Origin of the sequence: Castellaniella sp. (assembly GCF_049671645.1) — a bacterium.
Taxonomy (GTDB): Bacteria; Pseudomonadota; Gammaproteobacteria; order Burkholderiales; family Burkholderiaceae_B; genus Castellaniella.
The window spans coordinates 1-55033 of the sequence record NZ_JBATVG010000011.1; the positions used below are offsets into that span (position 1 = coordinate 1).

Annotated in this window: 58 protein-coding genes and 2 tRNA genes (1 of these 60 cut by a window edge); 33 read left to right on the plus strand and 27 right to left on the minus strand. The window is 64.2% G+C overall.

Annotation, left to right across the window (positions count from 1 at the left end):
• From accB to WBG56_RS03140, 6 genes are all read left to right on the plus strand, one after another.
• A partial coding sequence (gene accB / locus WBG56_RS03115) for an acetyl-CoA carboxylase biotin carboxyl carrier protein (RefSeq protein ID WP_424265157.1) occupies positions 1 to 278 on the plus strand: 278 nt, incomplete at its 5' end.
• A 3-nt stretch (positions 279 to 281) separates the two neighbouring features.
• Positions 282 to 1628 (plus strand): acetyl-CoA carboxylase biotin carboxylase subunit, encoded by a 1347-nt coding sequence (gene accC, locus WBG56_RS03120; RefSeq protein WP_424265159.1) that lies wholly within the window; start codon positions 282 to 284, stop codon positions 1626 to 1628.
• 9 nt (positions 1629 to 1637) lie between these two features.
• Positions 1638 to 2552 (plus strand): 50S ribosomal protein L11 methyltransferase, encoded by a 915-nt coding sequence (prmA, locus tag WBG56_RS03125; protein WP_424265161.1) that lies wholly within the window; start codon positions 1638 to 1640, stop codon positions 2550 to 2552.
• A gap of 18 nt (positions 2553 to 2570) precedes the next feature.
• Entirely contained in the window at positions 2571 to 3563 is a 993-nt protein-coding gene (locus WBG56_RS03130) for a zinc-ribbon and DUF3426 domain-containing protein (RefSeq protein ID WP_424265163.1), read from the plus strand.
• 12 nt (positions 3564 to 3575) lie between these two features.
• A complete protein-coding gene (locus tag WBG56_RS03135; protein ID WP_424265165.1) occupies positions 3576 to 4526 on the plus strand; it encodes a carbohydrate kinase family protein in 951 nt (316 codons plus the stop codon).
• 33 nt (positions 4527 to 4559) lie between these two features.
• Positions 4560 to 5057, plus strand: a complete 498-nt coding sequence (locus WBG56_RS03140; protein ID WP_424265167.1) for a glycine zipper 2TM domain-containing protein — start codon at positions 4560 to 4562, stop codon at positions 5055 to 5057.
• 6 nt (positions 5058 to 5063) lie between these two features.
• Here WBG56_RS03140 and WBG56_RS03145 read toward each other — a convergent pair whose 3' ends face one another.
• Together WBG56_RS03145 and WBG56_RS03150 are read right to left on the minus strand one after the other, a co-directional pair.
• On the minus strand, positions 5064 to 5630 hold the full coding sequence (locus WBG56_RS03145) for a YggT family protein (protein WP_424265169.1): 567 nt from the start codon (positions 5628 to 5630) through the stop codon (positions 5064 to 5066).
• Between the two features lie 96 nt (positions 5631 to 5726).
• On the minus strand, positions 5727 to 5945 hold the full coding sequence (locus WBG56_RS03150) for a hypothetical protein (protein ID WP_424265171.1): 219 nt from the start codon (positions 5943 to 5945) through the stop codon (positions 5727 to 5729).
• On the opposite strand from WBG56_RS03150, the gene WBG56_RS03155 reads away from it, so the two are divergent.
• Complete coding sequence (locus WBG56_RS03155; RefSeq protein WP_424265173.1) at positions 5926 to 6636, plus strand: hypothetical protein; 711 nt, start codon at positions 5926 to 5928, stop codon at positions 6634 to 6636. The two genes, WBG56_RS03150 and WBG56_RS03155, sit on opposite strands and share 20 nt — an antisense overlap.
• A 133-nt stretch (positions 6637 to 6769) precedes the next feature.
• On the opposite strand, the gene WBG56_RS03160 is transcribed toward WBG56_RS03155, so the two are convergent.
• A complete protein-coding gene (locus WBG56_RS03160; protein WP_424265175.1) occupies positions 6770 to 7204 on the minus strand; it encodes a CopD family copper resistance protein in 435 nt (144 codons plus the stop codon).
• Positions 7205 to 7339: 135 nt separating this feature from the next.
• Between WBG56_RS03160 and WBG56_RS03165 the strand changes: the two genes are divergently transcribed.
• Positions 7340 to 7828 (plus strand): hypothetical protein, encoded by a 489-nt coding sequence (locus WBG56_RS03165; protein ID WP_424265177.1) that lies wholly within the window; start codon positions 7340 to 7342, stop codon positions 7826 to 7828.
• Positions 7829 to 7837: 9 nt separating this feature from the next.
• Here the strand turns inward: WBG56_RS03165 and gltX are convergent, their stop codons facing one another.
• Entirely contained in the window at positions 7838 to 9256 is a 1419-nt protein-coding gene (gene gltX, locus WBG56_RS03170) for a glutamate--tRNA ligase (protein WP_424265179.1), read from the minus strand.
• 108 nt (positions 9257 to 9364) lie between these two features.
• Between gltX and WBG56_RS03175 the strand changes: the two genes are divergently transcribed.
• Positions 9365 to 11815 carry a GNAT family N-acetyltransferase gene (locus WBG56_RS03175; protein WP_424265181.1) on the plus strand — a complete coding sequence of 817 codons (2451 nt, stop codon included), beginning with the start codon at positions 9365 to 9367 and terminating at the stop codon, positions 11813 to 11815.
• Positions 11816 to 11990: 175 nt separating this feature from the next.
• Here the strand turns inward: WBG56_RS03175 and WBG56_RS03180 are convergent, their stop codons facing one another.
• The gene (locus WBG56_RS03180) at positions 11991 to 12677 is read right to left on the minus strand and encodes an alpha/beta hydrolase (RefSeq protein WP_424265183.1); all 687 of its coding nucleotides are present in this window, start codon (positions 12675 to 12677) and stop codon (positions 11991 to 11993) included.
• The gene (gene yjgA / locus WBG56_RS03185; protein WP_424265185.1) at positions 12652 to 13233 is read right to left on the minus strand and encodes a ribosome biogenesis factor YjgA; all 582 of its coding nucleotides are present in this window, start codon (positions 13231 to 13233) and stop codon (positions 12652 to 12654) included. Before yjgA ends, WBG56_RS03180 begins: the two co-directional genes overlap by 26 nt.
• Positions 13234 to 13285: 52 nt before the next feature.
• Between yjgA and pmbA the strand changes: the two genes are divergently transcribed.
• The 10 genes from pmbA (at position 13286) to erpA (ending at position 24279) form a co-directional block, all read left to right on the plus strand.
• The gene (gene pmbA, locus WBG56_RS03190) at positions 13286 to 14653 is read left to right on the plus strand and encodes a metalloprotease PmbA (protein ID WP_424265187.1); all 1368 of its coding nucleotides are present in this window, start codon (positions 13286 to 13288) and stop codon (positions 14651 to 14653) included.
• Positions 14654 to 14755: 102 nt separating this feature from the next.
• Positions 14756 to 15856 (plus strand): TRAP transporter substrate-binding protein, encoded by a 1101-nt coding sequence (locus WBG56_RS03195; RefSeq protein ID WP_424265189.1) that lies wholly within the window; start codon positions 14756 to 14758, stop codon positions 15854 to 15856.
• Between the two features lie 322 nt (positions 15857 to 16178).
• Positions 16179 to 18974, plus strand: coding sequence for a magnesium-translocating P-type ATPase (gene mgtA / locus WBG56_RS03200; RefSeq protein WP_424265191.1), 2796 nt, complete (start codon positions 16179 to 16181; stop codon positions 18972 to 18974).
• Positions 18975 to 19127: 153 nt separating this feature from the next.
• Positions 19128 to 20183: a sensor histidine kinase gene (locus WBG56_RS03205; RefSeq protein WP_424265193.1), complete on the plus strand. Its 1056-nt coding sequence runs from the start codon at positions 19128 to 19130 to the stop codon at positions 20181 to 20183.
• A 5-nt stretch (positions 20184 to 20188) separates the two neighbouring features.
• Positions 20189 to 20815: a response regulator transcription factor gene (locus WBG56_RS03210; RefSeq protein WP_424265355.1), complete on the plus strand. Its 627-nt coding sequence runs from the start codon at positions 20189 to 20191 to the stop codon at positions 20813 to 20815.
• 220 nt (positions 20816 to 21035) lie between these two features.
• Positions 21036 to 21464 carry a 50S ribosomal protein L13 gene (gene rplM / locus WBG56_RS03215; protein ID WP_298014404.1) on the plus strand — a complete coding sequence of 143 codons (429 nt, stop codon included), beginning with the start codon at positions 21036 to 21038 and terminating at the stop codon, positions 21462 to 21464.
• Positions 21465 to 21476: 12 nt separating this feature from the next.
• Positions 21477 to 21869, plus strand: coding sequence for a 30S ribosomal protein S9 (gene rpsI / locus WBG56_RS03220; RefSeq protein ID WP_322999398.1), 393 nt, complete (start codon positions 21477 to 21479; stop codon positions 21867 to 21869).
• Between the two features lie 230 nt (positions 21870 to 22099).
• Positions 22100 to 23158, plus strand: coding sequence for an N-acetyl-gamma-glutamyl-phosphate reductase (gene argC / locus WBG56_RS03225; protein ID WP_424265196.1), 1059 nt, complete (start codon positions 22100 to 22102; stop codon positions 23156 to 23158).
• A gap of 12 nt (positions 23159 to 23170) precedes the next feature.
• Positions 23171 to 23917: a DUF6776 family protein gene (locus tag WBG56_RS03230; protein WP_424265198.1), complete on the plus strand. Its 747-nt coding sequence runs from the start codon at positions 23171 to 23173 to the stop codon at positions 23915 to 23917.
• Positions 23914 to 24279, plus strand: a complete 366-nt coding sequence (gene erpA / locus WBG56_RS03235; RefSeq protein ID WP_424265200.1) for an iron-sulfur cluster insertion protein ErpA — start codon at positions 23914 to 23916, stop codon at positions 24277 to 24279. Before WBG56_RS03230 ends, erpA begins: the two co-directional genes overlap by 4 nt.
• Here erpA and WBG56_RS03240 read toward each other — a convergent pair whose 3' ends face one another.
• Entirely contained in the window at positions 24280 to 25443 is a 1164-nt protein-coding gene (locus tag WBG56_RS03240) for an anhydro-N-acetylmuramic acid kinase (RefSeq protein WP_424265202.1), read from the minus strand.
• 65 nt (positions 25444 to 25508) lie between these two features.
• The gene (locus WBG56_RS03245) at positions 25509 to 26840 is read right to left on the minus strand and encodes a peptidoglycan DD-metalloendopeptidase family protein (RefSeq protein WP_424265204.1); all 1332 of its coding nucleotides are present in this window, start codon (positions 26838 to 26840) and stop codon (positions 25509 to 25511) included.
• Between the two features lie 251 nt (positions 26841 to 27091).
• On the opposite strand from WBG56_RS03245, the gene tyrS reads away from it, so the two are divergent.
• The 7 genes from tyrS to WBG56_RS03280 all read left to right on the plus strand — a co-directional run bounded on the left by tyrS (position 27092) and on the right by WBG56_RS03280 (position 32874).
• A complete protein-coding gene (tyrS, locus tag WBG56_RS03250) occupies positions 27092 to 28318 on the plus strand; it encodes a tyrosine--tRNA ligase (RefSeq protein WP_424265206.1) in 1227 nt (408 codons plus the stop codon).
• Positions 28319 to 28338: 20 nt separating this feature from the next.
• Positions 28339 to 28971 carry a YbhB/YbcL family Raf kinase inhibitor-like protein gene (locus WBG56_RS03255; RefSeq protein ID WP_424265208.1) on the plus strand — a complete coding sequence of 211 codons (633 nt, stop codon included), beginning with the start codon at positions 28339 to 28341 and terminating at the stop codon, positions 28969 to 28971.
• Between the two features lie 86 nt (positions 28972 to 29057).
• Positions 29058 to 30302, plus strand: a complete 1245-nt coding sequence (glyA, locus tag WBG56_RS03260) for a serine hydroxymethyltransferase (protein WP_424265210.1) — start codon at positions 29058 to 29060, stop codon at positions 30300 to 30302.
• A gap of 36 nt (positions 30303 to 30338) precedes the next feature.
• On the plus strand, positions 30339 to 30806 hold the full coding sequence (gene nrdR / locus WBG56_RS03265) for a transcriptional regulator NrdR (protein WP_424265212.1): 468 nt from the start codon (positions 30339 to 30341) through the stop codon (positions 30804 to 30806).
• On the plus strand, positions 30793 to 31965 hold the full coding sequence (ribD, locus tag WBG56_RS03270; protein WP_424265214.1) for a bifunctional diaminohydroxyphosphoribosylaminopyrimidine deaminase/5-amino-6-(5-phosphoribosylamino)uracil reductase RibD: 1173 nt from the start codon (positions 30793 to 30795) through the stop codon (positions 31963 to 31965). Before nrdR ends, ribD begins: the two co-directional genes overlap by 14 nt.
• A 69-nt stretch (positions 31966 to 32034) precedes the next feature.
• Entirely contained in the window at positions 32035 to 32673 is a 639-nt protein-coding gene (locus tag WBG56_RS03275; RefSeq protein WP_424265216.1) for a riboflavin synthase, read from the plus strand.
• A gap of 110 nt (positions 32674 to 32783) precedes the next feature.
• Positions 32784 to 32874: transfer RNA gene (locus WBG56_RS03280), tRNA-Ser, on the plus strand.
• A gap of 109 nt (positions 32875 to 32983) precedes the next feature.
• Here the strand turns inward: WBG56_RS03280 and WBG56_RS03285 are convergent.
• The 10 genes from WBG56_RS03285 to gloB form a co-directional block, all read right to left on the minus strand.
• Entirely contained in the window at positions 32984 to 33397 is a 414-nt protein-coding gene (locus WBG56_RS03285) for a VOC family protein (RefSeq protein ID WP_424265218.1), read from the minus strand.
• Positions 33398 to 33480: 83 nt separating this feature from the next.
• Positions 33481 to 34446: a branched-chain amino acid ABC transporter permease gene (locus WBG56_RS03290; protein ID WP_424265220.1), complete on the minus strand. Its 966-nt coding sequence runs from the start codon at positions 34444 to 34446 to the stop codon at positions 33481 to 33483.
• Positions 34443 to 35339, minus strand: a complete 897-nt coding sequence (locus WBG56_RS03295; protein ID WP_424265222.1) for a branched-chain amino acid ABC transporter permease — start codon at positions 35337 to 35339, stop codon at positions 34443 to 34445. The genes WBG56_RS03290 and WBG56_RS03295 overlap by 4 nt, the downstream gene beginning before the upstream one ends.
• Entirely contained in the window at positions 35336 to 36070 is a 735-nt protein-coding gene (locus WBG56_RS03300) for an ABC transporter ATP-binding protein (RefSeq protein ID WP_424265224.1), read from the minus strand. The genes WBG56_RS03295 and WBG56_RS03300 overlap by 4 nt, the downstream gene beginning before the upstream one ends.
• On the minus strand, positions 36067 to 36825 hold the full coding sequence (locus WBG56_RS03305) for an ABC transporter ATP-binding protein (protein ID WP_424265226.1): 759 nt from the start codon (positions 36823 to 36825) through the stop codon (positions 36067 to 36069). The genes WBG56_RS03300 and WBG56_RS03305 overlap by 4 nt, the downstream gene beginning before the upstream one ends.
• A 41-nt stretch (positions 36826 to 36866) precedes the next feature.
• A complete protein-coding gene (locus tag WBG56_RS03310) occupies positions 36867 to 38123 on the minus strand; it encodes an ABC transporter substrate-binding protein (protein WP_424265228.1) in 1257 nt (418 codons plus the stop codon).
• A 193-nt stretch (positions 38124 to 38316) separates the two neighbouring features.
• Positions 38317 to 38799 carry a DUF4262 domain-containing protein gene (locus WBG56_RS03315; RefSeq protein ID WP_424265230.1) on the minus strand — a complete coding sequence of 161 codons (483 nt, stop codon included), beginning with the start codon at positions 38797 to 38799 and terminating at the stop codon, positions 38317 to 38319.
• A 39-nt stretch (positions 38800 to 38838) separates the two neighbouring features.
• Positions 38839 to 39621, minus strand: a complete 783-nt coding sequence (gene fabI / locus WBG56_RS03320) for an enoyl-ACP reductase FabI (protein ID WP_424265232.1) — start codon at positions 39619 to 39621, stop codon at positions 38839 to 38841.
• Positions 39622 to 39647: 26 nt separating this feature from the next.
• Entirely contained in the window at positions 39648 to 41027 is a 1380-nt protein-coding gene (locus WBG56_RS03325) for a LysM peptidoglycan-binding domain-containing protein (protein WP_424265234.1), read from the minus strand.
• 7 nt (positions 41028 to 41034) lie between these two features.
• Entirely contained in the window at positions 41035 to 41844 is an 810-nt protein-coding gene (gene gloB, locus WBG56_RS03330) for a hydroxyacylglutathione hydrolase (protein WP_424265236.1), read from the minus strand.
• Between the two features lie 14 nt (positions 41845 to 41858).
• On the opposite strand from gloB, the gene WBG56_RS03335 reads away from it, so the two are divergent.
• From WBG56_RS03335 to WBG56_RS03355, 5 genes are all read left to right on the plus strand, one after another.
• Complete coding sequence (locus WBG56_RS03335) at positions 41859 to 42626, plus strand: class I SAM-dependent methyltransferase (protein ID WP_424265238.1); 768 nt, start codon at positions 41859 to 41861, stop codon at positions 42624 to 42626.
• A gap of 31 nt (positions 42627 to 42657) precedes the next feature.
• Positions 42658 to 43110 (plus strand): ribonuclease HI, encoded by a 453-nt coding sequence (gene rnhA, locus WBG56_RS03340; RefSeq protein WP_424265240.1) that lies wholly within the window; start codon positions 42658 to 42660, stop codon positions 43108 to 43110.
• A gap of 70 nt (positions 43111 to 43180) precedes the next feature.
• Positions 43181 to 43927, plus strand: a complete 747-nt coding sequence (gene dnaQ / locus WBG56_RS03345) for a DNA polymerase III subunit epsilon (protein ID WP_424265242.1) — start codon at positions 43181 to 43183, stop codon at positions 43925 to 43927.
• Between the two features lie 100 nt (positions 43928 to 44027).
• Positions 44028 to 44102: transfer RNA gene (locus WBG56_RS03350), tRNA-Val, on the plus strand.
• A 120-nt stretch (positions 44103 to 44222) separates the two neighbouring features.
• On the plus strand, positions 44223 to 45134 hold the full coding sequence (locus WBG56_RS03355; protein WP_424265244.1) for a ZIP family metal transporter: 912 nt from the start codon (positions 44223 to 44225) through the stop codon (positions 45132 to 45134).
• A gap of 55 nt (positions 45135 to 45189) precedes the next feature.
• Here WBG56_RS03355 and WBG56_RS03360 read toward each other — a convergent pair whose 3' ends face one another.
• From WBG56_RS03360 to WBG56_RS03385, 6 genes are all read right to left on the minus strand, one after another.
• Positions 45190 to 45915 carry an ABC transporter ATP-binding protein gene (locus WBG56_RS03360; protein ID WP_424265246.1) on the minus strand — a complete coding sequence of 242 codons (726 nt, stop codon included), beginning with the start codon at positions 45913 to 45915 and terminating at the stop codon, positions 45190 to 45192.
• The gene (locus WBG56_RS03365) at positions 45902 to 46660 is read right to left on the minus strand and encodes an ABC transporter ATP-binding protein (protein ID WP_424265248.1); all 759 of its coding nucleotides are present in this window, start codon (positions 46658 to 46660) and stop codon (positions 45902 to 45904) included. Before WBG56_RS03365 ends, WBG56_RS03360 begins: the two co-directional genes overlap by 14 nt.
• Positions 46657 to 47601, minus strand: a complete 945-nt coding sequence (locus WBG56_RS03370) for a branched-chain amino acid ABC transporter permease (protein ID WP_424265250.1) — start codon at positions 47599 to 47601, stop codon at positions 46657 to 46659. Before WBG56_RS03370 ends, WBG56_RS03365 begins: the two co-directional genes overlap by 4 nt.
• Entirely contained in the window at positions 47598 to 48470 is an 873-nt protein-coding gene (locus tag WBG56_RS03375) for a branched-chain amino acid ABC transporter permease (protein WP_424265252.1), read from the minus strand. The genes WBG56_RS03370 and WBG56_RS03375 overlap by 4 nt, the downstream gene beginning before the upstream one ends.
• Before the next feature lie 139 nt (positions 48471 to 48609).
• Entirely contained in the window at positions 48610 to 49875 is a 1266-nt protein-coding gene (locus tag WBG56_RS03380; RefSeq protein WP_424265254.1) for an ABC transporter substrate-binding protein, read from the minus strand.
• A gap of 288 nt (positions 49876 to 50163) precedes the next feature.
• Complete coding sequence (locus WBG56_RS03385) at positions 50164 to 50475, minus strand: DUF4148 domain-containing protein (protein ID WP_424265256.1); 312 nt, start codon at positions 50473 to 50475, stop codon at positions 50164 to 50166.
• A gap of 223 nt (positions 50476 to 50698) precedes the next feature.
• Here WBG56_RS03385 and WBG56_RS03390 point away from each other — a divergent pair, with 223 nt between their 5' ends.
• Positions 50699 to 51616 (plus strand): LysR substrate-binding domain-containing protein, encoded by a 918-nt coding sequence (locus WBG56_RS03390; RefSeq protein ID WP_424265257.1) that lies wholly within the window; start codon positions 50699 to 50701, stop codon positions 51614 to 51616.
• A 24-nt stretch (positions 51617 to 51640) separates the two neighbouring features.
• Here WBG56_RS03390 and ttcA read toward each other — a convergent pair whose 3' ends face one another.
• The 3 genes from ttcA to WBG56_RS03405 are packed head-to-tail and all read right to left on the minus strand — an operon-like array spanning position 51641 to position 54889.
• Positions 51641 to 52687: a tRNA 2-thiocytidine(32) synthetase TtcA gene (gene ttcA / locus WBG56_RS03395; protein WP_424265259.1), complete on the minus strand. Its 1047-nt coding sequence runs from the start codon at positions 52685 to 52687 to the stop codon at positions 51641 to 51643.
• Between the two features lie 10 nt (positions 52688 to 52697).
• Complete coding sequence (locus tag WBG56_RS03400) at positions 52698 to 53096, minus strand: dihydroneopterin aldolase (RefSeq protein ID WP_424265261.1); 399 nt, start codon at positions 53094 to 53096, stop codon at positions 52698 to 52700.
• Complete coding sequence (locus tag WBG56_RS03405; protein WP_424265263.1) at positions 53093 to 54889, minus strand: M61 family metallopeptidase; 1797 nt, start codon at positions 54887 to 54889, stop codon at positions 53093 to 53095. The genes WBG56_RS03400 and WBG56_RS03405 overlap by 4 nt, the downstream gene beginning before the upstream one ends.
• Positions 54890 to 54914: 25 nt before the next feature.
• On the opposite strand from WBG56_RS03405, the gene WBG56_RS03410 reads away from it, so the two are divergent.
• Positions 54915 to 55033 carry the start of an enoyl-CoA hydratase gene (locus WBG56_RS03410; RefSeq protein ID WP_424265265.1) on the plus strand. The gene runs 658 nt beyond the window's last position, so 119 of the gene's 777 nt are visible here — the first part of the coding sequence; it begins with the start codon at positions 54915 to 54917; its stop codon lies beyond the right edge, outside the window.

The window sequence follows — 55033 nt, forward strand, 5'->3', positions numbered from 1 at the left end:
CCGCGCCCGCCGCAGCCGCGCCGGCCCCGGCCGCCGCCCCTCAGGGGCACCAGGTGAAGGCCCCCATGGTCGGCACTTTCTATCGCTCGCCCAATCCGAATTCCCCGGCGTTCGTCGAGGTCGGCCAGACCGTCAAGGAAGGCGATCCGCTGTGCATCATCGAGGCCATGAAGCTGCTCAACGAGATCGAAGCCGACAAGTCCGGCGTGATCAAGGAAATCCTGGTTGAAAACGGCGAACCCGTCGAATACGGCCAACCTCTGTTCATCATTGCCTAAGCCATGTTTGAAAAGATACTGATTGCCAATCGCGGGGAAATCGCTCTGCGGATTCAACGGGCCTGCCGCGAGATGGGCATCAAGACCGTGGTGGTTCATTCCGAAGCCGACCGCGAGGCCAAATACGTTCGCCTGGCCGACGAATCCGTCTGCATCGGTCCCTCGTCGCCGCGCGACAGCTACCTGAACATGCCGGCCCTGATTTCGGCGGCTGAAGTCACGGACGCCGAGGCGATTCACCCCGGCTACGGTTTCCTGGCGGAAAACGCCGATTTCGCCGAGCGCGTCGAAAAAAGCGGTTTCGTCTTCATCGGCCCGCGACCCGACAGCATCCGCATCATGGGCGACAAGGTCAGCGCCAAACAGGCGATGATCGCCGCCGGGGTGCCGGTGGTGCCGGGTTCGGGCGGCGCGCTGTCCGATGATCCGGCGGAGATCCAACGGGTCGCCGAAGAGGTCGGCTACCCTGTGATCATCAAGGCCGCAGGCGGTGGCGGGGGACGCGGCATGCGCGTCGTCTACGACGCCGGGTCATTGATCAACGCCGTGGCCATGACGCGCACCGAAGCCGGGGTTGCCTTCAACAACCCCGAGGTCTACCTGGAAAAATACCTGGAGAACCCGCGCCATATCGAGATTCAGATATTGGCTGATGGCGAAGGCAAGGCTGTCTGGCTGGGCGAACGCGACTGCTCCATGCAGCGCCGCCACCAGAAAGTCATGGAAGAAGCGCCCGCGCCGGGCATCGATCGCGCCTTGATCGAACGCATCGGCGAGCGTTGCGCGGAGGCCTGCCGCCAGATGCGGTATCGCGGCGCCGGCACTTTCGAATTCCTGTATGAGAATGGGGAATTCTTCTTCATCGAGATGAATACCCGAATCCAGGTCGAGCATACCGTGACCGAGATGATCACGGGACTGGATCTCGTGCAGTGGCAGATCCGCATCGCGGCCGGTGAAAAATTCACGCTGCGCCAGCGCGACATCCATCTGCGCGGGCATGCCCTGGAATGCCGCATCAATGCGGAAGATCCATACAAATTCACGCCCAGCCCGGGCAAGGTCACCAACTGGCACGTGCCGGGCGGCCCCGGGGTGCGCATGGATTCGCACGTCTTTACCGGCTATACGGTGCCGCCGTATTACGATTCGATGGTGGCCAAGCTCATCACCTATGGCGATGACCGCCATCAGGCGCTGGTGCGCATGGACATCGCCCTGTCGGAAATGATCGTCGAAGGGGTCCGCACCAACATCCCCCTGCACCGCGAACTGCTGCAGGACGAAAATTTCATCAAGGGCGGCACCAGCATTCATTACCTTGAACATAAACTGGCCCAGCGGTCATAGGGTCAAGGCATGCGTGAATTGGTGCTCGGTTGCAGGCATGATCAGGCGGAGGCCTGGTCGGATGCGCTGTTGGAGGCGGGCGCCCTGTCGGTGTCCGTCGAAGATGCCGATGGCGATACCGACCGGGAGCAGGCGCTCTTTGGCGAACCCGGCACGGAGCCCGAGACCCTGGCCTGGCAGCGCAACCGCCTCGTGGCCTTGTTGGCGGATGGCGATGACCCCGCCCAATTGCTGATGGCGCTGGATGGCTTGGCCGGGCCGGCCCCGTCAGCCGGCGATTGGCTGCTGCGCGACGTGCCGGACGCCGATTGGGTGCGCCTGACCCAGTCCCAGTTCGGGCCGATCGCTGTGGGCGACCGTATCTGGATCGTGCCCAGTTGGCATCGCGAAGGTGCCGGTTTGCCTGCGGGCGGTTCTCAGGATGGCATCATCCGCATCGAACTCGATCCGGGCCTGGCCTTTGGCACAGGCAGCCATCCCACCACTCATCTGTGTCTTGAATGGCTGGCCGCCCACCTGCAGGGCGGCGAGACCGTGCTGGATTACGGCTGCGGTTCGGGCATTCTGGCCATTGCCGCCCGGTTGCTGGGGGCGGGGGTCACGCGCGGGGTGGATATCGACGAGCAGGCCGTCTTGTCGACGACGCAGAACGCAGCCGTCAATCAGGTGCAGGTGCAGGCCTGTCTGCCTGACGCGCTACCTGCCGGCCCCAGCCAGATCGTGGTCGCCAACATTCTGTCCAATCCCCTGAAGGTCCTGGCGCCCATGCTGTCGTCCCGGGTGGCATCCGGGGGCTGGCTGGTCCTGTCCGGCGTGCTGGAACGCCAGGCTGACGAGGTTGCCGAGGCCTATGCGCCCTGGATGGCCCTGCGAGTGTGGGCGGCGCGTGACGGCTGGGTCTGTCTGGCCGGGCACAAAGACTGATCAACGGGAGGCCGGGGCATGGACCTGACCACACGTTGCCCGCAATGCGGCACGGTGTTTCAAGCCAGTCTGTCAGATCTGCAACTGCGCAAAGGCTATATCCGCTGCGTTCAGTGTTCGCATATCTTCGATGGTTATGCCGAGGTGGTTTCCGACGCCTCGGGCAGCGGCGCGCCTTCATCTGCGGGCCCCGACGATTTTGCGTCCCGCGAACCCGCCGCGCACATCCTGGCCCCCGGCCCGGACGCGCCGGATGACGCCGATGACGGGCTTGCTCCCCAGGTGTTTCGTTCCGGGCGCGGCCGACTCGCGCCGGATATCGGCTCCGGCGACAGGGAGGATGATTTTTGGGTGGATGCACCGGCCGGGGAGGCCGGCTCGGCTGAATCCTTCGTCGTCGAGGCCAGGCCCGGGCATCGCAGCCAGGGCGGCACGGCCGCGCCGCTGTTGCGGTCCGGCGATGCGCAGCCCTGGTGGGCCGGGATCGTCCGTTTGCTGGCGCGCCTATTGCTGGTCGTGCTGGTGGTGCTGATGGGGGCGCAATTGGCTTACGTGTATCGCGCCCAGTTGGCGCAGGCAGTGCCTGCCGTGCGACCTTGGCTGGAACGGGCCTGTGTGCCTTTGCGCTGTCAGGTGCCTTACGCCCGTGACTTGGCGCAGTTGGCCATCACGGGATCGGCGCTGAAGGTGCAGGATGCGGCGCCGACGTCGGCCGGGCCGTCTGCTCCGGCAGCGGGAGCCGAGGCGCCCGCGCCTGTGCAGCGATTCATTTTGCAGGCGACGTTGCGCAATCAGTCCGACCATGCGCAGGAATGGCCGGCGATCGTGTTGGATCTGAAAGACGCGGCCGGCACGCTGCTGGTGCGACGCAATTTGTCCCCCCTGGAATACCTGGGCGCCGAGCTTGCCGGCCGCCCCTTCGCCGCCCGCAGCGAAGTGCTGATTCAGGTGCCGCTGGCCCTGGATGGCCTGCGGATCAACGGCTACCAGCTTGACCTGTTCTATCCCTGAGGATATTCATTCATGAACCCCAACCAGGACGTGCTGATTTGCGGCTCCATCGCCTTCGATACGATTGCCGTATTCGAGGGTCGTTTTCGTGACCACATTCAGCCCGATAACCTCAAGTCCCTGAGCGTGTCTTTCCTCGTGCCGGCGTTGCGCAAGGAATACGGCGGCTGCGCGGGGAACATCGCCTACAACCTGAAGCTCCTGGGCGGGCATCCGGTGCCGGTCGGGACCATCGGCCAGGATGCCGATGACTACCTGCGGCGCTTGCGCGATCTGCAGATCGATACCAGTCTGGTGCGGGTGCTGCCGGATGCCTATACGGCGCAGTGCTACATCACCACGGACCAGGAAAGCAGCCAGATCGCATCCTTCCATCCCGGCGCCATGCTGCGTTCGGCCGAAAACGATCTATCGGGCCGCGCCGCCCGCTGGGCCATCGTCTCGCCCGACTCCAAGGAAGGCATGTTCGCCCATGCCGAGCGCCTGCATGCGGCCGGCATCCCTTTCATTTTCGACCTGGGTCAGGCCATGCCTCTGTTTGGCGGCGATGATCTGCATCGCATGCTGACCATGGCCAGCATCCTGACAGCCAACGACTACGAGGCCAGCGTCATCGAAGACCGCACGGGGCAGTCCATCAAGGACATTGCCGCCGGTCTGCAGGCGGCCGTCGTCACCCTGGGCGCCCAGGGGGCCATCCTGTATGCCGGCGGCGAACAGACGGATATCGCTCCGGTGCCGGCCGAACGGGTCGTGGACCCGACCGGCTGCGGCGATGCCCATCGCGCCGGCTTGCTGTATGGCCTGGTCAATGACTGGTCGTTGCGGGATGCCTGCTGTTTGGCGAACGTGATGGGCGGCTTTAAAATTGCCAGTCAGGGTCCGCAGAATCACTGCCCGTCTCGTGATCAAATTGCGGCGGCGCTGCATCGCCATTATGGGGTTGATGCGGGCCTCGCCTGATCCTTTGTTGTCTGCTATTACGGGAGTCCCATCATGGCGATCCGCAGCTTTTCTCTTTCATCCCGCGCCTTGCGCCTGACGGCGGCGGTCGGTATTTCCCTGTCCGCCCTGGCGTTGGCCGGTTGCGCCAATCAGTCGGCTTCCAGCTCCGTCTACACCTATGGCCAGGCTCAACAGGAACAGATCGTGCGTTACGGCACGGTCGTGTCCGTGCGTCCGGTCGTCATCCAGTCGGATAAGTCCTCGGGTGTCGGCGCATTGGCCGGCGGCGCGCTGGGCGGTGTGGCCGGCAGCACCATCGGCGGCGGCCGGGGCCAGATCCTGACGTCCATCGGCGGCGCCCTGCTGGGCGGCCTAGCGGGCAATGCCGTCGAAAATCAGGTCAACAAGACCCAGGGCCTGGAAATCACCGTGCGTCTGGATAACGGCGAAACCCGTGTCATTGCGCAGGCCAACGACGTCGCGCTCAGTTCTGGTCAGCGGGTGCAGGTCATCAGCGGCGGCGGCCCGACCCGCGTCGTGCCCATGTAATCGGCGTCATACGCCGAAGGTGGAAAACGCCAGGTGGTTCAGAATCATCATCACGATCTGGGCCACCACCAGCAAGACCAGCGGTGACAGGTCCAACCCCCCCATGCGGGGCAGGATGCGGCGGATTGGGTCCAGCAGCGGCGCCGTCAGGGTGTAGAGCACCGGCATGACCGGCGACAGCGGGTTGATCCAGGACAGCACGGCCTGGATCAGCGTCACCCAGACGATCACATTGAACAGCCATTTCAGGCCCACCAGCAGCCCGGTCAGCAGGACCGCGCCGATGGCGGACGCCGGAGGCAGCAGGCCGCCCATGGCGATCAGCCAGGTCAGCAGCAGGTAGATCATGGCCGTGACCCAGCAGGCCAGAATGCTGGGCCAGTCGAAACGTCCGCTGACGGGCACGATACGCCGGATCGGCTGCACCAGCCAGTCGGTGACGCGCAGGACAGCCTGGGAATAGGGATTGAACGGATGCAGGCGGATCGCAAAGATCCAGGCCCGTAGAATCAGGGCAATGCCAAAGAGCGAAAAGACGATATCAATCAGAAAAAGCAGGATGTCGCGGACCATGCGGTGCTCACAGATGGCATGAAGTAGGCCATTGTCGCATTAGCGCAAAAGATGCGGCAAGTTGCCTTGCCGCATCTTTTGGTCTTGCTGCCTGGTTTACGGGCGGTTGTTCAGGGGGAACGGCCAGTTGCCCCCCGGATTGGCATCGGCGCGGGCAGCAGGCGCCGGGGTGGCGGACTTGCTGGCGGCCTTTTTCACCGTGGCGGTTTTGCTGGCTGCGGGCTTTTTCGCGGCTGCCGCCTTGGCGGCCGGGGCCTTGGCAGCGGCTTTGGCCGGCGCCTTTTTGGCGGGGGCCTTGGCTGCCGGTTTTTTCACGGCTGCCGCCTTTTTAGCGGCGGGGGCGGCTTTGGCTGCAGCGGATTTCTTCGCTGCGGGGGCCTTGGTCGCAGCCGTTTTTCCGGCTGCCGGCTTTTTGGCCGCAGCGGATTTTGCCGCAGCCGGTTTTGCGGCGGACTTAGCGGCGGCCGGCTTTGCGGTGGCTTTTGCAGCCGCCGGTTTTGCAGCCTTCTTTGCCACCGAAGATTTCGCCGGTGCTTTGCTTGCCGTCGCTTTTGCAGCCGGTTTGGCAGCGGTCTTCTTGACGGCGGCGACCTTCTTCACGGCAGCGGTTGCCTTGGCTGCGGCGGGTTTCTTCGTTGCAGCGGGTTTCTTCGTTGCGGCGGGTTTCTTGGCTGTCGACGCGGCGGCCTTGGTGGCAGCGGGTTTTTTCGCTGCGGGCTTCACTGCTGCGGATTTTGCGGCCTTGGCAGCGGGTGCTGCCTTTTTGGGAGCGGCCTTCGTGCTGGCGGCTGCTTTGGCGGCTACCGGTTTAGCGGCGGCTTTCGGGGCTGCCTTTTTGGGGGCTGCGGGTTTTTTTGCGGGGGCGGATTTTGCGGGTGTGGCTGCGGCTTTCTTGGCGGTTGCCATTGTCGGGCTCCTTAAGGCAAAAGGAAACGTCCACCCATTTGATATGACCCCCACGTCAGGTGCGGCCCATCTCAAATGGCGCAGGCGTGCAATATCATGAATATCACACGCATTCAAGTCTAACGTAAGGATTGTGGGGTTCCAAGCGTTATCGGCGCAACGGCGGCCTTTATCGGGCTACCGGATTGCGCTTTGTCTCGAAAAAGACGCGTTTCTTTCTTGATTGGCAGGGCTCAGAGATAAAACATGGCCTTGGCCAGAAAGACGATCAGGACGACATGGCAGAACACGCTCAGGTGAATGATCTGAAAATGGCGCGATTTCAGCCGGCCCGTGCCGCTCATGGCCATGGCGAAAATAAAATGCCCCAATACGCTGAAGGCCAGGATGATCTTGATCCACAGCAGGGTGGCAAAATGGCTGGCGAAGGGCTGCGCCAGCGCGTCCCTGAATTGCCAGGCCATGCCCAGACCCGCGCCGAACAGAGCGATCATGACGAACGGCATGATGCGCCGGGCGCGGCGCCCGATGGCCAGTTCCACGTTGCGCATGGCCTCCCGCCCCAGAGGCTTGCGGATGCCTTCCAGGATCAGGACTTCGAAGAACACCGTCCCCACGAACATGATGGCGGCAAACAGATGCAAAGTGACAAGTACGGAATGGCTCATGTCAGTAGAATGGTTGTTTTCCCGCAGACCGCGCAGGGACACGAAAATTGTAGGCCGGGCGGTGGGCTCTGTCGGGATCGCCCCTGTCTGTGCCGGGGGTATTGGATGACAATTGTCATGAACAGGAATCAAGCAATGCGATTCATTCGTCTTTCGATGGCGGCCGCCGGCGCAGCCGTCCTGGGGGTGCTGGCGGGTTGCGCTCCCACCAAACCGGCCACGGCGCCGTCGACCCCTGTCGCCGCGCCGACTTGCACGCCTGCGGCCGCCGGCGATGCGGTGGTGGGCAACTGGTTGTCGGTGGCTGCTCAGAAAGGGGTGGCAGGCGCCTTGCGCACCCTGTATACCTTGAACCCGGACGGCACCATGGCTTATGTGGAGCAGATCAAGCGGCCGCGGGCGCCGTCACAGGGGCTGGAAGAGTCCGGCTGCTGGTCGCGCGATGGCGGCACGCTGGTGCTGCGCACCCTGGAATCCAACGGCGTGCCCGTGAATCTGGATGATCCCATCTACTCGAACCGCTATCGTATCGTCCAGTCCAACGCGACGGAATTGCGCTTGCAGGGCCCGCAGGGCAGCGTGCGCGCCCGGCGCATGTCGCCAGGCTATCGGCTGCCCTTCTGACGAGCGGGTTCAGCCGGCCAGGCTTGCGTCCAGGCGCGCCAGTACCGTGGCGCGCCCCAACAGGGTCAGCACGGCGCCGATGGACGGAGTGTGCTTCTGGCCCGTCACGGCCACCCGCAGCGGGATGGCCAGTTTCGGCATCTTCACGCCTTCGGCTTTCAGGATGGCCTTGATCAGCGCGTCCAGCTCGGACTCGGTCCAGTCGGCCAGGTTCCGGGCCTGTGTCTGGAACGTCCGCAGCAGGCCCAGGGCGGCTTCATCCAGCACCTCCGCCCGCAGGGCCGCGTCGGCCGGCACGTAGGGGCCGCAAAATAGCAGGGCGCCTTCGGCCAGGTCTTCCAGGGTTTCACTGCGCTCGCGCAGCAAGGCCATGATGGCGGGCAGGTCGGCGGCTTGCGGCGTGCCGCCGCGTTGAGCGATGCGCGGGGCCACGCGTTCGGCCAGCTCGGCGGGGTCCAGCTGGCGCAGGGCGTGGGCGTTGACCCAGTTCAGTTTCTTGGGATCCCATTGCGCCGCCGAGCGGCTGAGGTGGCGCGGATCGAACCATTCCACGAACTGTTCGCGGGTGAAGAGTTCGTCATTGCCGTGGCTCCAACCCAGGCGGGCCAGGTAATTGACCATGGCATCCGGCAGGTATCCCAGCCGGTCGTATTCCATGACGCTGACTGCGCCGTGGCGTTTCGAGAGCTTTTCGCCGTCCGGGCCCAGAATCATCGGCACGTGGCCGTAACGGGGAGGTTCCGCGCCCAGCGCCTGCAGGATCGTGATCTGGCGCGGCGTGTTGTTGACGTGGTCATCTCCCCGGATCACGTGACTGATCTGCATGTCCCAGTCGTCCACCACCACGCAGAAATTGTAGGTCGGGGTGCCATCGGGGCGGGCGATCACCAGGTCGTCCAGTTCGCTGTTGTCGAAGCTGATGGGGCCTTTGACCAGATCGTCCCAGGCGGTGACGCCCTCTTGGGGGCTGCGAAAGCGCACCACCGGCTGGACGCCGGCCGGAATGGGCGGCAGTGTCTTTCCCGGCTCCGGGCGCCAGGTGCCGTCGTAGCGCGGCTTGGCGCCGATGGCGCGGGCGCGTTCGCGCATGGCTTCGACTTCGGCCGGGGTGCTGTAGCAATGGTAGGCAGAGCCCTGGGCCAGCATGTCGGCGATGACCTGGCGATAGCGGTCCATGCGCTGCATCTGATAGAAGGGGCCTTCATCGGGCTGCAGATCCAGCCATTGCATGCCGTCCAGAATGGCCTGAACGGCCTCCGGCGTGGATCGTTCGAGATCCGTGTCCTCGATGCGCAGCACGAAGGTGCCTCCATAGTGGCGCGCATAGGCCCAGGAAAAGAGGGCGGTCCGGGCGCCGCCCAGATGCAGGTAGCCGGTGGGGGATGGGGCAAAGCGTGTACGCACGGGGCGCGGGGCGGAAGCGGTCATGGCAGTGGGTGGCGGACAGGGTGCGTGTCACGCAGGCCCTGTAGAATCAAGATGGAAATCGTGTATTTTAAAGGACGCCCCATCTTTGGGGGCTTCAGGGTTGCGTTCATGTTGCGTCATCGTCTGGCGGCTTTATTCGAGCCGCGTTCCTTGCTGGTTCTCAGCTCCCGCGATCTGCCCGTCGTGCAGTCGCCGCCGCCCCTGCTGCGCGGCCGCATCGCCGCCGTGAGGGTCGATGCAGCCGGGCAGTGGCGCTTGCCGGAGCGACTGGATTTTTTGCAGGCGGGCCAGCGGCTGGACATGGCGCTGCTCTGCCTGGACCCTGCCCGCCTGCCGGCTGCCCTGGGCGAACTGCGGGCGCACCATCCCCGCGCCCTGGTGCTGCTGCCTCACGAGACCCCTTCGGCCAACCCGGTCGAGACACGGACCTATTGCCAGGCCTGGGGGCAGATGAATGACTGCCTGGTTCTAGGGCCGGGCGCGCTGGGCATCCAGCGCCCGCACCTGGGGTTGAACCTGGGCCTGGATCCGCATGGCGCCCCGGTGGGCCGGGTGGCGTTGGTGGCGCAGTCACGCATGGTGGCGGCTGCCGTGCTGGATTGGGCCGATGATATCCAACTGGGGTTTTCCACTGTGGTTTCCACGGGCGACGCCTCGGGCGTGACCACGGCCGAGGTCCTGGAATACCTGTCCATGGATGCGCGTTCGGACAGCATCGTGCTCTACCTGGAAGAGGCCGATTCGTCGCGCCGTTTCACCAGCGCCCTGATGGCGGCCGCCAGTGTCAAGCCGGTCATCGTTCTGAAAGCCGGCCGCCAGGGGCCGGGTCGTGATCCGGCCGCCGACGCCGTGTTCGATGCCTTGTTGCGGCGCACCGGCGCCGTGCGCATCCGTTTCTTCGTGCAGTTGTTCTCGGCGCTGAAAGTGCTGGTTCACACCAAACGTCAGCGTGGGCGGCGCATTGCCCTGTTCGCCAACGGTCATGGCGCGGCCCATCTGGCGCTGGACGCGGTCGGCTCGGGCGGGCCTGTCTCGCGGGCGGATCTGGGTACGCAAACCCGCCGTGACCTGGCCGCGCTGCTGGAGCCTGGCGCGGCGGTGGACAATCCCGTCGTCAGTCATGCCCCCCTGGACTCGGATCGCATGCGGCAGGCCCTGTCCCTGCTGGCCTCCGATAGCAATGTCGACGGGGTGCTGGTCCTGATCGCCCCCGACGCCCTGTCGGATATGGATGCGGCGGCCGAAGCCCTGGCGCAGTTTTCCGAAGCCGCCGCCAAACCGATCATTTCCTGTTTCCTGGGGGATGCCTCGATGCGCGTGCAGCGCCACCGGCTGGATGCCGTGGGGTTGCCGGCTTTTCGCACACCGGAATCCGCCGCCAACGCCTTTGGCATCCTGGCCTCGTATCATTACAACCAGACCCTGGCCCAACAGGCGCTTCCGCCTGAAATGCTGAATCGGCCGCCGCGCCTGGACGAGGCCCGCGCGCTGCTGAATGACGCCATCATGTCCGGGCGGACGGAACTGGATCGCGCCAGCTGTCGCTGGCTGCTGGATTGCTTCCATGTCCCCATCCGGGTGGAAGACCAGCCCGCCCCCGAACCGGCCCGCCGGAACGTGCCCATGGCGATCCAGGTGCGCCAGGACGCCCATTTCGGCCCTTACCTGCAGTTCGGCCCGGGCGGGCGGCCCGCCCGGCTGGCGTCGCCGCATCGGGAAATCGAACTGCCGCCGCTGAACAATTACCTGGCCCGCCAACTGATCCAGCGTGGCAAGTTCTGGTCCCGGGTGCTGGAAAAGGATCTCAGCCCGGCCGTGTTTGAACAGCTGCGCGAATCCCTGGAGCGGATTTCCGAGATCGTCAGCGCCTTGCCGGGCGTGCGCTCCCTGCACATCGATCCGCTGTGGTGGGACGATACCAGCTTGTTTGCCGAGGACGTCCGGATCGGCCTGGACCCGAACTACGATGGCGAGCGCCCCGAAAATCAGGCGTACCGCCACATGGCCATCCATCCCTACCCGCGTCGCATGGTCCGGCCCATGGTGATGAAGGATGGCCAGGAATGGCTGCTGCGCCCCATCCGTCCGGAAGACGCCTCATTGCTGCAGGAATTCGTGCGCGAGCTCTCCGATGAGTCGCGCTACATGCGTTTCGTGTCCATGCTGCGCGAATTGACTCCTCGCATGCTGGCCCGCTATACGCGGATCGACTACGACCGCGAAGTGGCCCTGGTGGCCACGGTTCAGGTCCCCAACCCTGAAAATCGCGGCTTGCTGCGCGAACGGATCGTCGGGTTCGCCCACTACCTGCGCAATGCCGATGGGCAAGGCGCCGAGTACGCGCTGGTCATCGCCGACGACTGGCAACGGCGCGGCCTGGGCGGGGAATTGATGCGCAGCCTGTTCCAGGTGGCCCGCCAGCAGGGCCTGCGCTACATCGAAGGCCTCGTGCTGGCCAGCAATCGGGCCATGATCGGCCTGATGACGTCCCTGGGCTTGCGGAACGATCCCGACGAAGAAGACCCGGGGATGAGAAGGGTATGGATGAGGCTGGACTGAGAACCGTCCCTGCGGACGGTTCTCAGCCAGCCGAATCGGAGCGCCTTGCAAGGCGCGACGTGGATGCCTCGACCCAAGAGTCCTTGAGGATGAGATCGGACATGCCTATCGAATCCGAGTGGCCTGCAGGCCGCGACGTGGAGGGATGCCCCAGTCCAAGATGTCCCGAGAACTACTATTTCGTGTCTGATTCATCCGCGAAAACCTCCACCAGGAACTCCCGGATGTCGTCCAGTTCCTGGGGATGCAGCCCGTGGGGCATCGGGTACGTGTGCCATTGCACCGGTTGCCCCAGCCCGATCATCGCGTCGCGGCTGGCCTCCGAATACGTCAGGGGCACCACCATGTCCTGCGTGCCGTGCGCCATGAACACCGGCGTGGCCGCATTGGCCGGATGGCGCTCGGCCGCCGTGGTATTGCGCAACGGCAGATAGCCCGACAGGCCGATCAGCCCGGCCAGGCGGTGTTCCAGCCGCAAACCCGTGTACAGCGCCATGGCGCAGCCCTGGGAAAAGCCGGCCAATACGATCCGTTCCCGTGGAATGCCGCGTTCGGCTTCGCGCGTGATCAGGGCCGTGACGGCGTGCCGAGCGGCCCGGATGCCGTCCACGTCTTCGCGGGCGTCGCGGTCTAGGCCGTACAGGTCGTACCAGGCCCGCATCGGCGTTCCCCCGTTCAGCGTGACCGGGCGGACCGGCGCGTGCGGAAAGACGAAGCGGATATCCGGCAGTCGGGGATGCGCCAGTTCGGGGACGATGGGCTCGAAGTCGTGACCGTCCGCCCCTAGCCCGTGCAGCCAGATCACGCTGTGCGTGGGCTTGGGGCCGGTGGCGCGTTCAATCGTTTCCAGCATCGTGTCCATTGGGGATGTCCTCGAAATCAATCTGCTTCAGCGTCTGGAACAGGGCCCGGTAATGTTTGCGGGCGGGTTCCTGATCCGGCGTGCGCGACAGGTTGTCCTGGGCTTCTTTTCGGGCGGCGCGGATCTGGGCCCGCAAGGCCTGGATATCCAGTTGCGGAAAGGATGCCAGCAGCCGCGTCAGGGCTTCGTCGTCGTCGATCAGGCGGTCGCGCAGCGCTTCCAGGCGGTGCATGGACCTCGTCAGTTCGCGCGACCCGCTGGCCCATTCCGCCAGTTGGCGGCGCAGGGCCTGGGCGTCGGCGCGGCGCAGCAGCTTGCCCACGTAATGGGTTTGCCGGCGGCGGCCTTCGTTGCTGTGGATGCGTTGGGCCAGGGCAATGGCTTCACGCAGGGATTCGTCCAGCGGCAGTTGCGCCAGTCGGGTGGCGGGCAGGGCGATCAGTTCGCGGCCCAGATCGAGCAAGGCGTGCAGATCGCGCTTGACCTGGGATTTGCTGGGCCGCTGGTCTTGGGCGGTATCCTCGTCCGGCAGGCGTTCGTCCATGGATTCGGGCATAAAATGGTTTGCAATTGGCTATGATAACCGCCTTGACTCCGGCAGATTGCGCATGAAAGAACACACAGACGATTTCCTGGACATCCCTGTCCAGCAGGCCCAGTTCCGCGAACTGATCACCGATGCCCTGCGTTGCGCCCGCGATGCGGGCGCCTCGGACGCCGCGGCCGAGGTCTCCGAAAGCCGGGGGCTTTCCGTCGCCGTGCGGCACCGTACGCTGGAAACCATCGAACAGACCCGGGACCGGTCCCTGGCCATCACGGTCTTTGCCGGCCAGCGCCGGGGGTCGGCATCGACATCCGATTTTTCGGCGGACGCCGTGCGCAAGACCGTCGAAGCTGCCTGGCACATCGCCCGTCATACGGCGGAAGATCCCGCCGCCGGCCTGCCGGACGCGGATCAGCTGGCGCAGCACTATCCGGACCTGGACCTGCATCACCCCTGGGGGATCGATGTGGCCGACGCCGCCCGCCTGGCCATCCGGGCCGAGCGCGCGGCGATGGCGGTTAGCGCTCAGATCACCAATACCGAAGGCGCTTCTCTGGACACCATGGAAGGCCATTTCGTCCTGGGCAATTCGCGGGGCTTTCTGGGGGGCTATCCTTATTCCCGGCATAGCCTGTCGGTGGCGCCCATCGCCGGGCAGGGCGACGGCATGCAGCGCGACTTCTGGTATACGTCCGCGCGCCGCGCCCAGGATCTGGCCGACCCCGTCCGCGTGGGCCGCTACGCCGCTGAACGCGCCTTGTCGCGGCTCAACGCCCGCAGCGTGAAAACCGGCCACTATCCGGTGCTCTTCGAGGCCCCCTTGGCCGTGGGCCTGTTGGGCGCTCTGGTGCAGGCCACCAGCGGCGGGGCCCTGTACCGCAAGGCCAGCTTTCTGCTCGACAGCCTGGGAAAGCCGGTGTTGGCCGATCATCTGGACGTGATTGAAAATCCCTATATTCCGGGTGCGCAGGGCAGTTCCCCGTTCGATGCCGAGGGCGTGCGCACGCAGGCCCGCCGCGTGGTCGACCAGGGGGTCTTGAGCGGCTATTTCCTGTCCACCTATACCGCCCGGAAACTGGGCCTGGCCACGACCGGAAATGCCGGCGGTTCGCATAACCTCAGCCTGCGTTCGCGCCTGACCCGTCCGTCGGACGACCTGGACGCCATGCTGCGCAAGATGGACACAGGCCTGCTGGTGACGGAGCTCATCGGCCAGGGCGTCAACTACGTGACGGGCGACTATTCCCGCGGGGCCTTCGGCTACTGGGTGCAGGGCGGCGTGATTCGCCATCCCGTGCATGAAATCACGATTGCGGGCAATCTGTCGGACATGTTCCGCCAGATGATCGCCGTCGGGGCGGATGTCCATGCCCGGGGCGCGAAATCCACCGGTTCCATCCTGATCGAGCGCATGGCGGTAGCCGGCCAGTGACTGCGTCTCCCGCCGTGATGCGGGGGCTGCGCGCAATTGGTTGCACAGTGTAATATCAGGGGCGCTTCTTCCAATTCGAACACACCAAGGAGATCACTCATCATGCAGCGTCGTGCATTTCTGAAAAAGGCCGGGCTGGGGGCTGTCGCCGGCACGGCAGCCGTGGCCGCGCCTTCTATCGCGCAGACCAGCCCCCAGATCAACTGGAAAATGACGTCCACCTACGCGCCCGCCACCCCGGCGCTGTATTCCACGGCGCAGCTGTTTTGCAGCATGGTCAAGGATCTGACCGACGGCAATTTCAATATCCGCCTGTATCCGGTCGGCGAGCTGGTGCCCGGCTTCGGCGTGATGGACGCCGTCGGCAACCGCACGGTGGAATGCGGCCAGACCGCGTCCTACTACTACTACGGCAAGGACCCTTCCTTCTGCTTCGACACGGCGGTGCCCTTCGGCCTGAACGTGCGCCAGATGAATGCCTGGATGCAAGAGGGCGGTGGCCTGAAGCTGATGCGCGAACTGTTCGCGCCGCGCGGCATCATCAACTTCCCCTTCGGCAATACGGGCACCCAGATGGGCGGCTGGTACCGCAAGGAAATCAAGACCCCCGAAGATCTGAAGGGCCTGACGATGCGCACGGCCGGTTTTGCGGGCGAAGTCCTGTCGCGCATGGGCGTGGTCCCGCAGCAGATCGCCACGGGCGACATTTATCCCGCCCTGGAAAAGGGCGCCCTGGATGCCGTCGAATTCGTCGGGCCGGTGGATGACGAAAAGCTGGGCTTCCAGAAGGTCGCCAAATACTATTACTACCCGGGCTGGTGGGAAGGTTCCGCCCAGGTGTCGCTGTACGTCAACGACAAGGCCTATGCCGAACTGCCCAAGCCTTACCAGGCGGTGGTCGATGTGGCTTCGCGCGCGGCGGCCAACCATCTGGTCGAATACTATGACAACAACAATCCGGACGCCTTGCGTCGCCTGATCGCAGGGGGGGCCGTCCTGAAGAGCTTCCCGCGCGAAGTCATGGACGCGTCCTTCAAGGCTTCCGCCGAGGTCTACAAGGAATTCTGCGACAAGAACCCCGGCTTCAAGAAGATCTTCGACAGCTACATGTCGTTCCGCGATAACGTGGTGCCCTGGTTCCGTGTGGCCGAAGGCTCTTTCGACAACTATCTGGGCGCCGCTCTGGCCCGTCAGAAGAAGTAAACCCGGTTCTCGGGCCCTTGGGGCCCGCTGCAAGACCCGCACCCCGGGGGTTGGACATCGATCCGACCCCCGGGGTGTTTTTCTTGTGGGAAATCGGCGGAAATATACGAAGGTATATCCGCCCTGTACATAGGTGGACGGCCTCGATCCCAATGTCTTCTGGTCAGGCTTCATCGTGGATGTGAAAATGCGATCCGCATGATTCATGCGTCATGGTCGACGTATGTGATTGCCCGGATTCTTTCCATGAGAACCCGCTCGCAGCCCCAGTACGTGTGCCGGTGGCCGAATCAAAAGTATGACCCGAGTCGGAGGCCGCTCCATGAGCTTCATCGATCGTGTGCTGAAGAATCTCTTCAGCGGATTTCTCAACCGCCGCCATGCGAACCGCCATTTCAGGCGGCAGGCGCTTCTTGAAACCCTGAGCAGGACCGGGCCGGACGATGAGCAGGCCGCGTCCGGCCGCGTGTCTCGCGACATGCAGCGCATCGCGTCCGATGACGTGACGGCTGCGCTTGCCCGCATGTCGTCCCATGAAATGGGCCTGACCAACGCCGAGGCCGACGAGCGCCGCAGCCGCTTCGGGCCGAACGAGGTGGAGCATGAGAAGCCTCTGCCCTGGCAATTGCATCTGTGGTACTGCTACAAGAATCCGTTCAATCTGCTGCTGTCCCTGCTGGCTGGCGTTTCCTTCCTGACGGGCGATATGGAAGCCACGGTCGTGATCGGCATGATGGTGATGTTGAGCACCGTGATCCGCTTCGTGCAGGAAGGCCGCTCCAGCCGTGCGGCCGAGCACCTGAAGGCCATGGTGAGCAATACCGCCACGGTGATTCGACGTCCGGCGCCCGATGAGTCGGCGGCCGGGCCGGATGAGTCCGGGTTTCGCAGCCGCGTCCAGGGGGGCCGGGCGCGCGCACTGGCCGAGTTGCCGATTCGCGATCTCGTGCCCGGCGACCATGTCGTGCTTTCCGCAGGCGACATGATCCCCGCGGATTGCCGTCTGTTGGCGGCCAAGGACTTGTTCGTTTCCCAGGCGGCGATGACGGGGGAGTCTTTGCCGGTCGAGAAATTCGTCGGAATCGCCCAGCCGTTCGAGACAGTCTTCGAGGCGCCCAATCTCGTCTTCATGGGGACCAATGTGATCTCCGGCTCGGCGACGGCACTGGTCATCGCCACCGGCAATCGCAGTTATTTCGGGGCCTTGTCCTCGCGCGTCACGGCGGCGGATCGCACGCCGACCGCCTTCCAGGCCGGCGTGAACAGCGTGAGCTGGCTGCTCATCCGCTTCGCGCTGGCCATGGTGCCGGTCGTACTGCTGATCAACGGTTTCACCAAGGGCGACTGGGTGGAGGCATCCCTGTTCGCCTTGTCGGTGGCCGTCGGGCTGACGCCCGAAATGCTGCCGATGATCGTGACGTCCACCCTGGCCAAAGGGGCGGTCGTCATGTCCCGCAAGAAAGTCATCGTCAAACGCCTGGATGCGATCCAGAATTTCGGCGCCATGGATGTGCTGTGCACTGACAAGACCGGCACGCTCACGCAGGACAGGATCGCCTTGGAGCGGCATACCGATGCGTTCGGCACGCCGTCCGATGATGTGCTGCGTCATGCCTACCTCAACAGTTACTACCAGACGGGTTTGAAGAACCTGCTGGATCATGCCGTGCTCGAGCACGTGGAATTGAACCGGGAACTGCGGGTCGCGCAGGACTATCGGAAGGTCGATGAAATTCCGTTCGACTTCGAGCGCCGGCGCATGTCGGTCGTGGTCTCCGAGCGCGAAACCCACCATGAGCTGATCTGCAAGGGGGCGGTCGAAGAGGTGCTCTCGGTCTGCGATTCGATCCGTATCGAGGCCGGGCAGGGCGGGGGCCGCCAGGCGCCTCTGGACGAGGCCTTGCTGGCGCAGGTCCACGAGGTCACGCGTGATCTGAACCAGCAGGGCTTGCGGGTCGTCGCCGTGGCGATGAAGGAATTGCCGGCGTCGCAGACGGCGTATTCGGTGGCGGACGAAACCGGCTTGACTCTGGTCGGCTACATCGCGTTCCTGGATCCCCCCAAGGAGTCCACGGCGCCGGCGCTGCGCGCGCTGGCGGAGCACGGCGTGCGGGTCAAGGTGCTGACGGGCGACAGCGAACTCATTGCCGCGCACGTATGCGGGCGGGTCGGGTTGGCGCACGACGGCCTGCTGCTGGGGCCGCAGGTCGAGCGGATGAACGATGCCGTTTTGTCCGAGGCGGTCGAGTTCCACCAGGTGTTTGCCCGTTTGACGCCGCGGGACAAGGAGCGCATCGTGCGCGCCCTGCGAGGCAACGGGCACGTGGTCGGTTTCATGGGTGACGGCATCAACGATGCGCCTGCCTTGCGGGCGGCCGATATCGGGATCTCCGTGGATTCGGGGGTCGACATCGCCAAGGAAGCCGCCGATATCATTCTGCTGGAAAAGAGCCTGATGGTTCTGGAAAAGGGCGTGATCGAAGGTCGCAAGACCTTCAGCAATATGCTCAAGTACATCCGCATGACCGCGAGTTCCAACTTCGGCAATGTGTTCTCGGTATTGGTGGGCAGCGCGTTCCTGCCGTTCCTCCCCATGCTGCCGCTGCAGCTGCTGGTGCAAAACCTGCTGTACGACATCTCGCAGATCGCCATTCCCTTCGATAACGTCGACAAGGAACTGGTGGAAAAGCCGCTGCGCTGGAACCCGGGCGACATCGGCCGCTTCATGTTGTTCTTCGGGCCGATCAGTTCGGTGTTCGACATCATGACCTATGCGCTGATGTGGTTCGTGTTTTCGGCCAACACCGTGGCGGATCAGTCGTTGTTCCAGTCGGGCTGGTTCGTCGTGGGCCTGCTGACCCAGACCTTGATCGTGCATATGATACGCACGCCCAAGCTGCCGTTCATCCAGAGCCGGGCGGCCTGGCCGCTGATGGCCATGACGGTGCTCATCATGTCCATCGGAGTCGTATTGCCGATGAGTCCGCTGGCGGACTCCTTCAATCTGCAGGCATTGCCTCTGGGCTACTTCCCTTGGCTGGTCGTCATCTTGATGGGGTATGCCGCCCTGACGACGGCCATGAAGACGATCTACATCCGCAAGTTCGGCTGGCAATGATCGCGCAGTCAGGCCCGTGCTGCGGGAATTCCGCAAGGGGCAGTGGCGCATCCATGATCGAAAATGTCTGTTAGCCTATTCGTTTGAAGGGGCCGGACCTCCGGCCTCTTTCCAGACGCTGATTTGAATAACTTTTTCGCATGGGCGGCTCGCATGCCTAATCATCCCCGGGCGCAATCCGTCTTGACGCTGGTCCTCATCGCCGTGGCGATGGCGGCCATTTTCGTGGCGGACACGACCACGAGCCTGGAAGTTGCCGCCGCGGTGTTCTATACCGCCGTCATCTTGACGGCATCGCGCGCGCTCGGCCGCCGCGCCTTGATCGTGCTCTGCGCGCTGTGCATCGGCATGACCGTGGTCAGTTTCGGGCTGACGCCGCATGGCGCCCACGAGGCCGGCCTGATCAACATGAGCATCAGCATTGCCGCCATCATCATCACCGCCTACCTGGTATTGAAGATGGCGTCCGCCAGGGAGGCCGCGCACGAGGCGCAAGCGCAATTGATGCGCATCGCGCGTGTCCAGAGCCTCGAGGGGCTGACCACGTCCATCGCGCATGAGGTCAATCAGCCGCTTGCCGCGATTGTGACGAGCGGGAATGCCTGCCAGCGCTGGCTGGCCCAGCAGCCGCCCAACGTCGACAAAGCGCGCCAGGCGCTTGAACGGATATTGGCTGATGCGGGTCGCGCAAGCAGTATCATCGCCCGTGTGCGCAGCCTCACCAGAGGAGAGCCGCCTCAGAGGGGCGCTTTCGGATTCAATGCGGCGCTCCTGGAAATCATCGCCCTGTCCCAGGCCGAAATAGACCGCAACGGCATCCGCCTGACGACCCGCTTCCCGGCGGATCTGCCCTGCGCATGGGCGGATCGCATCCAGATCCAGCAGGTCGTGGCCAATCTGGTGCTCAATGCCATCGAGGCCATGGCGGCGGCGCCGGCCCATGCCCGCACCCTGCAGATCGCGTCGAGGCTCGAAGATGGCGCTCTTGTGGGTTCCGTCGCGGACTCCGGCGCGGGGATCGCGAGCGGTATGCATGAACACGTGTTCGACGCGTTCTGGACGACCAAGGAACAGGGGGTCGGTGTCGGACTCAGCATCAGCCGCGCCATCATCGAGGCCAATGGCGGCCGGATCTGGGCGCAGCCGAATCATCCGGGCGGAGCGATGTTCCAGTTCAGCGTGCCCGTCGCACCCGGAGAGTCGACATGATGAATATGGATACGCAATCCGGCGCCACCGCATCGCCCATCGTCTATGTCATCGATGACGACAGTTCCATGCGCGCCGCGCTGGAAGATCTGCTGGCGTCCGTGGGCCTGGCTGTACGGGCGTTCGCCTCGACGCGCGACTTTCTGGCGCAACCCGTCCAGGATGCGCCGGGTTGCCTGGTGCTGGATGTTCGCATGCCCGAGCAAAGCGGTATGGATTTCCATCGGCAGATGCGGGATATCGGTCTGTGCCTGCCGGTCATTTTCATGACGGGGCACGGCGATATCGCCATGAGCGTCCAGGCCATGAAGGCCGGAGCGATCGAATTCCTCAGCAAGCCGTTCCGCGATCAGGATCTGCTGGACGCCATACAGCACGGTATCGAACAGGATCGGGACCGCCGCCGGCGCGATGCGGCCACGGTCGAGTTGCAGGATCGCTGGCGCTCGCTGAGCGAGGGCGAACGCGAGGTCGCGCGCCTGGTCGTGCAAGGGCTGATGAACAAGCAGATCGCCTATCAGCTCGATCTCAGTGAAATCACCGTCAAGGTCCGTCGGGGAAGCGCCATGCGGAAAATGCAGGCGCAATCCCTGGCCGACCTGGTGCGGTTCGCCGAGCGGCTGGGCATGTAGCAAAGAGCGCCTGCATGGCCCTGGAAAGAGACGTTTGCATGGGGGCATTTGTTTCCATTTGCCCCACTGTGTACAATGGTAGGATTTCCGTTTCGGATCATATCTGTACGGGCCGTTCGGTTCGCCGTCGATTTTTCGGGGTGGCTGCTACATAAGGCCTTGATGGATATGGTTAAAAGTCCGGCGGAAATATTTCATTCATTTCATCAGGAACACCATCATGAAGACCTTTGTGGCCAAGCCGCATGAAGTCAAGCGTGACTGGTTTGTGATCGACGCCAAGGGCAAGGTCCTCGGCCGTGTGGCCAGCGAAGTCGCACGCCGTCTGCGTGGCAAGCACAAACCCGAATTCACGCCGCACGTTGATACGGGCGATTACATCGTCGTCGTCAACGCCGCCGATATCGTCGTGACCGGCGCGAAAGCGCAGGACAAACGCTACTACCGTCACTCCACCTATCCGGGCGGGATCACGGAAACCAACTTCCAGAAAATGCAGCAGCGTTTTCCGGGCCGCGCCCTGCAGAAAGCCGTCAAAGGCATGCTGCCCAAGGGGCCGTTGGGTTACGCCATGGCGAAAAAGCTCAAGGTCTATGCCGGTGCCGAGCACCCGCATACCGCGCAGCAGCCGCAAACCCTGGATATTTGAGGATAGGCCATCATGATCGGTAATTGGAATTACGGCACTGGCCGCCGCAAAACTTCGGTGGCTCGGGTGTTTCTGAAAAAAGGCACGGGCAAGATCATCGTCAACGGCCGCCCCGTCGACGAGTACTTCGCACGTGAAACCGGCCGCATGGTCGTGCGTCAGCCGCTGGAACTGACCAACCACCTGGAATCGTTCGACTTCCACGTCAACGTCCACGGCGGCGGTGAATCCGGCCAGGCCGGCGCGGTGCGTCACGGTATCACGCGCGCCCTGATCGAATACGACGAAACGCTGAAGTCGCCGCTCAAGCAGGCCGGCTTCGTCACGCGCGATGCTCGTGAAGTCGAACGTAAGAAAGTCGGCTTCCACAAGGCCCGTCGTCGCAAACAGTTCAGCAAGCGCTGATCCTGTTCCGGGTGGTTCGCCACCCGGCGCGAAGCGAAAAACCCCGGCCTGTGCCGGGGTTTTTCGCTTCTGCATCCGGCGCGGGCGCGGCCTTTGTCCAGGGTGGGCCGGGCGAAGACCGCGCTTCCTGTGACTTTTTGCAGCCTGGGTCGGACGCGGCCCGTGCCATAATCTTGGAATGTTCCGGTTCCGCCGCGGCGGGCCATGCTTATCAGACAGGATTCATCATCATGATCACCGCATCACGCATCAAGGCCGGCATCGTCGGCGGCACCGGCTACACAGGTGTCGAACTGCTGCGTCTGTTGTCGCAGCACCCGAATGTGCAGTTGCACGCCATCACCTCGCGCAAGGAATCCGGCATGCCGGTGGCCGACATGTTTCCCAATCTGCGAGGCCATGTCGATCTGCGTTTTCAGACTCCTGAAGACGCCGCGCTGGATCAGTGCGACGTCGTGTTTTTCGCCACGCCGCATGGCGTTGCCATGGAACAGGCGCCCGGCTTGCTGGAACACGACGTGCGGGTGATCGATCTGGCGGCCGATTTTCGCCTGCAGGACATCGATGCCTTCCAGCGCTGGTACAAAATGCCGCACAGCTGCCCGACGGTGCTCCGCGATGCCGTCTACGGCTTGCCCGAACTGGACCGCGACCGCATCCGCCAGGCGCGGGTGGTCGGCAACCCCGGCTGCTATCCGACCACGGTATTGCTGGGGCTCGCACCCCTGCTGCAGGCGGGGCAGCCTCTGGTGGATACCGCGCACATCATCGCCGACTCGAAATCCGGCGTGTCCGGCGCCGGGCGCAAGACCCAGGTCGGGTCCTTGTTCTCCGAAGCGTCCGACAATTTCGCCGCTTATGGGGTGGCCGGCCACCGGCATCATCCCGAAATCGCCGAATGCCTGACCCGCATCGCGGGACATCCCGTGGGCCTGACTTTCGTCCCGCATCTGGTGCCGATGATCCGGGGCATGTTTTCCACCTTGTATCTGCGCATCCTGCCGGATGCCCTGGACACGGATTTCCAGGCCCTGTACGAAAAACGCTATGCGGATGAGCCCTTCGTCGATGTCATGCCGGCCGGCAGCCTGCCGCAGACGCGTTCGGTGCGGGCGTCCAACATGCTGCGCATCGCGGTCCACCGTCCGGCGGACGGGGATACGCTGGTCGTGCTGGTCGTGCAGGACAATCTGGTCAAGGGCGCGGCCGGACAGGCCGTGCAGAACATGAACCTGATGTTCGATTTTCCTGAAACCACCGGCCTGCAGCAGGTGGCGGTGCTGCCCTGACGGGGGCCTTCCATGGCGCGCGACGACATACAAACAGGCAGCTTCCGGCGCTGGATGGTCCGCACGCTGACGCTGGGACTGTTCCTGGCGCTGGCCTTCCTGGCTGGGGCTGCCGCCATGCATCTGGGCATGCATGCGGGTGACCAGCAACGCATCCAGGACTTGCAGGGGCGGGTTGCCGCCCAGCAGGCGGAACTGACCCAGGCGCAGACCGATCTGGCGGCGGCCCACAGTCAGGCGGATGTTCAGGTCGGCACCCAGCGGGTGCTGCAGGAAAAACTCACCGACCTGCAGCAGCAACTGGGGCATGTGCGCGACCAATTGGCCTTTTATGAACAGCTCATTCCGCCGGGGCCTGCCGGCGCCTTGACTGTTCGGGCGTTCGATATTCAGGCGGATGCCGATTTCCTGCGCTACCGGGTGCTGCTGACCCGCAATGCGGTTCCCGGCGCCGATCCCTTCAAAGGCCGCATGCGTTTTGTGGCTCAGGGCCATGTGCAGGGTAAAGCCGTTAAAATGGACTTGAATCCACCGTCGGCCTCGGATCAGGCCGGCGAGACCGATGCAACACCGGGCGCGGTTGATCCGCTGGCGCTGGTGTTTGATCAATTTCAGCGCAGCACGGGTATCCTTCAGATTCCCGCCGGCATGGACATCCAGTCGGTGCGCCTGGAAATCCTGGAAGGCGACACGATCCGCGCCACCCAGGATGCTGCTTTGAACCGCGCAGCGACCCCTGCGCAGGAGCCTCAACCATGACCACTATCGAACACGCAGACCTCGACATTCCACCCAGCCCCTTGGTGTTTACCGATGCGGCCGCCGCCAAGGTCCGGGAACTGCTGACCGAGGAAGGCAACGCCGCGCTCAAGCTGCGGGTCTTCGTCCAGGGGGGCGGGTGTTCCGGCTTTCAGTATGGCTTCACGTTCGATGAAGACGTGGCCGAAGACGACACCACCATCGAGCGCGACGGCGTGCAGTTGCTGGTCGACGCCATGAGCTTCCAGTATCTGGTCGGCTCGGAAATCGACTACAAAGACGACCTGGAAGGTGCGCAATTCGTCATCCGCAACCCCAACGCCAACACTACTTGCGGTTGCGGATCGTCGTTCGCGCCGTGATCAGGCCGGGTACAGGCAGCCCGCGATCGTGGCGTGGCGGGCGCCTGTAACGGCAGGCAGACAGGCCGGCAGACCCAGAACGTGGGCCTGCGCCAGCCAGGCAAAGGCCAGTGCCTCCACCGATTGCACCGGAACGCCATGGTCGGCGGTCGTGCCCAGCGGGCAGGGCAGCGCTTGGGATAGCGCCTGCATGAACACCGGATTCAGCGCCCCGCCGCCACAGGCCAGGATCGCGCGGACGCCGGAGGCGTGCCGACGCACAGCCTGGGCAATGGTTTCCACTGAAAATCGCAGCAGCGTCGCCTGCACGTCCACCGGGGTCGGACGCTCGGACAGGGTGTCCAGTCGCGCCTGCAGCCAGGCCAGGTTGAACAGGTCGCGGCCCGTGGATTTTGGCGGCGGCAAGGCCAGCCAGGGTTCCGCGAGCAGGGCGGCCAGCAGACCGGTATGACAGCGGCCCTGCGCCGCCCAGGCGCCGTTGCGGTCGTAAGCCTGTCCCTGGTGTCGCTGGATCCAGGCATCCATCAGCATATTGGCCGGGCCCGTGTCGAAGCCCTGGATGGGATCGTCCAGCAAGGTGACGTTGGCGATGCCGCCCAGGTTGAGCACCACGCGGCCTGCGCCGCTGCCGAATAAGGCTGCGTGAAAGGCGGGCACCAGCGGGGCGCCTTGGCCGCCGGCCGCCACGTCGCGGCTGCGGAAATCCGCCACCACGGCGATCCCGGTGTATTCGGCCAGCCGTGCCGGGGCATTGATCTGCAGGGTATAGCCGGATTCCGGCGCATGCCGTACGGTCTGGCCGTGGGCTCCGATAGCGCGGATGTCGGCGGCCTGCAGGCCGGATTGCTTCAGCAGCGCCGCCACCGCGTTGGCATAGCAGTCAGCCAGCGTATTGGCCGCCAGGGCGGCGCGGGCCAGTTCGTCGGGGCCCGTCGAGTTCAGCGCCAGCAGCTCCTGGCGCAAGGCGGCGGGCAGGGGCAAGCTGGCGCTGGCCAGCACGGTGATGGCCTGCGCGGAGGCTGTAACGTCCAGCGGGCCGGCGGGATCTTGCCGCAGTCGCAGTCCGGAATCGATCGGACGGTTGTCAGGCAATTGCGCCAGCACGCCGTCGACGCCGTCCGTGCTGGTGCCCGACATCAGGCCGATGAAATAGCTGCTGGGCATGGCACCGGGGGGTTGCAAACAGGGAAAGGTCGGCAGTCCCCGCGAAGGCAGGGGCCGTCGGTGGATCAGCGGGCGGCGATCTGGATGCGGCTGTCCTGCAGGCGAGCCAGCATGTTCATCTGCGGCTGGTAGCGCGCCACCAGCGTCTGGAAGGCCTTCTGGTCAGCGCCGTCCAGCGGGCGGGCCACCGGCAGGTCGACGGCCAGGGGGTCCACCGGCTGGTTGTTGATGCGGAATTCGTAGTGCAGGTGCGGGCCGGTGGCCCAGCCGGTCTGGCCGACGTAGCCGATCAGATCGCCCTGCTGGACATGGGCGCCCTTTTTCAGGCCCTTGGCAAAGCGGCTCTGGTGGGCGTACAGGGTGGAATACTTGCCGAAGTTCTTCAGGATGATGACATTGCCGTAGCCGTTTTGCTGGCCGATGAATTCCACCGTGCCATCCGCGGTCGCATGGATCGGCGTGCCGGACGGCGCCGCGTAATCCACGCCCTTGTGGCCGGTCCATTTTTTATGGATGGGGTGCATGCGCATGCCGAAGCGCGAGCTGATCCGGGTGAATTTGATGGCCGTGCGCAGGAAGGCGCCTTTCAGGCTGGCGCCGGAAAAATCGTAGTAGCTGCCCTGGCCCTGGGCGCCCTGGAACCAGACTGCGCTATAGGTCTTGCCCTTGTTGATGAATTCCAGGGCGCGGATGCGGCCGGCGCCGACTTCCTCGCCATCGTGCATATAGGCGTCGTAGACGATCCGGAAGCGGTCGCCCTTGCGCAGATCTTTCAGGAAGTCGATGCGGCTGCCCAGGATGTCCACCATTTCCAGGGTGATGGCGTCCGGCAGTTGAGCCTGGTCGGCCGCGCCGAACAGAGAACTGCTGATTTCGCCTTCGGCTACCCGGGTTTCCTGGACTGCGGCCACGGTGCGTTCGCGCGCGGTGAAATTTCCGTGCCCGTCGGGACGGATTTCCAGCCAGGCGGATTCAATGCCGGATTTGGCGCTGCTGCCGGGGGTGTGGGCGTAGCGCAGCCAGACCATATTGCCCTGATCGTCCAGGGCGGCCTGGACGGTGCGGCCTGGGTAGAGCTTATAGATGGATCGGGCGCTTTCCTCGTGGGTCAGGAAGGTGAGCAGGCCGTCTTCGCTGACACCCAGCCGGTGCAGCAGGTCGGAGACCGTATCGCCTCGGCGGATGCGGGTGGACGCGATATAGGGCGCGGCATTGTGCGCATCGTGGCCCATGGGGGGCAGGTCGAGCGTCTGGCGGGCCTGGAAAATCGGTTCGGGTGGCGCGGTGGGCTTGACGACGGCCAATGCGGCAGCGGTCAGAAACAAGCCCCCGGCGGCAAAGAGCAGACTGCGAGTGATATGGCGGTGGCGTTGTGTCTGGTGGGCGTCAGGCATCATGGGCGGTGATGGATTCAGTCGGTTCGGATGCGGCCGGGCCGGGGTGTCGAGTCTGGCAGGCGCGACGCATCGGAATGCGCGACAGCGGGCCTGCCGACAAATCACCTGCAACGGGGGCTCTGCTAATATGAGGCTCCGCCGTCTGCTCGGGCGTCGAATGTGTTGTACAGAAGCTGCGATGGCACGTTATGCTAGCGCATTAGTTCCGTTTTTTCGAGCCTTTTTTCAATTTTTCTGATAGATCAGTTACCATGCCGTCCCCCATTGCCTCCGACGACCCCCAGATTGCCCATGATCTGCGCGTGGCCCAGCGGGGCTGCGATGAATTGCTCGTCGCCTCTGAATTCGCCGTAAAACTGGCTCGCAGCCATGCGACCGGCACGCCGTTGCGCATCAAACTGGGGCTGGACCCCACGGCGCCGGACATCCACCTGGGGCATACGGTGGTCCTGAATAAAATGCGCCAGCTGCAGGACCTTGGGCATACGGTCATCTTCCTGATCGGCGACTTCACGGCGCAGATCGGCGACCCCAGCGGGCGCAATGCCACCCGTCCGCCGCTGACGCCCGAACAGATCCGTGAAAACGCCAAGACCTATTATGCCCAGGCCAGCCTGGTGCTGGATCCGGACCGCACGGAAATTCGCTACAACTCCGAATGGTGCGACCCGCTGGGTTCGCGCGGACTGATCCAGCTGGCCTCGCGCTATACCGTGGCCCGCATGATGGAGCGCGACGATTTCACGCGCCGGTTCAAGGGCGGGGTGCCGATCTCGGTGCATGAATTCCTGTACCCGCTGTTGCAGGGCTACGATTCCGTGGCGCTGAAGGCCGATCTGGAATTGGGCGGCACGGATCAGAAGTTCAATCTGCTGGTGGGCCGCGAATTGCAGAAGGAATATGGCCAGGAGCCGCAGTGCGTGCTGACCATGCCGTTGCTGGAAGGCACCGACGGCGTTGAAAAGATGTCCAAATCCAAGGGCAACTATATCGGCATCACCGAATCCCCCGATTCCATGTTCGGCAAGCTGATGTCGATCTCCGACACCCTGATGTGGCGCTATTTCGAATTGCTGTCGTTTCGTTCGCTGGACGACATCGCCGCCTTGCAGGCGGAGGTCACCGGCGGTCGCAATCCGCGCGACGCCAAGGTCCTGCTGGCGCAGGAAGTCGTCGATCGGTTTCATGGCGCGGGCCATGGCGCCCGGGCGCTGGATCATTTCAATGCCCAGTTCCGGGATGGCGCCATCCCCGAAAACCTGCCGGAAGTCACTGCCGGGGCGGCCCCCATGGGTATCCTGAAAGTGTTGCGGGAATCGGGCCTGGCGGCTTCCGCCTCCGAGGCTCAGCGTAATATCGAACAGGGCGGCGTGCGCGTCGACGGTGATCGCATCGAAGACAAGTCCTTGCAACTGCCGGCCGGCACGTATGTCATGCAGGTCGGCAAGCGTAAATTCGCCCGGGTCACCCTGACCTAGGCCTGTTTCCCGGAGGCTCCATGAAGCTGCACAGTGAATCTTTCCCCGATCAAGGGATCATTCCGGAACGCAACGCCTTCGCGCGCGTCGATCCGCAAACTCATGTGGCCCTGGCCGGCAACAACAGCCCGCACCTGGCCTGGTCGGAGGTCCCCGACGGCGTCCGGTCCTTCGCCGTGCTGTGCGTCGATCCCGACGTGCCCAGCAAACCCGACGACGTGAACCAGGTAGGACGTGAAGTGCCTGCGGATCTGCCGCGCTGTGATTTCTATCACTGGGTGCTGGTGGATGTCGGGGCCGAGGTCCGCAGCCTGGCCGAGGGCAGTTACGCCAGCGGCATCACGCCGCGCGGCAAGGCCGGCCCGTTGGCCCTGGATGGCACCCGCCAGGGCCTGAACGACTACACCAACTGGTTTGCGGCGGACCGCGACATGAACGGCGATTATTTCGGCTATGACGGGCCGTGTCCGCCATGGAACGATGCGCTCGTCCATCGCTATGTCGTGACCGTGTATGCGCTGGATGTGGCTGAGCTGGACGTTTCCGGGCGATTTACCGGTGCGCAGGTGTTGGCGGCCATGCAGGGACATGTGTTGGCCAAGGCGTCGATCACCGGCACCTATACGCTGAATCCGCGCCTGCATGCCTTGTGACCGGATGCTTCGCGCTAGAATGATTTGATTTGCTTGATCGCCCCCGTGGCGCCTTGATTTCCTTTCCATCGTCTTCAGGATCATTCATGTTTGACCGCACCCGTACCCTTGACAAGGCCGATCCCGCCATCTGGGCCGCCATCCAGCAGGAAAACGTTCGCCAGGAACAGCACATCGAGCTCATTGCGTCTGAAAACTATACCAGCCCGGCTGTCATGCAGGCCCAGGGCACGCAACTGACGAACAAATACGCGGAAGGCTATCCCGGCAAACGTTACTACGGCGGCTGCGAATACGTGGATATCGTCGAACAGCTGGCGATCGATCGCGTCAAGGAAATCTTCGGCGCGCAAGCCGCCAACGTGCAGCCCAATTCGGGTTCCCAGGCCAACCAGGGCGTCTACATGGCGGTCCTGAAGCCTGGCGACACGGTGCTGGGCATGAGCCTGGCTGAAGGCGGCCACCTGACCCACGGGTCCCCCGTCAACGCGTCGGGCAAACTGTACGATTTCCATTCCTATGGCCTGGACGCCAACGAAGTCCTGGACTACGACAAACTCGAAGAGCTCACCCGCACGCTGAAGCCGAAGCTGATCGTGGGGGGGGCCTCGGCGTATTCCCTGCGCATCGATTTCGAGCGCATGGCTCGCATCGCGCACGACAACGGCGCCTTGTTCATGGTGGACATCGCCCATTACGCCGGCCTGGTCGCCGGCGGCGAGTACCCCAACCCGGTGCCGCATGCCGATTTCGTCACCACAACTACGCACAAATCCCTGCGCGGGCCGCGCGGCGGCGTGATCATGATGAAAGCCGAATTCGAAAAAGCCGTCAATTCGGCCATCTTCCCGGGCATCCAGGGCGGGCCGCTGATGCACGTCATCGCCGCCAAGGCCGTCGCGTTCGGCGAGGCCCTGCAGCCCGAATTCAAGGCCTATGCCGCCCAGGTGGCTGCCAATGCCCGCGTCCTGGCCGATACGCTGGTCAAACGCGGACTGCGCATCGTCTCGGGCCGCACCGAAAGCCATCTGATGCTGGTCGATCTGCGCGCCAAGGGCATCACGGGCAAGGCTGCCGAAGCGGTCCTGGGCCAGGCTCACATCACCGTCAACAAGAACGCCATTCCCAACGACCCGGAAAAACCCTTCGTCACCAGCGGCATCCGTCTGGGGACGCCGGCCATGACCACGCGCGGCTTCAAGGAAGCCGAGGCCGAACTCACGGGCAATCTGATCGCCGACGTGCTGGACAATCCCAACGACGCCGACAACGTTGCCCGCGTGCGAGACCAGGTCAATGCCCTGACGGCGCGCCTGCCTGTCTATCGCTAATCCGGAGGCGGGCGCCCTCGGGCGCCCGATAGGCCGATGAAGTGTCCGTTCTGCAACTGTGCCGATACGCAGGTCGTGGATTCACGGGTCTCCGAGGAAGGCGACACGATCCGTCGGCGTCGCCGGTGCACTGCGTGTGATCGGCGCTTCACGACCTACGAGCGGGTCGATCTGATGATGCCCGCGGTCGTCAAGCGCAATGGCACCCGGACGGATTTCAACCCCTCCAAGCTGCGCTCCAGCATGGCGCTGGCGTTGCGCAAGCGCCCCGTCAGCGCCTCGGCGCTGGATGCCGCGGTGGTCCGCATCCAGGAACGCCTGCTGACCAGCGGCAAGCGCGAAGTCTCCTCCGGCCATGTGGGCGAGCTGGTCATGGCCGAACTGCGCCAGCTCGACCAGGTGGCGTATGTCCGTTTCGCATCCGTCTACCGTAGTTTCGAGGACATTCGCGAATTTGTGCACACCATCGATGAATTCCGGGCGCCCGACGATGAGCAGTCCTGACACGGCGTCGCAATTGACGGAAGATCACCGCTGGATGCGGCGGGCGCTGGCGGTAGCCGAACAGTCCCTGTATCTCAGCAATCCGAATCCGCGGGTCGGCTGCGTGCTGGTGCGCGATGGCCGCTGGCTGGCGGAAGGCAATACCCAGGAAGCGGGCGGGCGGCATGCCGAGGCCCAGGCCCTGTGGGTCGCGGAGCAGCAGCAACTGGACGTCCGGGGGGCGACGGCCTATGTCACCCTGGAACCCTGCAGCCATCAGGGGCGCACGCCGCCCTGCGCGGATGCGTTGATTGCCGCCGGCGTCCGCCGCGTGGTGGTCGCCTTGCAGGACCCCAATCCCCAGGTGGCGGGACGAGGGATCGAACGTCTGCGAGCCGCTGGCCTGACGGTGGATGCCGGCCTGCTGGCCGACGATGCCCTGGCGCAAAACCCCGGTTTCTGCGCCCGCATGACGCGCGGCACGCCTTGGTTGTGGCTGAAATCCGCTGCATCTTTTGATGGTCATACCGCGCTGCCGGATGGCCGCTCCCAGTGGATCACGGGCGATGCGGCGCGCGCCGACGGGCATGGCTGGCGCGCCCGGGCTTGCGTGGTGCTGACCGGCATCGGCACGGTCCTGACGGACAATCCACTGCTGGATGTCCGGGCGGTGCCGACGACCCGCCAGCCCATCCGGGCGGTGCTCGATACGCAATTCATCATCTCGGAACAAGCCCGTCTGTTCAATGGCGACCCCGTCTGGATCTTCACCGCCCGGGCCGACGCCGGAAAGGCCGCCCGGCTGGCCGGGCGCAACGTGCGTGTCATCGTGCTGCCGTTGGGCGACAATGGCGCCCTGGACTTGAATGCCTTGCTGCGCTGGCTGGGCGATCACGAGGTCAACGAAGTCCATGTCGAGGCCGGCGCCCGCTTGCAGGGCGCTCTGGTGGCGGGCGGGCACGTGGACGAATGGGTGGCGTATGTCGCCCCCAGCATTGTCGGAGCCGGCCAGGGCCTGGCGGCTTTGCCGGCGCCCGTTCCGTCGCTGGATCAGGCCTTCCGCTTCGAATACCTGGATGCGGTACAGTTGGGCGCGGATATGCGCCTGAGGCTGCGGCATGCGAGCCATTGGCAGGCTTTGCGCACGGCGTGCGGCCTGCCGGCCCGGGCCTTGGTCTGAATCGTCCGCCTCGCAAGGGCGGACCTAGGCTCCCGATTGGCACGGGAGATTTTGATGGATGGAATCGTCATGTTTACAGGAATCGTGGCGGCTGTCGGCCGCATCACCGAAGTTCGCTCCCTGGGGGATCAGGAGGACGCCGGCGTGCGGCTGCTGATCGATGCGGGCGGCCTGCCCCTGCAGGCTACCCGGTTGGGGGACTCGATCGCCATCCAGGGCGCCTGCATGACGGTAGTGGCTTTGCAGGATGCCTCGTTCGAGGTCGATGTTTCGCGCGAGAGCCTGGTGCGCACCTGCGGCCTGGATCGCGAGGGCGAAGTCAATCTGGAACATGCGCTACGGCTGGGCGACAGCCTGGATGGCCATATGGTGGCCGGCCACGTCGACGGAGTGGGGCGGGTGACGTGTTTCGACGCGGTGGGCGAATCCACTGAATTGCGCATCATCGTGCCGGCGCATTTGTCGAAATACCTGGCATACAAGGGGTCGATCACGGTCAACGGCGTCAGCCTGACCGTCAACCGTGTGGATGACCAGGAAGAAGGCACCGAAATATCCATCAACCTGATTCCGCATACGGTGCAGGTGACGACCCTGCGCAATTTGCAGGTCGGCGCATCCGTCAACCTGGAAATCGACCTGATCGCCCGCTATGTCGAACGCATGGTGGGCGCGATGGGGGTCATGCCTGCGCCCAGCCTGGCCTGATCACGCGACATCCTTTTGCGGGTCGACGGTGCCCCTCGGTCCGTGTTGACAGATTGACATTCATGCTAGAATAACGGACTTCGCTTGTCGGGTCTTCCCGCAGGCGTGCAGGACAGGTGGCCGAGCGGTTGAAGGCGCACGCCTGGAAAGCGTGTATACGTGAATAGCGTATCGGGGGTTCGAATCCCCCTCTGTCCGCCAGGACATAAGCCCTTGATTTCATTGAAATCAAGGGCTTTTTTACTGGGCCCTGGACTGGCCGCGCGACTTGTAGGCCGGGGCCGCGCGTGTCAGAAAAGCGGCGGCCTGCTCATGTCGAGTACACCTTGTCGAGATCCGCGAAGCCCTTCATTTCGATGGGGTTGCCGCTCGGATCCAGGAAGAACATGGTTGCTTGCTCGCCCGGTTCGCCTTCGAAGCGAATGCTGGGGGGAATCACAAAATCCACGTGCTGGCCGCTGAGGCGCTCGGCCAGCGCCTTCCAGTCCGGCATGGACATCACCAGTCCGAGATGAGGCATCGGCACCATGTGGGCGCCGACGCGGCCCGTATTCGTGACTTTGAACGGCTCGCCAAGATGCAGCGAAATCTGGTGGCCGAAGAAGTCGAAGTCGACCCATGTATCGGTGCTGCGGCCTTCGCGGCAACCGAGCAGCGTGCCGTAGAACTTGCGCGACGCGTCGAGATCATGGACGTGATAGGCGAGATGGAAGCTGGTCTTCATGAGAACCTCGGGTCGTTGAGGGGAACGCCGTGCACAAGCCCAGGATCAATCCTGGAACCGAGCGCCGGCGACTGCTTATTGTCTTACGAGGGCGGGTGCGGCTCAACCCGGGCCTCACGCGAAACGACCGCCTCTTCGCCGATCAGTCCGCGTGGATGGAAGATCAGGGTCAGGATCAGGACCAGGCCGATCAGGATGATCTGCGCGGCGCCGCCCTTGACCTGCAGATCCGCAGGCAGGATGGACTGGGCCAGGCTTCCGCTCAGAGTCCAGACCGCCCACATCAGCAACGCGCCCAGGATGGCGCCCTTGTTGTTGCCGCTGCCGCCGACGATCAGCATGGTCCAGATCTGGAAGGTCAGGATGGGCAGGAAGTCTTCCGGGCTGATGTAGCCGATGAAGCTGGCATACAGCGCCCCGCCCAGGCCCATGATGGCCGAACCGATGACGAAGGACTGGAGCCTGAAGGCAAAGACATTCTTGCCCAGCGACGATGCCGCGACTTCGTCTTCGCGGATGGCCTTGAGCACCCGCCCCCAGGGGGAGCGCACGATCGCCTCCAGCGCGCCATAAATCAGCGTGACGGTCAGGATCATGAAGCCCAGCATCAGGGCATTGCGTCCCAGGACCGACAGCGGGATCTGCGGCAGCAACCTGGGGATGCTGGTGGCGCCCTCGCTGCCGCCGGTCAGCGAGGATGCGTTCAGGGCGATCAGCTGGAAAATGGCCCCGATGCCGATGGTCACGATGGCTAGATAGTCCTCGTGCAGGCGTAGCGTGGGAATGCCGACAATCCAGGCGCTCAGCGCCGCCGTGGCGCCAGCTCCGGCCAGTCCGACCAGGAACGGCAGACGGAAACCGCCCAGGTGGCTTGGGTAGCCGGGGCCGCACAGAATCGCGAAGGTATAGGCGCCCACCAGGAAGAAGCCGCACACGCCGATGTTGAACAGGCCGGTATAGCCCCATTGCAGGTTCAGGCCCAGGCACACCACCGCATAGATCAGCGCCTGGATCAGGAAAAATATCAGATAGGATCCGATGCCACTCATGATCGATCTCCCAGCAGGCCTCTGGGGTAGACCAGCAGAATCAGGAACATCATCAGGAACCCGACCGCGGGCATGTAGGCCGAGCCGATCAGGGGCACCGACATCGATTCAGCCAGGCCGATGATCAAACCGCCCAGCACGGCGCCGTAAATGCTGCCGATTCCCCCCAGGATGGCGGCGGCGAACATGGGCAGGATCAGGTTGAAACCCATGTCGGGGGCGATCTGCACGGTCAGGCCGAACAATACGCCGGCCACGGCCGCGAAGCTGCCGCCCACCACCCAGGTCCATCGGATGACGCCTTGCACGTGGATGCCGGTGATGCTGGCCAGGGCGGGGTTGTCGGACACGGCGCGCATGGCTTTGCCCAGGCGGGTGTGCGACAGGAACACGTGCAGGCCGAACATCATGAGAGCGGTGACGGCCAGCACGAACATTTCGTCGGCGGTCAGGCGCAGCCCCGGCAGGACCTGGATGGCGATGGCGATGTTGCGCGAATAATATTCCGGTTGCGAGCCCCAGATGAAAATCACCAGATTGCGCAGCAGCAGGGATGCGCCGAATGAGGCGATGACCAGCGTGACCTGGATATTGCTCTTGCGCGGCATGCGAAACAGCAGCCAGTCCAGCAGCAGCGCCAGACCTGCAGTCAGCACGCCCGCCGCCAGCAGAGCGGCGATCAGGCCCCAGCCGAAGCTCAGGGGGCCGAGCGTTCCCGCGCCGCCTGCGAAGAGGCTGACGAACACCAGGGCGAAATAGGCGCCGAACGTCAGAAATTCGCCGTGCGCGAAATTGGCGAATCGCAGGATGTTGTAGGTCAACGTCAGTCCGATGGCGCCCAGGGCGAGGGTGGCGCCCAGGATGATGCCGTTCGCGGCATACTGCAGCATCATGGCGAGGCCCTCCGTATGCCCAGGTACAGTGCGCCGATCTCCGGGTTGGCCAGCAGCGACGGAGCGGCGTCATGGATGCGGTCCTGTCCCTCCGCCAGCACGTAACCCTGGTCTGAAATCGCCAGGGCGGCCTTGGCGTTCTGTTCCACCAGCAGGATCGTCACCCCCATGTCGCGGACTTCCCGCAACTTGCCAAAGACCATGCCGACCAGTTTGGGTGACAGGCCGGCCGATGGTTCGTCGAGCATGATCAGGCGGGGGGCCGCCATCAGGGCGCGCGCCACCGCCACCATCTGTCGTTCGCCGCCCGACAGGGATCCGGCGGCCTGCCGGCGCCGTTCTCCCAGCCGCGGAAACAGCTGGTACATGCGTTCGAGCCGGCGCCGGATTTCGGCGGGCTCCGGTTCGGCGTAGGCGCCCATCTCCAGGTTTTCCTCGATGCTCAGCCGGGCGAACACATTGTCGGTCTGCGGGACGTAGGCCAGCCCGTGGCGCACCATGCGGTGCGGCTGAATTCCGGTGATGTCCTCGTCAAAGAGCCGCACGCTGCCCGTCCGGATCGAGACCATCCCGGCGATCGTCTTGATCAGGGTGGATTTGCCGGCGCCATTGGGACCCAGCACGGTCACGATTTCGCCACGGCGGACCTCGATGCTGACGCCGCGCAGGATGTCCACTTCGGGGGTATAGCCGGCCACCAGGCCTTGTGCGTGCAACGCCAGTCCGCTCATGATGGCGCTCCTCCCAGATAGGCCTCCAGGACGCGGGGATCGTTGCGGACCTCGTCCGGCGTTCCTTCCATCAGCAGCTTGCCCTGGGCCATGACCAGGACCGGGTCGCACAGGGTTTCGATCAGGTCCATATTGTGTTCGATGATCAGGAAGGTCATGCCGTGTTCGTGAAGCTCGCGCAGCTTGTCCATGATGATCGCCAGCAGGCTGGGATTGACGCCCGCGCCGGGCTCGTCCAGCAGGATCAGCCGCGGGTCGGCCATGAGCACGCGAGCCAGTTCCAGCAGCTTTTGCTGCCCCCCGGACAGATTGCGCGCGTATTCTCCGGCCAGATGGTCCAGGTTGACGAAGTTCAGGATGTCCTGCGCCCGGTCGCGGCAGGCTTGTTCCTGGCGTCGGACGGCGCCGCGCCGGAACCAATTGTTCCAGAAGGATTCCCCCGCCTGGCCGGCAGGCACCATCATGGTGTTCTCAAGCACCGTCATGGCGGCGAAGGGGCGGGGAATCTGGAACGTGCGCACCAGTCCCTTGTGGAAGATGCGATGGGGCGCAAGGCCTTCGATCGCCTGTTTCTGGAAGGTGATGCGCCCCGAGGTCGGCGTGTGGAATCCTGCGATGGTGTTGAAGAGCGTGGTCTTGCCGGCCCCGTTGGGACCCACGAGTCCGGTGATGGTGTGAGCCTGCAGCGTGAAGCTCACGTCATCGATCGCGCGCAGTCCGCCGAACTCCTTGACCAGTTTTCTGACTTCCAGCATTTTCGCCACCCTTTCCAGGAGACGCAGCCGCGCAGCCGGATTTACTGGACCTTCTGGCGCAGGGCGGCGATCTGGTCGACGGTCACCATGCCGGTCGATTCGACCTTGCCGTCATGCACCGACCAGATCACCATCGGCGCATTGATGTCGCCGTACTGGTCGAACTGCAGGGGCCCGGACGCGCCGACGTACTGGATCGGCTTGTGTTCCGCGATCAGTTTGGCTGCCTTCTTGAGTTGATCGACGCCCGCATAGATCTTTTCTCCCTTGGGGTCGGTGACTTTGCGGATGCTGTCGCGGATCGCGGTGCCGGTCGCCTTGCCGGCGTATTCCATGGCCAGCCCGACGAGCACGGTGCCGTCATAGGCGTTGGTGATGTAGGCCTGGGTTGGCAGGCTGCCGAATTTTGCCTGGAATTCCTGCTTGAAGGTCGCCAGAGACGGTGTGGTGACCGATCCGGCTGCCGTACCCTGGGCGTGCGTCATGTACTGCAGGCCGACGTCATTGGCGAAATCCTGTGACTCCAGGCCGTCGGGAAACAGAAACTTCTGCGGGCCGTCGCTGGAGATCCACTCGCGTGCGATCGTCGTGCCGTCTCCCGGGTAGCCGATCAACAGCAGCGCGTCGGGGCTGGGGCTCAGAGCCTTGTCCACTTCGGAACGATAGGACGGCTGGCTGGGGTTGTAGACCACGTTTTCCGTCACCGTACCGCCCAGCTTGGTGAAGGCATGGGCGAATTCGTCGCTCAGGCCCTTGCCATAGGCATTGTTCAGGTACAGGATCGCGACCTTCTTATAGCCCGCATCCAGGGCGACCTTGGCCATGGCCACGCCTTGCAGGGCATCCGAAGGGGTTGTGCGGAACCAGTAGCCGCCGGTCTTGTTTTTCTTGCCCAGCTCGGTGAAGGTCGGGGAGGTCGATGCCGGGGAAATCAGCACGACCTTGCTGGGGGTGGTGACCGAGGTCAGGATGGCGGCGCTCACGCCGCTGGACAGGGCGCCGACAATGGCGGGGACGTGCTGCACGTCGACCAGTTTCTTGGCGGCGTCCACGCCCACAGAAGCGCTGGTCTGATCGTCCAGCAGGGAAAGGTTCAGGGTGCAGGTCTTGGGGGTCTTGGCGGCATTCAGATCGGATATGGCCAATTGCGCGCCTTTGGCGATCTGTTGTCCCAGCACACCCAACGAACCGGTGAGCGACATGACGCTGCCGACGGTGGTGGTGCAGGCAGCCTGGGCCGATCCCAGGCTGAACAGGCCGGCCAATGCAGTGCTGATGTAGAGTGCTTTTTTCAACATGACGGTACCTCCGGGTGGAAACTGGACCTGCCAACACTGTTGACTGTCTCTAGGAGGTACGGCGTTGCCAGCAGCATGGCAGGCACGTGTAATGCGTGTATTTTGGTATGAGTCCCGGCGATCGAATTAGTTCAGATTTTGATACGAAAAGATAGATGTGGGGCGGCCGCATTGTGGCGGCAGTCTTGAGCAGTCAGGGTGCCGGAGCAAGCCACAACGCCTGCTGTGGATGCTGGGCTTGGTCGTAATCCGGATCGTCCGGAAAACGGCCTGGCGCATCGGCCCAGGCGACTTGAAAGACCCGGATCGATGCGCCGAATCGGCTGCTGGCCTGGGCCACCCGTTGGGTCAGCACGAAAGGGGTCGAGACGTCTTTCAGCAGCACCGGAATCCGCACGGCGTCGCCCGGCTGCTGTCCATCGATCAGGCCGTCGTGGTGGCGGCTGTAGGCCACGACGTCGGATATCACGTCCATGGCCAGCGCATGATCCAGCGCGCCCGTGATGATCAGTTCAGCCTGCCCGGACCGAGCCAGGCCGATGGTATGAATGAACCAGGCGGCCCGGTCCATGTCGTCGTCGGCCACGACCAGGTGGGTGTAGTCGTGCCATTTCAGCTTGTCTTCCAGAAAGCCCTGCAGCTTGCTGCGGTTTCTGTCCTGTTCCGATTGCGTCACGACGGCCTGCCTGGTCCTGGTTGCTGACAGGCTGAATTATCAGTCCATCCCCGGCACGGTGTTGGAGAACCCGCAGTCCACGTGCAGGATTTCCCCGGTGATGCCGGCGGCCAGATCCGACAGCAGGAAGGATGCGGCGTTGCCGACGTCTTCGATCGTGACGTTGCGGCCCAGCGGCGACTGGGATTCCACGTACTTCAGCATATTGGAAAAGTCGCGGATGCCGCTGGCGGCCAGGGTCTTGATCGGGCCCGCGGAAATGCCGTTGGCGCGCAGGCCTTTCTTGCCCAGGGATTTGGCCAGGTAGCGCACACTGGCTTCCAGGGATGCCTTGGCCAGGCCCATCATGTTGTAGTTGGGGATGGCCTTTTCGGCGCCCAGGTAGGTCAGGGTCAGCACGGATCCGTTGCGGCCTTCCAGCAGGGGCAGCGCGGCCTTGGCCAGCGCCGGGAAGCTGTAGGCGGAAATATCATGGGCCACGCGGAAGTTTTCACGCGTCATGCCGTCCAGGAAGTCGCCTTCCAGGGCGTCCCGGGGGGCGAAGCCGATCGAATGCACCAAGCCGTCCAGGCCGTCCCAGCGTTCACGCAGGGATGCGAATGCGGCCTCGATCTGGGCGTCGTCGCCCACATCGCAAGGGATGACGATGTCGCTGCCCAGGTCCTTGGCGAAACCGCGCACGCGCTCTTCGAATCGTTCGCCCACATAGGTCAGGGCCAGTTCGGCGCCCTGGGCGCGACAGGCATGCGCGATGCCGTAGGCGATGGATCGATTCGAGAGCACCCCGGTGATCAGGATGCGTTTGCCGTTCAGAAAACCCATGATGTGTTGGTCCTATGGATGAATTTTTAGCTTTGCACATCCGTGCCGGGCACGCGCAGGCGCTGGCCGGTGGACAGGGATGAGCTCTTCAGGTTGTTCAGTTTGCGCAGGGCGTCCACCGAGGTGTTGTAGCGGCGGGCCAGGGAATACAAGGTATCGCCCTTGCGGATGGTGTGAGTGCGGATGCTGGGGGCGGCGTTGAGGCGGGCAGTGCGGGCGGGCGGGGTCGTCCGGACCTGGCGCAGGGATGGCTTGTCCGCGTCGGGGTCGTAGGACGCCAGCCGGATGCCGCCGTCTTCCGCGCCGGGCGCTGCGGGAATCAGCAGGGTGGCGACCTTGGCCTGCGTTTGCCGCGATCCCAGGTTGTTGGCCTGGCGAAGCTGGTCCAGGGTGATGCCGTAGGATTTGGCGATGGCGGCCAGCGACTGGCCGCGTTTCGGATGCATGACCTGCCATGATGACAGCCGGCCGGTATAGGTTTCGAGATTGCTGTTGAAGACGGCGACCTTGTCCAGTGGCAGGTGCAGGGCAGGGTTGTGCGCCGCCAGCATCACGGGCCGGTTGTAGGCAGGGTTCAGGGCGCGGAAGTCATCGATGGGCATTTCGGCCAGGGCTGCAGCCACGGCGATGTCCATGTCGCGCGATTTATGGACGGTCGTGAAGTAGGGGCTGTTGCTGACCTGGGGCAGGGTGATGCCGTATTTTTCAGGGCGGGCGATGATGTTCTTGATGGCCTGCAGCTTGGGGACGTAGTTGCGCGTTTCGTCGGGCATGTCCAGCTGGGTGTAGATCGGCAGTTTGTCGTTGCTGACGGCTTTGTCCATGGCGCGCTTGACCGCGCCTTCGCCCCAGTTGTAAGACGCCAGGGCCAGGTACCAATCGCCCTGGAAGTCGTACAGGTAGCTCAGGTAGTCCAGGGCTGCCTGGGTGGATGCGACCGGGTCGCGGCGCTGGTCGCGCCACCAGTCCTGCTGCAGCTTGTAGTGCAGGCCGGTGCTGGGGATGAACTGCCACAGCCCCGAGGCCTGGGAACGCGACAGGGCGTTGGGATCGTAGGCGGATTCGACGAAGGGCAGCAGGGCCAGTTCGGTAGGCAGGCCGCGGCGATTCAATTCATCGACGATGTAATACAGGTATTTCCCCGCCCGCTGGCTCATGAGCAGGACCGACTGGGGGTGCGCCGCGTAGTAGTCGGTCCAGTAATCGACCCGTTCGCCGTGCAGGTTGGGGATGGAAAATCCGCGCCGGACACGGTCCCACATATCGCGAGGGGGGTGGGTCAGGTCGACCGTGCGGGATGTGTCTTCTGCCACGTAGGCCTGGCGCTGATCGGTGGGAGTCCGGTGGGTGGCGCAGCCCGCCAGCAGGACCAGGATCAGCGGCAGTATCAGTCGCAGGATTTTCATGAGCGGATCATTTGAAATTGTTCTTCCATTCGCGCAGACCTGCAAAAACCGCCTGGGGCGTGTTCAGTGGTGTGGCGGCGTGTTGGCTGGCCGCAGCCCGGACATCCGGGTGGCCGGTGCGCAGAAACGGGTTTGTCTGCAGTTCCAGGCCCAGCCGTGACGGCACGGTTGGCAGACCCTGGGCGCGCAGTCGCGCCGTATCCTGGGCACGCGCCTGCAATGCCGCGTTGGTCGGTTCGACCTGCAGGGCCCAGCGGATATTGGCCGCCGTATATTCGTGCGCACAGCACACCAGGGTATCCGGAGGCAAAGATCCGATTTTACCCAAGGAATCGTACATTTGTGCAGGGGTGCCTTCGAACAGCCGTCCGCACCCCGCCGCGAACAGCGTATCGCCGCAGAATACGGCGATCTGCCCGGCGTCCAGGCGCCCTGCGTAGGCAATGTGCCCGGCTGTGTGCCCGGGGATGTCCAGGATCTGGAATTGAAGCCCTGTGCCGGGCAGATCGACGATATCGCCTTCTTCCAGGGGCACATCGCGCACGGGGATGTTTTCGTGACGCGGCCCGTAGACGCGGGCACCGGTTCGCTGGTGTAATGCCTGCACGCCGCCGACATGGTCGTGATGATGGTGCGTGATCAGGATGGCTTCCAGGATCAGCCCTTGCGCCAACCGGTCCAGGACCGGATCGGCATCGCCGGGGTCCACGACGATGGCATGGCCGTTTTTCTGTACCATCCAGATGTAATTGTCCGACAGGGCGGGGATGGGTGTCAGCGCAGCCGGCGCATCCGGGGTTGGGGCGATGAAATTCATGATGGGGAGTCAGGGTGGCACCGCAACGCGCAATGCCGATTGAATTGGCGGAATGGCTGGAAACCCCGGTCGGGCAGTATGTGCGCGCCTGGGAGCAGCAGCAGGTCGACGCCATGGTCGGCAACGCGTTTGGCTATCATGCCATACAAATCGGCCTGCCGCACTGGGATCTGCTGCAAGCCAATCGTATCCCGCACAAAGTCTGGGCGCATAGCCCCAGCGCCCCGTTCGGCACCCGGGCCGGGCGCCTGATCTGCGAGCCTGAACAGCTCCCCTTCGATACCCAGAGCGTCGATTTGATGGTCATGCCGCACACCCTGGAATGGTGCGCCGATCCGCATCAGGTCCTGCGCGAGGTCGAGCGGGTCCTGATGCCCGAAGGGCGGGTCGTGATGACCGGCTTCAATCCCTACAGTTTATGGGGGCTGCGGGAATCGTTGCCGGGGCTTGCCTTGCAGTTGCCGATCCCCGTGCCGTCCCAGGTGTCTCCCTCGCGCTTGAAAGACTGGTTCAAGCTGTTATCCTTCGAGCTCGATCGGGGGCGCTTTGGCTGCTACGTGCCTTTGTGCGCGTCATCGGCCTGGCTGCAGCGCTGGCATTTCATGGAGCATGCCGGCGACCGCTGGTGGCCTGCGGGCGGGGCCGTCTATGCGATCGCCGCCGTCAAGCGCGTGTCCAGCATGCGGCTGGTGGGGCCGGCCTGGCGCAAAGGCCGCCGTCGTCGCGTGCGGCGCGGCGCCGTCGCCCCCGTGGCCAACCAGATCGATGACCCGGCCGGCTGATCGGGTCGGAAACTCTTCAAACGGGAAATAGATGGCGGAACCACATGTGGATATCTGGACGGATGGGGCCTGCAAGGGCAATCCGGGGCCGGGGGGCTGGGGCGCCCTGCTGCGCCAGGGGGCGCACGAAAAGACCTTGCATGGCGGCGAGGCGCTGACGACCAACAATCGCATGGAACTGATGGCTGTCATCCAGGCGCTGCGCGCGCTCAAGCGCCGCTGCGTGATCACGGTGCACACGGATTCCGTCTATGTGCAAAAAGGCATGACGCAGTGGTTGCCCAACTGGAAGCAGAGAGGTTGGCGCACTGCCGATAAGAAACCGGTGAAGAACGCCGACCTCTGGCAGGATCTGGACGCCCTGGCCGGGCAGCATGAACTACACTGGCGCTGGGTCAAAGGCCATGCGGGCGACCCCGGCAACGAACGCGCCGACGCCTTGGCCAATCAGGGTGTGGAAGAACTGGCCCGGGCTGCTGGATGACCCGCGCGTGATCGTTCGCCGGGCATGACCGCGCCCGATATTCCTGAATCTCTTGAACCATTCCCTTGCTATGCGCCAAATCGTCCTGGATACCGAAACCACCGGCCTGGAGCCCGAACAGGGTCATCGAGTGGTGGAACTGGCCTGCGTGGAGATCGTCAACCGCCAGGTGACGGACCATCACCTGCATCTGTACCTGAATCCGGATCGCGACAGCGACCCTGACGCCCTGCGCATCCATGGCCTGACCACGGAGTTCCTGTCCGGTCACCCGCGATTCCCGGAAATCGCCCAACAGCTGGTTGATTTCGTGCGCGATGCCGAGGTCATCATCCACAACGCCGCGTTCGACGTGAAATTCCTGAACTCGGAGCTGAAGCGGGCCGGCCTGCCGCTGTTCACCGATCTGTGCGGCAAGGTCACCGATTCCCTGGTGGTGGCCCGCGAGATGTTCCCCGGCAAGCGCAACAATCTGGATGCGCTGTGCGATCGGTTCGGGATATCCAACGCCCACCGTACCTTGCACGGCGCCCTGCTGGACTCGGAATTGCTGGGTGAGGTCTGGCTGGCCATGACGCGCGGCCAGAACTCCCTGTTGGGAGGGGGCGACGAGGCGGACAGCAAGGCCGGGGCAGACGCCGTGAGGGCGATGGATCGCTTCGATGCGTCCGGCTTGCCCGTCATCCAGGTCAGCGCCCGGGACGAGCAGGCCCACGAAGCCTACCTGGACGGCCTGGATAAGGCGGCAGGCGGCCGCAGCCTATGGCGAGAACTGGAATCGCCCGCCGCAGAGGAAAAGGAATCCGCAGCCGGGTGATTTTCCGTCGCCGGCAAGTTTGGCGGAATTCATGTACAATTGCGGTCTTTCCAATCGGCTGTCCTGGCGTTTTCTGCGCTGATTCCGACAGCGTCCGATTGGGCGGTTAGCTCAGTGGTAGAGCACTGCCTTCACACGGCAGGGGTCACAAGTTCGAACCTTGTACCGCCCACCATTTCTGCATCAATCCCCATCCATCGCCTTGTTTCAGCCCCCGTCGGGCCGGTGCGTTCGTGCGTCGATTCGGTGCGGTATCGTAGAGCGTCATGAGCGTGTTTGTCCCGGGGGGAAATGGATGACGGTTTCAATACTGAATTCCTGGCGTCGCCAGTTTCTGGAACACCGGGTGCCTGCCGTGGGCCTGCTGGTGGCGCTGCTGGCGGTGGCCTGGTTGCTGCTCGACAGCGGGATGGAGTCCTTTTCCGGCAACAACCGCGGCTACCTGGGCTATGCGGTGCTGGGCGGCCTGGCGGGTTTCGGGGCCACGGCGCTGGGGGCTCTGGGCGCGCTGGTGCTGCGCCGGGTCGAGACGCGCGCCCAGGACTGCATGTTGGGTTTCGCCGCCGGCATGATGCTGGCGGCGGCTTCGTTCTCGCTGATCCTGCCGGGGCTGGATGCGGCCCGCGACCTGCTGGGCAGCGGCACGGGGGCGGCCCTCACCGTCGTGGTGGGGCTGGCCCTGGGGGTGCTGCTGATGCTGGGGCTGGATTACTTCACGCCCCATGTCCACGAAGGCGCCGGCCCGCATGGGCCGGCGGTCGAGCGGATCAGCGGCGTCTGGCTCTTCGTGCTGGCCATCATTCTGCATAATCTGCCCGAAGGCATGGCGATCGGAGTCGGTTTTGCGCAGGGCGATCTGACGGTGGGCCTGCCGCTGACCACGGCGATCGCCATCCAGGATATTCCGGAAGGCCTGGCCGTGGCATTGGCCCTGCGGGCGATCGGCCTGAGCATGGGGCGTTCGGTCGGGGTGGCGGTCGCCTCGGGGCTGATGGAGCCCCTGGGCGCGTTGGTCGGGGTCGGGATGGCCAGCGGCCTGCCGATCGCCTATCCCGTCAGCCTGGGGATCGCCGCCGGCGCCATGATCTTCGTGGTGTCCCACGAAGTCATTCCCGAAACCCACCGCAATGGGCACCAGACGGCGGCCACCGTAGGCCTGATGGCGGGGTTCGCCGTGATGATGTTCCTGGATACGGCTATGGGCTGAGGCAGCCGGGGTTATGCCGCCAGTGGTTGGCGGCCAGGGGTTTCTGGCCGATGCCTCAATCGTCCGGGAAATCCCATTTCTGGGCGCTGGCCCCTGCCAGTTCCTGCACGCGTTGCTCGTCCTGGCCGAATTCGGCGGCGGATCCTGTGTGGGTGATCTGCCCTCTGTCCAGCACATATGCCCGGTCCGCCACTTCGATGGCGGCCCGGACATTCTGCTCGATCAGCAGCACGGAGGTGCCTGCGTTGCGGGCGGCGACGATGACATCGAACACGTTCTTGACGATCAGGGGCGCCAGGCCTTGGGACGGTTCGTCCAGCAGCAGCAGCCGGGGGTTGAGCAGCAGCACCCGGGCGATGGACAGCATTTCCTGTTCGCCGCCCGAGAGCTGCTTGCCTTTGTGGTGCTTGCGTTCCTCCAGCCGGGGAAACAGCTGGTAGATGCGCGGGATGTTCCAGTGGCCGGGGCGGTCCATCGGAACCTTCAGGTTTTCGTCCACCGTCAGGTTGGCGAAGACGCGGCGTCCCTCGGGGACCAGACCGACGCCCAGCCGGGCGATGCGAAACGGCGCCAGATGCGTGGCTTCGGTGCCGAAGACCCGGATGTGGCCGTCGCGCGCGGGCGTCAGGCCCATGATGCTGCGCAGTGTCGTGGATTTGCCGGCCCCGTTGCGCCCCAGCAGGGTGACGAGCTCGCCCTCATGGACCTCCAGGTCGATCCCGTGCAGGATATGGCTCTTGTCGTAGTACGTATGCAATTGCTGAATTTCAAGCGCCTTCACGTTTTTCCCCCAGATAGGCCACTTGCACTTTCTCGCTGGCCGCGATTTCGTCGGGTGTGCCCACTTCCAGCACCTCGCCTTCCGTCAGCACCGTGATGCGGTCCGCCAGGTTGAAAATGACCCGCATGTCGTGTTCCACCAGGACGATGGTGAGTTTTTGCGTGCGATGCAGCTTGCGGATCAGGGCGGCGGTGTCGTAGGTTTCCTGGCTGCCCATGCCCGCAGCCGGCTCGTCCAGCAGCAGGAGCTTGGGCTTCAGGGCCAGCGCCATCATGATCTCGGTGGATCGCTGATCGCCGTGCGACAGTTCGCCGACGTGGCGGTCGGCATTGGCCGTCAGCCCGCCGGTGTCCAGCAGTTCGTCCACCAGCGCGTCGGTCTGCGCGGTCTGCCTGCGGGTGGAGAACAGCTTCAGCCGCAGTCCCTGCGTGACCTCGACCGCGATGCGCAGATTGTCGCGCACGGTCAGCTCAGGGAAAATTTCGGTGATCTGGAAAGTACGCGCCATCCCCAGGCCGACCCGAGTGTGCGGAGGGTGGTTGGTGACGTCGCCGCCGTCGAAGACGATGCGCCCGCTGGTGGGGCGGTAAAACCCGCTGATCATGTTGAAGAACGTGGTTTTCCCGGCGCCGTTGGGGCCGATGATCGCGTGCAGTTCGCCTTCTTCGACGTTCAGCGATACCTGGTTGACCGCCGTCAGTTCGCCGAAGCGCTGGGTGACTTTATTGACTTCGAGCAAGCTCATGATGTTTTTCTCTGCAACAGCCCGACGATGCCGCGGGGAATGAATAGCACGACCAGGACGAAGATCAGCCCGATGAAGAACATCCAGCTGTCGGTGATGCTGGACAGATAATCCTGCAGCACCACGAAGATGGCGGCCCCCAGCAGTGGCCCCCAGAAAGAGCGCATGCCGCCGATCACCGCCATCAGCACGAAGTCGCCGGACTGGGTCCAGTGCAGGTTGTGGGGGCTGACGAAATTGTTCAGCATGCCGTACAGGGACCCGGCCACCGCCACGAAGGCGCAGGAAAGGGTGTACGCCAGCCACAGGTGCCGATTGACCGGGATGCCCAGGAACCTTGCCCGCCGCTCGTTTTCGCGCATGGACAGCAGGGTGCGGCCAAAGGGCGAGCGCAGGAGAATGGCCATCAGCGCAGCGCAGATGGCGAAGACCACCAGGGACGTGTAATAGAACACCAGGCTGGAGGACAGGTCGATCTGCGTGAAGCCCAGGTCGATGGGCTGCCGATGAAAGGTCAGGCCGTTGTCGCCGCCGGTGACCGAGTTCCAGCGAAAGGCGATGAAATAGAACACCTGGCCGAAGGCGATGGTGGCCAGCGCGAAGTAGATGCCGCGCAGCTTGGCCAGCAGGTAGCCGATGATGGCGCCGCCCAGCGCCCCCGTCAGGATGCCGACGAGAAAGCCGATGGGCGTGCTGGGCACGAGGTATTTGATGACCAGCCCGGTGCCGTAGGCGCTTAGCCCGAAATATGCGGCATGCCCGAAGGCCATGACGCCGGAATGCCCGACCAGCAGATTGGTGGACATCGCCGCCAGGCCGATGATGAGCACACGGGAAGCCAGATCGGTGTAGCCGCCGACGCTCCCGATCCAGGTAGGCAATGTCAGGAGGATGGCCCAGACGATGATCAGACTGATCGATTTGCTGAGGGTATTGTTCACAGTTTGGTCCCGCCTTCTTCACCGAACAGGCCATGCGGCCGGATCAATAGCACTAGCGCCATCATGACGTAGATGGTGGCCTCGGACGCCGAGGGATAGAACACGGTGACGACCCCGGCGGCGACCCCGATCAGCAGCCCGCCGAACAGGGTCCCGATCAGGCTGCCCAGCCCGCCGACGATGACGGCGACGAAACTGGGCATGATCAACTGGTCGCCGATGGTGGGGGTCAGCCCCAGCATGCCGGCCGCCAGCACGCCCGCCAGGCCGGCAAAGAAAATGCCCAGGCCGAAATTCAGGTTGCGCAGGATGCGCACGTCCACGCCCAGGGCCGATACCATTTCCAGGTCCAGCGTGCCGGCGCGGATGCGCATGCCAAGGCGCGTCTTTTTGAGGATGAGGAACAGGATGACGACGGCGATGGCCACCAGGGCCACCATGAACACGCGATAGCCGGTCAGGAAGAAGAGCGTGGGGCTGAGCGAGGATTGCAGCACGGCCGGGACCTGGATGGGCAGACCCTGGGCGCCCCAGATATAGCGCACGGAATCCTGCAGCACGTAGGCCAGGCCGAAAGTCAGCAGCAAGCTGTAGAGAGGGTCGCGGGCATACAGGGGGCGGATCAGCACGCGTTCCACGAGGATGCCGATCAGGGCTGTCAGGAAGGGCGACACGATCAGGGCGCCCCAGAAGCCCAGGTAGGGCTGCAGGGTATAGGCGATGTAGGCGCCCAAGGCCAGGAATCCGCCGTGGGCGAAATTGATGACGTTGGTCAGGTTGATGATCAGCGACAGGCCCAGCGCCATCAGGGCGTAGAACGCGCCGATGACCAGTCCGTTGAAGATGTTGAAAAGGACCAGTTGGGTCACGTGGCGTCTCCGTTTAACAAAGTGGTCCCCCTGCGGGTGCGGGTACCCAGTGCTTGGTATTGCCAGGGAAAATCATCGGACGGCCCCGATGCCCGGGGCGTCTGGCGGGGTCGTCCGATGTCCAGCGCATGCGTCTGGATCAGGCCGGCCAGGTCATCTTGCACCCGGTCTCCTCGACGGTAGGTGCGATCGTTTTGCTTTCGATGACTTCGTCGATCTTGAACAGGTCGTCGGCGCCGGCGTCGCCTTTTTCCTGCGCATGGCCGGCCCACAGCGTGCCGATGAGCAGGTGCTGATCGGCGCGGAATGTGGCCGGATGAGGCTGCAGGGCGACTTCCGGCGGAAGCGTCAGGCCGTTGAGCGCGCGGGCCATTTTCACGGCTTCCAGTGATTTGGCGGTATTGGCGGCCAGTGCGCAGGCGTGGATGGCCGTATGGCCGAACCAGGTGCGAGCGGTGGGGACGCGCCCCGTTTTTTTCATGATGGCGTTGGTGAATTCCTTGACGTGGGGTACGCCCGGTTGATTCCAGTACCATTCAATGACCCAGTTGCCGATGCGGGCGGTGGGCGGCAGGGCTTCCAGGGTTTCCAGCTCGATGTTGGCCCCCGCGATGTGGAAGCGTTTGTCCAGGCCGAACTGCACGGCCTGCTTGAGCACGTTGGTCTGGTCCTCGCCGTTTTGCAGGATCACGATGACGTCGGGGTTGGCCGCCTGCGCCTTGATCAGGTAGGACGAGTATTCGGTGGTGCCCAGGGGGATCAGGTCCGCCCCCAGGTTGGTGGCGCCCAGCTTCTTCAAGTTGACCTTGTAGGCGTCGAGCAGGCCGTGACCGAAGGCGTAATCCGGCACCAGGAAATAGAATTTCTTGCCGAAGCGGTTGACCAGGGACGGTGCGATGGCATTGACCAATAGCGTGGTGGAAGGATCGACCTGATACACGTTCCAGTGACATTGGCTGCCCGTGATGGGGTCGGCGTGCCCGCCGGGATCCATCATGAATACGCCTTTTTCATAAGCGACGGCGGACATGGCGATGGTCAGGCCGGAATTGACGTTGCCGACCAGGAAGTCGACCTTGTCCTTGTCGATGAGTTTGCGGGCCTTCTGGACGGCGACCCCCGCGTCGCCGCTGGTGGAGTCTTCGACGATCAGCTTGGCCGGCCGGCCAAGGATGCCGCCTTTGGCGTTGATTTCTTCGACGGCAAGTTCCATGCCATGGAGTTCGTTGCGGCCGGTGATGGCGTAGGTGCCGGTGAGTGGGTTGTCGACCCCCAGCTTCACGGGCTGTTCGCCTTGCGCCAGGATGATCTGCGGGGATGCCATGGCAGCGATGCCTGCTGCTCCGGCGGCCTTCAGCAAGGTGCGGCGGCTGACTGCCCCGCTGTTGCTGTGATTGTCGTTCATGTGAATCCTCCTCTGGTACGTCGGGTGGACGTGCGTCGTTGGTAGGCGGCGCAGGCGAGATGAATCTTGAAAACAACCGGTGCTTGTGGAAATGAATGTCACTTTCCGAAGCAACTGGATCAGTTTCCTGCCGTGAGGAAGAATCTGTCAATGCGGGATTACAGTAGCTGATTCGCTGGCCGGGAGAGCGTAAAAGGCGGGGCCGTCCGGGTGTGCGCCCGGGTGCGTCAGGCGTAAAAAAAGCTCGCCGCGCATGGCGCGCGGCGAGCTTTTGGGTTCGGGCCTGTCTTACAGCACGTTGGGGTATTGGTTGTCTTCGCCGATGCTGACCAGGCCGGCGCTCTTGGCCTGCTGCAGTTCATTCAGGACCTGGGCGCGGGTCAGGGACGAACCATCGTTCTGCAGGCGGGGGTAGTCGGTGTGTTCGCCTGTGGTGACCAGGCCTTGGGATTGCGCCACCTGCAGCGCCTGGACGACTTCCGCCCGGGTTTGAGTGCTGGGGGTCACGATTTCCGGATAGTTGGCTTCATCAGCCTGCGCGATTCCGACGGAGGCAAGGCCCAGTGACAGGGCGACGATAGCAGTGGCAGCGACTTTCATGATGGTTTCCTTCAGTTCAAGTTGAAATGAGAGGCGGGGTCACCACGGGCTTTCCGCGTCGTGTTGCCGACCCCGTCTCCATGGAAAACAGTGTGCGCGTTTGCTGCGCTGCGATAAACTGGGGCAATGCGAATTCAGCTTTCCATTTTTATCGACAATCGGTCGTCGGCTCCGGATGGTCCGGCAGTCTCGGCAGACCGTTTGCATACGCTGACTGCAGGCCATGTCTCCGTCCCTGAACGATATTGAACTGTTTGTCGAGGTGGCCCGCAGCCGTGGCTTTACCCGTGCGGGCGAGGCGCTGGGGATGCCGGCCTCGACCATTTCGCGGCGTATCTCGCAACTGGAAAAATCGGTCGGGGTGCGCCTGCTGAATCGGTCCACGCGCCAGGTCGTGCTGACCGAGGCGGGGGCTGCCTACTTCGGGCGTTGCAGGCATATCGTCGAGGAGGCCCGCATTGCGCACGAAGCCTTGCTGGATGATGCCCAACAGCCGCGCGGCCATCTCAAAGTCTCGCTGCCGTCCAGCCTGGCGCTGGCTTTTCTGCAGCGGGCATTGCCCGAGTTTTCCCGGCGCTACCCGGAGATCGAGTGCGAGTACGACCTGAGCGTGCGCAAGATCGATTTGCAGGCGGACGGCTTTGATGTCGTGATCCGGGCTTCGCATCTGCCGGACTCGGGCATCGTGTCGCGGCGCTTGGGGACCTTGTCGCTGGGGCTTTTCGCGTCCGCGGAATACCTGCGCCTGCACGGTGTTCCCGATGACCCCGCCGATCTGTCCGGGCACCAGTGCCTGCGCGCCAGCGCAGGACGCGAGGATTCCGTGTGGAAGCTGTGTACGTCCCTGGGCGAAGAGCGGCATGTCCGGGTCGGCGGGCGGATCGCAATGAACCACGTGCTGATGCTCAGGCACATGGCCGTGCAGCATGCGGGCATTGTGCCGTTGTCGGTGCGCGCCAATCAGTACGAGGGCGATCTGGTCCGGGTGTTGCCGGCATGGTCCTTCGAGGCGATCCCGATGGTCGCTTTATTCCCGTCTCGCATGATGCCGGCGCGCACGCGCGCGTTTCTCGATTTCCTGGACGAGCAACTGGCGCACGTCGCTATTCTGGGCGGAGGGGCCGCGCCCGAGGCCGCCTGACTGACGGACGGATGCGCAGGCGGGTCAGGGCTGCCCCAGCGGCCGCACGCGCGGCCGGGCGATCACCTGTTCGATCGCATCGCTGGACGCGGCGATGGGATTGCCGTCGCCGTCGGCATCTTCGTCCTCGGAGAACGCAGGCATGGGGAACTCCTCCTCGTCGAAGGCCCGGTCGCCGTCGGCGTCGGCCAGGCCCGTCGGGCGCAGGCCGCTGAAATCCATCAGGTTCGGGTCCATCAGGTGGGACGGCACCACGTGCGACAGAGCCCGGAACACATTCCAGGTGCGGTTGGTGAAGTGCCGGTCCCATTCTTCCAGCATGCGGCTGATTTCCTTGCGTTTCAGGTTCTCTTGCGAGCCGCAGAGATTGCAGGGAATGATCGGGAATTCGCGCAATCTGGCATAGGCGATCAGGTCTTTTTCACGCACATAGGCCAACGGCCGGATGACGATGTGCTCGCCGTTGTCCGAGACCAGCTTCGGAGGCATGGCCTTCATGCGGCCGCCGTAGAACAGATTCAGGAAAAACGTCGCCAGGATGTCGTTGCGGTGGTGCCCCAGGGCGATCTTGGTGGCGCCCAGTTCGCGGGCCACGCGGTACAGTGCGCCCCGGCGCAGGCGCGAGCACAGGGAGCAGGTCGTCTTGCCCTCCGGAATCAGGCGCTTGACCACCGAATAGGTGTCCTGGTTCTCGATGTGGAAGGGGATGCCGCGCGCGCTCAGGTAGTCGGGCAGCACGTGTTCGGGGAACCCCGGCTGCTTCTGGTCCAGGTTGACGGCGATGACGTCGAAATGGATGGGCGCGCGCTCGCGCAACGTCAACAGAATATCCAGCAGGCCGTAGGAATCCTTGCCCCCCGACAGGCAGACCATGACGCGGTCGCCATCCTCGATCATCCGGTAGTCGCCGATGGCCTTGCCGGTTTCGCGCAGCAGCCGCTTGACCAGTTTGTTTTCGCTGACGCTGTGGCGGGCATGGCGTGCGGCGGGCGTGTCGCCGTCGGGGCTGGCAGGCGAGAGGTGTTCTGCGGCAATGCCGGCCGTTTGGGGATGAGGAGTGGATGCGGACATGGTGCGGGGGTCAGGCGGCGGTGATGCGGCTGCGCGATTGTTCGATGCAGACGGCGGCGCAGTCGTCGAACGCCTGCGGCTTGCAGATGCGGAGGCGGACGTGCAGGACGTCCGGAAAGTCCCGCAGAATACGGGCCAGGGATCGATCCACCAGGGTTTCCAGCAGGTCGGTGTGGGCGCCGGCGGCTTCCTGGATCAGGGCGTCGCGCAGCAGACGGTAGTCCAGCACGCTGCCGATGTCGGCGTCGTTCACCGGCCGCGAGGCATCGGTGTCGAATTCGGCATGGATGCGCAGGGGCTGGCGGACGGCCCGTTCGTGGTCCAGCATGCCGATGGACGCCGAGACTCGCAGATCGTCCAGGATCACGCGGCGGGTGTCGATGCCGGAGGCTTGGTCGGCGGGCTTCATGCCGCAGGGCCTGAAGAGAGGGCGCCGGAGACCGTGCGTTCCAGCCGGTGCTTCAGGGCGGGGGGCTGGCCCAGCCGCGCCCGGTACTGGCGCAATTCGTCGCGTCGGAAGACATGCAGCGTGACCCGATCGCCCGCCTGGCGGCCGTCCAGCAGCGTGTCCAGGCTGGCAGTGTCGGTGACGCGCAAGCCGTCCATGGCAATCAACAGGTCGCCGGCCGACAGGCCTGCGCGATGGGCGGCGCCTTGTTCGTACACCGTGGCCAGGCGCAGGCCGCCCGTGTCGGGGCGGGTGCGCACATCCAGCGTGGGCCGGGTGTTCTCCGGCTCGGCCGTCAGTGTGATGCCGGCGCGGGCCAGTGCGGCTTTCAGGGGGACGTCGGCGCAGCCCTCGGCGTAGCGGGCGATGAAATCGCCGAGGTCCACGCCGGTGGCCTGCCGGATCAGGGCGGGCAGGGCGTCTTCCGGCACACCCCGGGGGCGGCCCTGGAAGAAGTCGCGTCCGTACCGGTCCCACAACAGGCGCATCACGTCGTCCAGGCTGCGGGTATGGCCCGACCGATGGCGGATTTCCAGATCCAGCCCCAGGGCGACCAGGGCGCCCTTGGTGTAGTAGCTGACCAGGGCGTTGGGGGAGTTTTCATCCTGCTTGTAATAGCGCGTCCAGGCGTCGAAGGAACTGTCGGCGACGGATTGCTTCAAGCGGCCGCCGCCGCGCAGCACCTGGTCCAGGGGACGGGCCAGCAGCTTCAGATAGGCGGGCTCGTCGATGACGCCCGAGCGCAGCAGCATCAGGTCGTCGTAGTATGAGGTGAAGCCTTCGAAGACCCACAGCAGGCGTGTGTGGTTGGGCCGGCCCAGATCGTAGGGCGCGAAGGCGGCCGGCTTGATGCGCTTGACGTTCCAGGTGTGGAAATATTCATGGCTGACCAGCCCCAGGAAGGTCTGGTAGCCTTCGGGAGCCGGCCGCCCGCGCATGGGCAGGTCGTGCCGGCTGGTCATCAGCGCCGTGGACGCCCGGTGTTCCAGGCCGCCGTAGCCGTCGCCCGTGATCGTGGTCAGGAAGGTGTAGTGGTCGGCGCTGTCCAGGAAGGGGGCCCGCCGCGTCGCGGGTTCAAACAGTTCGATCTGCGCGGCGCAGATCTTTTGCACGTCGGCGGCGATGCGCTCCAGGTCCAATTGCGGGGCCACCCCGGTGAAGACCAGGTGGTGGACGGCGCCGTGGGCCTCGAAACTGATGGATTGCGGGGTGCCGATTTCCACCGGATGGTCGATCAGCGCGTCGTAGTCGCTGGCGCGGTAGCTGCCAAAGCCGCGTGGCTTGGCGCAATCCGGCCGGCCGACGGCAGGCGGCAGGCTGGTGTGGACCTGCCAGCCTTTGGCGTGGCCGGGGGGGCTGAGTTCCAGCAGGCAGGGGCGGGCTTCCTGTCCCGCGACGGCCAGGAACAGGCTGCAGCCGTTGAAGAAGGCGTGGCTTTCGTCGAAGTGCGCTCCGCGCACGGACAAGTCCCAGGCGTAGACTGTGTAGTCGATCGTCAGCGCTCCGCGCGCCGGGGCGCAGCGCCAGGTGTGGCTGTCGGTTTTTCGGACGGTCACCGCGCCGTTCGCGTCCCGCGCCTGCAGAGTTTCGATCTGTCGGGCAAAATCACGAATCAGGTAGCTGCCCGGGATCCAGGCGGGCAGGCGCAGCATCTGACCCTTGGGGTCGGGCTGCGATATGGTCAGTCGGATGGCGTAGCGGTGGCCCGCGGGGTCGGCCAGGCGCACCCGGTAGCAAATCAGTTCGTCTTTCATTCCGCTAGTTTACTTTGGAGGCAACATGAGCGAAGCATTGGTAAAGGTTGAGGTTCGCGGGCGCGTCGGGCTGCTGACCCTGAACCGTCCCCAGGTCCTGAATGCACTCAGCAATGAGGTCATCGATGAACTCTCGGCCGCTGT

Coding starts and splice junctions, on each gene's coding strand:
- accC (WP_424265159.1), top strand. CDS start 282: ATGTTTGAAAAGATACTGATTGCCAATCGCGGGGAAATCGCTCTGCGG.
- prmA (WP_424265161.1), top strand. CDS start 1,638: ATGCGTGAATTGGTGCTCGGTTGCAGGCATGATCAGGCGGAGGCCTGG.
- WBG56_RS03130 (WP_424265163.1), top strand. CDS start 2,571: ATGGACCTGACCACACGTTGCCCGCAATGCGGCACGGTGTTTCAAGCC.
- WBG56_RS03135 (WP_424265165.1), top strand. CDS start 3,576: ATGAACCCCAACCAGGACGTGCTGATTTGCGGCTCCATCGCCTTCGAT.
- WBG56_RS03140 (WP_424265167.1), top strand. CDS start 4,560: ATGGCGATCCGCAGCTTTTCTCTTTCATCCCGCGCCTTGCGCCTGACG.
- WBG56_RS03145 (WP_424265169.1), bottom strand. CDS start 5,630: ATGGTCCGCGACATCCTGCTTTTTCTGATTGATATCGTCTTTTCGCTC.
- WBG56_RS03160 (WP_424265175.1), bottom strand. CDS start 7,204: ATGAGCCATTCCGTACTTGTCACTTTGCATCTGTTTGCCGCCATCATG.
- WBG56_RS03165 (WP_424265177.1), top strand. CDS start 7,340: ATGCGATTCATTCGTCTTTCGATGGCGGCCGCCGGCGCAGCCGTCCTG.
- gltX (WP_424265179.1), bottom strand. CDS start 9,256: ATGACCGCTTCCGCCCCGCGCCCCGTGCGTACACGCTTTGCCCCATCC.
- WBG56_RS03175 (WP_424265181.1), top strand. CDS start 9,365: ATGTTGCGTCATCGTCTGGCGGCTTTATTCGAGCCGCGTTCCTTGCTG.
- WBG56_RS03180 (WP_424265183.1), bottom strand. CDS start 12,677: ATGGACACGATGCTGGAAACGATTGAACGCGCCACCGGCCCCAAGCCC.
- yjgA (WP_424265185.1), bottom strand. CDS start 13,233: ATGCCCGAATCCATGGACGAACGCCTGCCGGACGAGGATACCGCCCAA.
- pmbA (WP_424265187.1), top strand. CDS start 13,286: ATGAAAGAACACACAGACGATTTCCTGGACATCCCTGTCCAGCAGGCC.
- WBG56_RS03195 (WP_424265189.1), top strand. CDS start 14,756: ATGCAGCGTCGTGCATTTCTGAAAAAGGCCGGGCTGGGGGCTGTCGCC.
- mgtA (WP_424265191.1), top strand. CDS start 16,179: ATGAGCTTCATCGATCGTGTGCTGAAGAATCTCTTCAGCGGATTTCTC.
- WBG56_RS03205 (WP_424265193.1), top strand. CDS start 19,128: ATGCCTAATCATCCCCGGGCGCAATCCGTCTTGACGCTGGTCCTCATC.
- WBG56_RS03210 (WP_424265355.1), top strand. CDS start 20,189: ATGGATACGCAATCCGGCGCCACCGCATCGCCCATCGTCTATGTCATC.
- rplM (WP_298014404.1), top strand. CDS start 21,036: ATGAAGACCTTTGTGGCCAAGCCGCATGAAGTCAAGCGTGACTGGTTT.
- rpsI (WP_322999398.1), top strand. CDS start 21,477: ATGATCGGTAATTGGAATTACGGCACTGGCCGCCGCAAAACTTCGGTG.
- argC (WP_424265196.1), top strand. CDS start 22,100: ATGATCACCGCATCACGCATCAAGGCCGGCATCGTCGGCGGCACCGGC.
- WBG56_RS03230 (WP_424265198.1), top strand. CDS start 23,171: ATGGCGCGCGACGACATACAAACAGGCAGCTTCCGGCGCTGGATGGTC.
- erpA (WP_424265200.1), top strand. CDS start 23,914: ATGACCACTATCGAACACGCAGACCTCGACATTCCACCCAGCCCCTTG.
- WBG56_RS03240 (WP_424265202.1), bottom strand. CDS start 25,443: ATGCCCAGCAGCTATTTCATCGGCCTGATGTCGGGCACCAGCACGGAC.
- WBG56_RS03245 (WP_424265204.1), bottom strand. CDS start 26,840: ATGATGCCTGACGCCCACCAGACACAACGCCACCGCCATATCACTCGC.
- tyrS (WP_424265206.1), top strand. CDS start 27,092: ATGCCGTCCCCCATTGCCTCCGACGACCCCCAGATTGCCCATGATCTG.
- WBG56_RS03255 (WP_424265208.1), top strand. CDS start 28,339: ATGAAGCTGCACAGTGAATCTTTCCCCGATCAAGGGATCATTCCGGAA.
- glyA (WP_424265210.1), top strand. CDS start 29,058: ATGTTTGACCGCACCCGTACCCTTGACAAGGCCGATCCCGCCATCTGG.
- nrdR (WP_424265212.1), top strand. CDS start 30,339: ATGAAGTGTCCGTTCTGCAACTGTGCCGATACGCAGGTCGTGGATTCA.
- ribD (WP_424265214.1), top strand. CDS start 30,793: ATGAGCAGTCCTGACACGGCGTCGCAATTGACGGAAGATCACCGCTGG.
- WBG56_RS03275 (WP_424265216.1), top strand. CDS start 32,035: ATGTTTACAGGAATCGTGGCGGCTGTCGGCCGCATCACCGAAGTTCGC.
- WBG56_RS03285 (WP_424265218.1), bottom strand. CDS start 33,397: ATGAAGACCAGCTTCCATCTCGCCTATCACGTCCATGATCTCGACGCG.
- WBG56_RS03290 (WP_424265220.1), bottom strand. CDS start 34,446: ATGAGTGGCATCGGATCCTATCTGATATTTTTCCTGATCCAGGCGCTG.
- WBG56_RS03295 (WP_424265222.1), bottom strand. CDS start 35,339: ATGATGCTGCAGTATGCCGCGAACGGCATCATCCTGGGCGCCACCCTC.
- WBG56_RS03300 (WP_424265224.1), bottom strand. CDS start 36,070: ATGAGCGGACTGGCGTTGCACGCACAAGGCCTGGTGGCCGGCTATACC.
- WBG56_RS03305 (WP_424265226.1), bottom strand. CDS start 36,825: ATGCTGGAAGTCAGAAAACTGGTCAAGGAGTTCGGCGGACTGCGCGCG.
- WBG56_RS03310 (WP_424265228.1), bottom strand. CDS start 38,123: ATGTTGAAAAAAGCACTCTACATCAGCACTGCATTGGCCGGCCTGTTC.
- fabI (WP_424265232.1), bottom strand. CDS start 39,621: ATGGGTTTTCTGAACGGCAAACGCATCCTGATCACCGGGGTGCTCTCG.
- WBG56_RS03325 (WP_424265234.1), bottom strand. CDS start 41,027: ATGAAAATCCTGCGACTGATACTGCCGCTGATCCTGGTCCTGCTGGCG.
- gloB (WP_424265236.1), bottom strand. CDS start 41,844: ATGAATTTCATCGCCCCAACCCCGGATGCGCCGGCTGCGCTGACACCC.
- rnhA (WP_424265240.1), top strand. CDS start 42,658: ATGGCGGAACCACATGTGGATATCTGGACGGATGGGGCCTGCAAGGGC.
- dnaQ (WP_424265242.1), top strand. CDS start 43,181: ATGCGCCAAATCGTCCTGGATACCGAAACCACCGGCCTGGAGCCCGAA.
- WBG56_RS03355 (WP_424265244.1), top strand. CDS start 44,223: ATGACGGTTTCAATACTGAATTCCTGGCGTCGCCAGTTTCTGGAACAC.
- WBG56_RS03365 (WP_424265248.1), bottom strand. CDS start 46,660: ATGAGCTTGCTCGAAGTCAATAAAGTCACCCAGCGCTTCGGCGAACTG.
- WBG56_RS03380 (WP_424265254.1), bottom strand. CDS start 49,875: ATGAACGACAATCACAGCAACAGCGGGGCAGTCAGCCGCCGCACCTTG.
- WBG56_RS03385 (WP_424265256.1), bottom strand. CDS start 50,475: ATGAAAGTCGCTGCCACTGCTATCGTCGCCCTGTCACTGGGCCTTGCC.
- WBG56_RS03390 (WP_424265257.1), top strand. CDS start 50,699: ATGTCTCCGTCCCTGAACGATATTGAACTGTTTGTCGAGGTGGCCCGC.
- ttcA (WP_424265259.1), bottom strand. CDS start 52,687: ATGTCCGCATCCACTCCTCATCCCCAAACGGCCGGCATTGCCGCAGAA.
- WBG56_RS03400 (WP_424265261.1), bottom strand. CDS start 53,096: ATGAAGCCCGCCGACCAAGCCTCCGGCATCGACACCCGCCGCGTGATC.
- WBG56_RS03405 (WP_424265263.1), bottom strand. CDS start 54,889: ATGAAAGACGAACTGATTTGCTACCGGGTGCGCCTGGCCGACCCCGCG.